The sequence below is a fragment of the Aquimarina spongiae genome, from assembly GCF_900141785.1.
GTDB lineage: Bacteria > Bacteroidota > Bacteroidia > Flavobacteriales > Flavobacteriaceae > Aquimarina > Aquimarina spongiae.
In genome coordinates this window covers 403701-461371 of the sequence record NZ_FQYP01000004.1, presented here as the reverse complement: position 1 = coordinate 461371, position 57671 = coordinate 403701, and the positions used below count along the sequence as shown (strand labels likewise).

The window sequence follows — 57671 nt, the reverse complement described above, 5'->3', positions numbered from 1 at the left end:
CTGCCATATATTTTAGCTTATGCTCCAAACGATCCATATTGGTTCCACTTGGCAAATACAGGCTCATTACCGATACTCCATTAAAATCCGCTCTCAAATTACGACCTTCAAAATCCATGTAATCTATCCCAGTACCGTATTCAACATGATCGGGTTCGGTTTTAGACAAAATAGCTACCCCACTATAGCCCTTTTTTTGAGCACTATACCAATAATTATAGCCGTATCCGGCATCAGCAAATATCTGTAGATCTAGTTGCTCTTTATTGGCTTTAATTTCTTGTAAACAGATCACGTCTGGATCCGCTTGAGTAAGCCAATCAATAAATCCTTTATTGATTGCTGCGCGAATCCCATTTACGTTGTAAGAGATGATTTTCATGAACTACGATTTAAATTTTTGTAAAAATAAAACTTAGTTTATTTCAATATTCTAAATACCTCTTAAACTTTGCATCGTTGCAAGTAATCTTTTGTGTCATACAATAATTCTGAGATTTTTTTATGATCTTTATTGAAAACAATCCACAAATCATGATAAACACACTCAAATTAACCGGATTCTTGCTACTACTTAGCGTTTTTAACTGTGGTCCAGCAAAAGGCGTTGCCGCAAAGGATACCGCTGAAACCTCGGCAACAACTCAAAAAGTCACTGCAGCCGAAATGATAGAAAAAGGATTTCGTAAAGGAAACATACAGGTGAGTAAAACACAAGGTTGTCCTTATATTCTAAATATTGAAGAATATAAGGACAACCTTGATCCTATAAATATTGAACAGTTTTTTAAAGGTGATATTCCCGAAAAGGTCTGGGTAAAATTTGCCAGTCTTCGAATGAATAGCCGTTGTAGTATCGCAAGGCCAGTATCCATTCAAGAAATTAGCAAAAGAGAAGAGTAAGAGCATTATGCTACCTTACTACAAACCCAGCTACATCACCACTACTTTTGCTTTCTCCAAATCTTGCAAAATAGACTCCAGATCTTGCAAAAGACATATCCAATGTATATTCAAATCTATTACTGGCATCTCTTTTTACCAGATTTGAAGCTACAATTTGTCCGGTGATACTAAAAATATACACTCTTAACTCCTCTGGAGCATTAGAATCTACCTTGGTAATCAAAAACTGATTATCTGGTTGTGTAACCACGATAAGATCCGTATTTGCTATAGGTTCTGGATTCGGTTCAACCACATCTTCTTCGGTAATTTCGGCAATGTAATCATGCGTACTACCAAACTGCATTGACTCACAAGCGTCGTTAAGCTCTGCACCGTTGTTTACATTTACATCTCCAGCTCTTATTCTAAACAAATGTCTTCCTAAAGGAGCATCCTCTGCAATAGCGATATCAAAATCAATATTTGTATTTGCAGCAGTTATGAATCCATTGCTTAGGATTAACTCACTATCTTCAAATATATTATTATCGTTAAAATCTATCCATATAGAACAACGTTCGGCACCATCCGGATCTCCAAATCCAGACTGCACTGAAACGGTATAGGTACTTACCGATCGACTAAGTTGTATCGTAAAGTCTGCTGTAAAATCTTCATATCCCGTATTACAAGCGATAGGAGAGTTGGTCACATTCGACAGTACAAAAGAGGTAATCCCGTCTCCAAACTGACTACAATTGGCTGTGGGAGCACAAAGTTGGTTTACTATTGTTCTATTAATTACATCATTAGCAGTTTGCTGATCTGTAGTAAGCGCTGTACCTATTTCAAAGGTATAGGTATCAAATGCCTGTAGGTCTGCCGTAGTAGTAAAAGTATATTCTGCTGATCCTAATGATTCTATTGTACCCGTAAAAACTTCGTTTACCGGAGTCCCGCCATTAATTGTATAAAACACAGGGATATTAGATTGGGGTGTCCCTCCAAAATTATTAATGATTATAGTTATTTCTTGAGTTGCAGTAAACTGACCTGTTGTCGTAGGTGATACTAATTCAAAAATCCCTACATCATTAGCTAATAAATTTTCTACACTTTTGGTCGCACAATCATTATCCGGAAAACTATCTCCGGCAAGATTAGTTTCAGCATTGATAAAAAATTCATCTCCCGTAGAAAAATCTGCCTGCGTAGCAAAAGAGAAAGAAGCAGTTTCTCCTGGGGCTAATGGGCCTGCAAATAACTCTGTCTGATCCGCTCCTCCATTTACAGAATATACTACCGGAATATCACTTTGAGCTGTTGTCCCAAAGTTTTTAATCGATATTGTAATGGTTGTTAAACCCGTAAAAGTTGCATCATTTGGTGAATCCACACGAACTACTCCAACATCATTGGCAACATCATCACCCACAGTAAATACTCCAACTACATCTCTAGCATTGTTCCCTGTAGCTTGAAAATACTCGGCAATATGCCAAAACGTTCTATCATCTGCCGGATCTACAGAAAGATGTGCATAATCTCCGTAACGATTTCCTCCGTTTCTTTGTATGTCGGTCCCTATCGCTATATCTTGTTCTGTTATCGTCATTGTTCCTGGAGGATCTGTTGCCAATCTTCCTGTATATCGAATAGAAGCAAAACTGTTTGCTGTGGCTCCATCCTCGACGGTACCCATAGTAGTATAGGCCATTCCAATATTTCCGAAAATATCCATCGCCATACTCCCACACCATGCACTTTTTCCGTCTGGAGAAGTATAGGTTCCTTCTTGAAATACCGTCCAGGGTTGTCCGTCTCCATTTTGACGCAATTCGTACCATCTAATTCCTGCCACATTATCAATATCTGCACCTGATGTATCCTGTCTACTATCGATGTCAATCGCAAAATTTAACACTACCGAGTTATAATCACAAAATCTTCTGTAATTAGTAGCATACATTACGGTTCCTTGCAATGCATCAATATCACTTCCTCCTGTTGGTTGCGGTAAGTTCCCAAAATCTCCTCCATCAAAAGTAGTATCAAAAGCAGAAATAGCACCACTACTAACAGTAAGTTCTTCTGCCTCTGCAATAGTAGATTGTTCAATATTATTCCAATCAACATTAATCTCCCAAAGTTTTAACTCATCTTCTGCAACACCTGTCCACGCATCATCCTGAAAATAAATAACTCGTGCGTCTCCTTCTGGAGGTAATTCTGAACCAATAGCATTAAAAGATGCCGGGCTATAGAACCCAAAATCTCTAACTCCGGGTAAAGGGAATCCAACAATTCGAGCATCTTCTCTACCTTGTAACATAAGATCTCTTTCAATCACATATACAACTTCACTGTTACTCTGATTTCCCTGATCTTTGTTAGCAGTAATATAATACCCATCAGACCAGATTGAAAACTTGGTATAGTCTGGAAAAGTTCCTGTAAAGAAACGATAAGTAAACCACCCATCATTAACAGGATCTGGTCCTTGACCTACAGCAACCAAAAATCCATTTTGTGGATCTTCCGGATTAAAGGGATCTCCATCAAACTGAGTAATTACAAAACGATCGGCAAAACTATCATAAAACACGATCGGATCTCCCAGCGTTTCTCCTGGAAAAATGGAAGCCAAAGATGTAGATGGCACCAACACATTTCCTGATCGGTCATGAATAGCAAACGAAGAGTTTCTTGCACTTACATAATGGTTAGGTCCTATAGCACCCGTAGGGTCAGAAGGTGCACTATTTGTCGAAGTAGCTTCAAAAGTTAAGGAAGGAGCTTTTCCTACTCTTGTACCTTGCATACTTTTTTGCTTAAACAGAAGTGGATCTTCCCCATTTATTGGTCTCCCTTTTCCAGGAACAATTTTATTTGCTCCCATTCTTTTGGGATTCACTTCTCCTTTTCTTGGTGTTTCGGGGATCAGTTTCTTTCCTGACAAAGGACCAACTTCTATCATAGATGTAGCTTGACCAAAAAATGTAGCATTAGCAGTTTCCTTTTTTTGAGAAAATCCAATGGCTACAACAAACAGAAAAGCGACACAAACAATTTTTTTTAATAGCATAGCAACTAACGTTTTATGAGTGTCTAAACTCTTTAGATTGCGGCTAAAATACAATTTAACTTCTATATATGACAACCCACAAATAGTATTTCTGAATTATCATTTAAAAACCATGCTATCTTCAAAGCTTGAAACCCAGTAATTAATATCACTTAAAAACAAATAAAGCTGTCTTCGATTATATTAGACAGCTTTATTATCAAAACGTTTGATATGATATATTATTTTAACCAATACTCGGCATCAGTTTTCTCAGATATAATGGTTTTAAGATCTGCAATAGCCACTCTTTTTTGCTCCATGGTATCTCGATCCCGAATGGTTACTGTCTGATCATTCAAAGTGTCATGATCTATGGTAATACACAATGGTGTACCATTGGCATCTTGTCTTCTGTAACGTCTACCAATCGCATCTTTTTCATCGTAGATTACATTAAATTTCCATTTTAAATCTTCTACTATTTTGTGTGCTACTTCGGGTAACCCGTCTTTTTTTACCAATGGCAAGATAGCCGCTTTTACCGGTGCTACCACCGCAGGAAGTTTTAGAACCACACGACTTGATCCATCTTCCAAACTTTCTTCTTGCAAAGCCGAAGAGAATACAGCCAGGAACATTCTATCCAATCCAACAGATGTTTCTACGACATATGGCACATAACTTTCTTGTAATTCGGGATCAAAAAATTGTAATTTCTTACCAGAATATTCCTCATGCGCTTTAAGGTCGAAATCGGTTCGGGAATGGATACCTTCCAATTCCTTAAATCCAAATGGGAAATTGAATTCTATATCAGCTGCTGCATTAGCATAGTGTGCTAACTTGTCGTGATCATGAAAACGATAATTTTCCTCTCCTAATCCAAGTGATAAATGCCATTTTAGTCTGGTTTCTTTCCAGTACTCATACCATTTCATCTCTTCTCCTGGTCGGACAAAGAATTGCATTTCCATTTGTTCAAACTCCCGCATTCTGAAGATAAACTGTCGCGCTACAATTTCATTTCTGAACGCCTTACCGGTCTGTGCAATTCCAAAAGGAATTTTCATTCTTCCGGTTTTCTGAACGTTAAGGAAATTCACAAATATCCCTTGTGCCGTCTCTGGCCTAAGGTAAAGATCCGTAGCACTTTCTGCCGAAGCTCCTAGTTTGGTTCCAAACATGAGATTAAACTGTCTAACATCTGTCCAGTTTTTCGATCCGCTTTCGGGACAACCAATCCCAAGATCTTCGATTAACTGTTTAAAGCCAACAAGATCATTTTCCTCCTGAACCCTAGTAAGCTCAGCAGTAATTTTATCCATTTCTTTTTGACGACGAAGCACATTAGGATTTGTGCTTCTAAACTCATCTTCATTAAAAGCATCACCAAAACGTTTTTTGGCTTTGGTTATGTCCTTTTGAATTTTCTGATTGATTTTTTCTCTGAAATCTTCTACCAAAACATCCGCACGGTAGCGTTTTTTTGAGTCTTTATTATCGATGAGTGGATCATTAAAAGCATCCACATGTCCAGAAGCTTTCCAAGTAGTTGGGTGCATAAATATAGCCGCATCAAGACCTACAATATTCTGATGCATATATACCATACTTTTCCACCAATATTCTCTGATGTTTTTTTTCAGCTCTGCTCCATTCTGTCCATAATCATATACCGCACTTAATCCGTCATAGATTTCACTAGAACCAAAAATATACCCATACTCCTTGGCATGGGCTATTACCTTCTTAAATTTATCTTCTTGCTTTGCCATTGCGCAAAAATAGTTGAATTTGTATGAATTGAAAACGAATTTATTGAGTTTAATGGGATCTCCCAAAAATTTCTAAAAAATGCATAAAAAAACCGCCATATTAATCTCAATATGGCGGTGATGTATATGATTTTGAAAAATTATTTCAATTCAAATTGTGTATTAGATATTAATCTAGGTCCAGAGAATAAGTTTACTACGTAATTTCCTTTTACTAACTCTCCTTCTGCAGCATCTACAAGAATACATACGTCTAATGCATCATTCTCATAAAAGATTTTGTTACGACCACTGTAAGTTAATACTCCATCGTCAAAATTAACTGATACTTTATCTCCGATTAGATTATTTTCAGGATTTACTACTTGAACAAAAAGTTCTTTATCTCCTTTTTCAGTTAACTTATTTGGAGAAAGTGTGAAACATACTCTTACTTTCTCAGCTCTACTAGCTTTTGAAGTAGTAGAAATTTTACCACTATTACGAACACGTACTCCTTCTGCTTTGATATTAGCAGCAGTTAATGCAGAACCTCTTTCTACGATATCCGCTAACTTATCATTTTGCATTTGTAGCGAATCTGAGAAGATAATTCTCTTGTTTAATGCTACCGATGTGCTGTCTAGGTCTTTCCCTAATTGCGTATTGGCAGTAGTTAAACTATCAGCAAGCTTAAATAATCTATCACGCTCTTTTTTAAGTTTACTTACCTCTCTTCTGTATTTTGAAATCAATGCCAGATTCGCTTCGTTATCCTTTACACTGTCCAACAATACAACGATACGCTCTTTGGCTTTCAATAAATGGTCATCCATCACTTCATTAAGTGCAATAGCATTATCGTACTTCGTAATTAATTCTCCTAATTCGCTTTCAATAAGATCCTTTTCCTGTTGCAAAATCGCTTGATTTTGCTTCTCCTCGTTGTAAAACTTATACGTAAATATCCCCAGAATTAGCAATAAAGCACCAAGAACACCGATAAGAATTTTAAGGGTTAAGTTATTGTTTTGAGTTGTCATAATTAATTTCTAATTTTTGATGGTTATTTCTATAGCTAAAATATAATAATAAATGGTAATCACCCTATAAAATGCTAAGAGACTTAGTCTATTTATTCTTTCCTATGTATTGTGCAGCTTGTAACAGCACTTTACACAAAAACGAAAGGACACTCTGTACCTCTTGCCGACATGAGCTTCCTTTGGGAGATTTCCATAACGTAAACGCAAAAAAAATTGAAAAAGTATTTTATGGAAGAGTCAAAGTAGAAAATACCGCCTCTTTATTTCTATTTCAGAAGGACAGTTTGGTCCAAAATCTGATACATAATTTAAAGTATAGAGGACAGCAAAAAGTAGGGGAAGAGCTTGGCAAATGGCTTGGTCAAAATTTATCAGAAATACCTGGTTTTCAGAATATTAATATAGTTATTCCTGTGCCCTTACACCCTAAAAGACTCAAAGAAAGGGGGTATAACCAAGTGGCCAAGTTTGGAATTGAAATTTCCAAAAAATTAAATGCCGATTACATTGATTTTGTTTTGAAAAAAAATTCTTACAATTCTAAACAATCGAAGCGGAAAAAACAGTCCAGATGGAAAAATACGGCTGAAACATTTGAGGTACAAAATCCGTCTTTACTAGAAAACAAACATATTTTGTTGGTAGATGACATTATTACTACCGGAGCGACCATAGAAGCATGCGCGCAAGCATTGAAATCTATACCAGGAATCAAAATAAGTGTGGCTTGTATGGCAATAACAGAATAGTTTTTTTGTTTTTCAAGATAGTTGTTTCTTTGTGTCTTAAAATCAATGTTGGAGAAATGAATAAAAGATTAAATTGGTTATTGGCCCTTGTGTCGCTATTTATCCTAATCTTAGGTTGTGCAAAAAAGGGCACAATAAATGGTGGTGAGAAAGACGAAACCCCGCCAGTCTTTGTAAAGGCATTTCCTCCTAATTTTTCTACCAACTTTAAAGATTCTGAAATCCGAATATATTTTGATGAATACATCAAATTAAAGGACGCACAAAAACAGATCATCGTATCACCTCCTATGGATCCCAAACCCACAATTAGTCCATTGGGTGGTGCTAGTAAGTTTGTTAAGATTAAATTTCTGGACACTTTACTACAAAACACGACGTACAGTATCAATTTTGGAGAGAGTATAGAAGACAATAATGAAGGAAATACACTTCCTTTTTTTAGATACGTTTTTTCTACAGGAGACTTTTTGGATTCTTTATCTGTAAAAGGAACCATTAAAGATGCCATAAAAAAGGATGTAGAATCCAACGTTACGGTTGCTCTTTATGAAATTGACAGTACCTATACAGACTCTAGTGTATACAAAACCGTTCCAAGATATGTAACCAATACCTTGGATAGCGTTTCTTTTAATTTCTTTAATTTGAAAGAAGGGAAATTTAAACTGATTGCTCTAAAAGACAATGCAGGTAATTACTTATACGAACCCAAACAAGACAAAATAGGGTTCTATGAAGAGACCATTTCTTTACCAGAGGACACTGCCAAAGTATTCAACATAAGCGTTTTTAAAGAGGTTCTGGATTTCAAAGCGCTGCTCCCCAAACAGATATCTAAAAATGAATTTGTTTTTCCTTATGAGGGAGAATTAGATAGTATGAAGATCAAAATGCTAAGTGAGGCTCCGGATTCTTTACAGACTCGCATTATCCCCGACAGAGAAAAAGACTCTTTACATTATTGGTTTAAACCCTTTTTTGAAGTAGACTCATTAGTATTTGAAGTCACCAACACCAATTATAAAGACACACTAATCCCAAGATTTAAAGATCAATATAAAGACTCTTTGCAACTCTCATCTTCTGGCACTTCCCTGAAACCAGATAAGAACTTTATGCTGTTTGCTAATACTCCTATGGAAAGTATCAATCAAGAATTGATATCGCTTACCGATAAGGACACTATAGATATTCCCTTTTCAATTGGGTTAGATAAAGCACTTAACGAAGCCAAACTGATTTTTGAAAAAGCAGAAAATAATACGTACACTCTGGAAATGCTCCCAGAGGCGATAACCGATTTTGTTGGCAATGCAAACGATTCGCTTAGTTTTACCTTCAGAACCAAAAAAATAACAGATTACGGGACTATTTTCTTGACCTTAGAAAATGTAGATCAATATCCTGTTTTGGTACAGCTAACCAACGAAAAAGGAGATGTAGTTGTAGAAAAAACTGCTGTAGATCCAAAAACATTAGTCTTTAACTATCTCGACCCTGCCAAATTTTTGATTCGAGTTATTTTTGACAACAATGCCAACGGGAAATGGGATCCAGGAAATTTTCTGAAAGGATTGCAACCAGAACGGGTAAGTCATTTTCCTGAAGCGATTGAAGTAAGAGCCAACTGGGAGATCAAACAAACTTTTATTCTTGAATAATCTGGAAACGATCTGCATCTTCAAGAAAAGGAAGTTTTTTTCTCGTCGTTTCGATGTGTACTTTATCCAGATTAACGTATAGAATAGTTTCTTTTTCTACAGGATTTTCCTCGAGTATCGAATGGCCTAATACATCATACACTGCAGTGTGTCCATTATATTCGTAACCTTTTCCATCTAGTCCTACTCGGTTTACTCCCGCACAGTAACACATATTTTCTATAGCTCTTGCTTTAAGTAACGCATCCCAAGCATTGATTCTCGGTTTTGGCCAACTGGCTACGTACAGCAAAAGATCATAATCACTGGTATTTCTAGCCCACACCGGAAACCGAAGATCATAGCAAATTTGTGGTTTGATTCTCCAGCCTTTATACGAAATAATTACTTCTTCTGACCCCGCGGTAAACACCTCATTTTCTTTTGCCAAAGTAAATAATTGATGTTTGTCATACGTTTGTAATTTTCCATCCGGAAACGCAAAAACAAAACGGTTATAATATCTGTCATCCTCAACAATAATGATACTTCCGGTAATCGCACATTTTTTTTGGGTTGCCATTCCTTGAAGCCATTTCACCGTTTCTCCATCCATAGATTCTGCTACATCAGCAGCATTCATTGTAAACCCAGTGGTAAACATTTCGGGTAATACAATAAGATCAACCTGATCCTCTATAGTGCTGATTTTTTGAGCAAATGCTGCTCGATTCTGAATGGGGTTTTCCCAAGAAAGATGGGCTTGTATAAGTGCAAGACGCAGATACTGATTCATGGTTTAAAATTAGTAAAATCAAACTACATTAAGCATCAATAATAAAGTTAAACTCATGTAAAAAAACCCTTGCAACAGGTATTGCAAGGGTTCATACTCACTAAATCATAGATAATTTCACACTTAAATAACCTATGGTTACTTTTATAACTGTTTTTATCAATGATTATTTTGTAATATGTCCAAAAATATTACAATATCTTACGACCTACACATATCTACATCTACCAAAACCGTCAGATTCTCCTCGGGAGCAGTAAAAACCTCCATTTGGATAAATGTCGTCAAAGAAACAACAACATGTATTTCTATCTCTTAAGTAACAGAATCCAGGTCCAAATCCCCCGTTAAGTGCTTCTTGTTCGTCTTTGTTTAATCGCTTTACACCGTTTACGTTTAAAATGTTTTTTAGCATGATTTTAAATTTTAAAAGTTTCTAGAATAAGCCCAAACTTTTAAAGACACTTGGGCAGTGTGTCTTCAGTCAAAGTACTTTGCCTTTTTATATATTGTTATGAATGCTAACCTAAACATGCAATCCCTTGGTTACATTTCGCTACCCTGCAAACCTCTCTCCCAAATTTGGTAGGCACACAACACAAATCACCTTGTTGGTAACATCCTTCATCATCTGCCCAACCCGCTTTGAGCATGCGTTGTTCATATTTGCTTAATTGCATTGCTCCCTGTATTCTTAGTATATTTTTTAGCATTCTTTTTGTGTAAAACATGTATTTATACCACTATAAAAGTGATAGGTCAAAGAAAATTCTTTGCCAGAAGAAGATGTATAACACATGTTCCAATTTCAGGTACAGATGTTTCTAGATGAAGTGAATTGCTTATGGGATAAAAAATATGAAGGGATTAAGGATAAGGATCATCCTGCTTTTACCTACCCAAAAAGATTCGACGTAGCATAGCTATAAAAACTACGATTTTTGAAAAAAAGATTACCGCAGTGTTAAAAATCAGTAATACCGCTGTATTTATTGCATTTCCATGGCTGATTTCTGTCTTGAATTTCCAGAAAATCCTTATTTTCGCAAACTTAATAGAAAGAACGATAAAATGAGCACTAAGTTTCCTGAGTATAAAGGACTTGACTTACCTGAAATAGCTGATCAAATACTAGATTTCTGGCAACAGAATAATATTTTCGATAAAAGTATTAGTGAGCGTGAAGGAGCCGAACCATATGTATTTTTTGAAGGTCCACCTTCTGCCAACGGTCTACCTGGTATACATCACGTAATGGCGCGTGCTATTAAAGATATTTTTTGTCGTTACAAAACACAAAAAGGATATCAGGTAAAACGTAAAGCCGGTTGGGATACACATGGACTACCTGTAGAACTTGGTGTTGAGAAAGAACTTGGTATTACCAAAGAAGATATCGGAACCAAAATATCTGTAGAAGAGTATAATGAAGCCTGTAAAAAGGCCGTAATGCGATATACAGACATATGGAATGATCTTACTCAAAAAATTGGATATTGGGTAGATATGGATGATCCTTATATCACCTATAAACCTAAATACATGGAAAGTGTATGGTGGTTACTTTCTCAAATCTATAAAAAAGGATTACTGTATAAAGGATATACCATCCAACCGTACTCTCCCAAAGCAGGTACGGGATTAAGTTCTCATGAGTTGAATCAACCAGGGACGTATCAGGATGTAACTGATACCACAGTTACTGCCCAATTTAAGGCTAAAAAAGAGACACTTCCTGATTTCTTGAAAGATATCGAAGGAAATGTTTATTTCCTAGCCTGGACAACAACTCCATGGACGCTTCCTTCAAACACCGCATTAACGGTTGGTCCAAAAATAGATTATGTAGTTGTAAAAACATTCAATCAGTATACTTTTGAGCCAATCAATGTGATATTGGCCAAAAACCTGGTTGGGAAACAATTTGGAGGCAAATTCGTTGCAGTTGAAAATGAAGAAGAGGTTAACGCTTTCAATCAAGAGGACAAAAAGATACCTTACTTTATACTAAAAGAATTTAAAGGAATTGATCTGGCCGAAACTCGATATGAGCAACTATTGGATTTTGTACAGCCTTATCACAATCCTGAAAATGCATTCAGAGTAATTACAGGAGATTTTGTAACTACAGAAGATGGTACTGGTATTGTACACACTGCACCAACATTTGGTGCCGATGATGCTTTTGTAGCCAAACAAGCTCAACCAGAAGTACCGGCTATGTTGGTTGAGGATGACAATAACAATCTGGTTCCTTTGGTTGATCTTCAAGGTAGATTCACCAAACATGTGGGTGAATTTGGAGGTAAGTATGTAAAGAATGAGTATTATGATGACGGCGAGGCACCAGAAAAATCTATCGATGTAGAAATTGCCATCAAACTTAAAACAGAGAATAAAGCATTCAAAGTTGAAAAGTACTTGCACAGTTATCCAAACTGTTGGCGTACCGACAAACCGATTTTATATTATCCGTTAGACTCTTGGTTTATTAGAGTTCCTGATTTTAAAGATCGTATGCACGAACTTAATTTAGGGATCAATTGGAAACCAAAAGCAACCGGGGAAGGACGTTTTGGAAACTGGCTGGCAAACGCCAATGACTGGAATTTATCTCGTTCGCGTTTCTGGGGAATCCCATTACCTATTTGGAGAACAGAAGACGGAAAAGAGGAAATGATCATAGGTTCTGTAGAGGAGCTTAAAAATGAAATGGAGAAAGCTGTTAAGGCTGGTGTATTAGACACCGATGCTTTTCCTGATTTTGTGATTGGGGATATGAGCGAAGCTAACTATGACAAGATCGACCTTCATAAAAACGTAATCGATAGAATCACCTTGGTTTCACCATCAGGAAAACCAATGAGAAGAGAAAGTGATCTTATCGACGTATGGTTTGATTCTGGATCGATGCCATATGCTCAATGGCACTATCCTTTTGAGAACAAGGAAAAAGTAGAGCAAGGAGAACGAAAAGCAGATTTTATTGCAGAAGGAGTAGATCAAACCCGAGGATGGTTCTACACACTGCACGCTATAGCAACAATGATATTCGATGATGTTGCTTACAAAAATGTAGTTTCGAATGGGCTTGTTTTGGATAAAAACGGACAAAAAATGTCCAAACGTCTAGGAAATGCTGTAGATCCATTCGAAACCTTAAAAACTTATGGGCCGGATGCCACAAGATGGTACATGATTAGTAATGCTAATCCATGGGACAATCTGAAATTTGATATCGAAGGAATCGCAGAAGTACGAAGAAAATTCTTCGGAACCTTATACAACACCTATTCTTTCTTTACACTTTATGCCAATATCGATAATTTCACCTATGCTGAAGCTGACATCCCTCTAGCCGATCGACCAGAGATAGATCGATGGATTTTGAGTGAGTTACATACGCTTATCAAAAATGTAGACGCTTACTATAATGATTACGAGCCTACAAAAGCTACTCGAGCTATATCAGATTTTGTACAGGAAAACCTAAGTAACTGGTTTGTTCGCTTGAGTCGAAGAAGATATTGGAAAGGAGATTACCAACAAGATAAAATTTCTGCATACCAGACTTTGTATACCTGTATGATCACAGTAGCTAAGCTAGGAGCTCCTGTTGCGCCATTTTTCATGGATAGACTGTATAAAGACCTGATCGCGGGTACAGCACAAGAAAGTCATGAAAGTGTGCATTTAGCACATTTCCCAGAATTTAAGGAAGCATATGTTGATAAAGCGCTTGAGCATAAAATGCAAAAAGCACAAGCTATATCTTCGTTAACTTTATCGTTACGCCAAAAGGAAAAGATAAAAGTACGTCAGCCCTTACAGCGAATTATGATTCCCGTATTGAATGATGCAGAAAGAAATGAGATAAACGATATCGCCGGATTGATAAAAAGTGAGGTAAATGTAAAAGAAATTGAGCTTATTGATGACGCTTCAGGTATTTTAGTGAAACAAATCAAGCCAAATTTCAAAACTTTGGGCCCTCGTTTTGGAAAAGATATGAAATTGATTGCCAACGAGATACGTTCTTTTGATCAGGAAACAATCAAAATTCTTGAACAAACTGGCAGTTTTGATATAGAAATTAATGATAAAATTATTACTTTAGGAACAGACGATGTAGACATAAGCTCTCAAGATATCGAGGGCTGGTTGGTTGCTAATTCTGGTTCTTTGACCGTTGCTCTTGATGTAACAATCACTCCTGAACTTAAAAAAGAAGGAATTGCAAGGGAGCTTGTTAACAGAATCCAGAATATCCGTAAGGATAGCGGTTTTGAAGTGACTGATAAGATAGAAATCGTGTTTCAGGAGAATGAAGCAGTTCAAGAAGCGATAACGACCAACGAGGCTTACATCAAAAACGAAACCTTAACCGAGACAATTGAGTTTGCGACGGACGTAATAAATGGTACAGAAATTGCGTTTGATGACATTGCAACCCAATTGATAATAAAAAAACATTAAGAGTATGGCAGAAGACATCAAAGTAAGGTACAGCGATAAAGATTTAGCAATGTTCAAAGAAATTATCGTTGACAAAATGGAGAAAGCACAGAAGGATTTGGAATTGTTGAGAAGTGCTTATAAGAATGATGGAAACAATGGTACAGATGACACCTCTCCTACCTTTAAAGCTTTTGAAGAAGGAAGTGAGACCATGTCTAAAGAGGCAAATACGCAACTTGCAATACGACAAGAAAAATTTGTACGTGATCTTAAAAATGCATTGTTACGTATAGAAAACAAAACCTATGGTATTTGCCGTGTTACAGGAAAACTTATAAATCCTGAACGATTAAAACTAGTACCTCACGCTACATTAAGTATAGAAGCCAAAAACATGCAGAGTTAATTGCTTTGCAAAAAACATATGCTTCTGGCAAATTTTAAACAGCATAAAACTACTTAGGTAAAATCAGCATAGTTCTCTTAAGTAGCTAAAGTATCAGTGCCCTTTTGTAATGAAATACAGAAGGGCATTTTCTTTTATACTCCTTTACATTTTTTGACCTTTCAGAAAAAAAGTGAATCTTTTTTATCTTATGTGTAACCTTTTTAAAAAACGGAGGTATTACAAATAGAAACCGATCAAAAAGAGTAACATCTTGAAACAACTAACTGACGAAGAAATAATGATTAAGGTATCTCAAGGAGACCTCGACATGATGAGGATGCTATTTGATAGATACCACCTCAAAATCTTTAATTTTTTGTTGAAGATGACAAGAGATCGGGTAATTAGCCAGGATATTACACAAGAGGTATTTTATAAAGCCATTAAATATAAAACCTCTTATAAAAATGGAAAATTTTCTTCCTGGATTTTTACCATAGCACGAAATGTGTTTTCAGATCATTATCAAAAAAGTAAATCATCACCAAAACGATTAGATGATTTTGAATATAAGACCATGAGTGAAGAAACGGATCATATTGAGCAAAATGAAGTCAAGCAGCAGCTCGACCAGGCATTAAATCAGTTAAGCGATAGTGATCGAGAACTAGTCATTATGAACCGTTATCAAGGAATAAAATATAATGAAATAGCCGAAATCGTTGGTTCTACAGAAGGTGCCGTAAAAACCAAAGTCCACCGAGCTATACATAAACTAAAAGGATATTACCTCCAAAACGCATAAAGCTATGAATTGCAAACAAATAGAAGAATTACTGATCGATTATATAGATCTTAATTTAGACGAGGATGTACATAAAGAAGTTGAAACCCATATTGCACAATGTGAAGATTGCAAGGCTTCTCTACAAGAACTCAAAGTGTTGTTTGGAGCGATTGATAGCGAACCCTTAGAAACACCTGATGCTGGTTTAGCATTGAATTTTGAAGAAATGCTACAAAAGGAAAAGGAAACTCTTAGCGATCCGAAAGTAGTGAAATTGAACGCTGCATCCAGTTCGCATTGGAAAACAGCATTGCAAATAGCAGCTACTATAGCACTGGTATTTACAGCATATTTCTTTGGGAAATCTCAGAACAATGAAACCCTATCTCAAGAAGTAGCGGTTTTGGAAAAAGAAAAAATTGAATTAAAGCAAACGATGACCATTTCGATGATCGAAAATCAATCGGCTAGTAAAAGACTTCAGGCGGTAAACTATGCTGAAGAGTTTGAAAAACCAGGAAATGAAATTCTAAAAGCTTTAATCAACAAAATGCAATACGATGATCATATCAATGTGCGTCTCGCTGCAGCAGAAGCACTTGCAAAATTTGCAGATTCAGAAATGGTCCGTAAAGCACTAATCAATGCTTTGGAAACAGAAGAAGATCCAAGCATGCAAATCGAATTAATTCAAATATTAGTTTCTATCGAAGAAAAGCGCGCAATCCCTTCTATGGAAATGTTACTTCAAAAAGAAGAAACACCAGATTACGTGAGAGATCAGGTTAAAATAGGTCTCCCAAGTTTAATTTAAAAGCAGTCAAACAGTCAAAAAAAGAACAGATGAAAAAAATAGCACTTATAGCAGTATTACTTATCACTGCATGTAGCCTAACCGCTCAGGATTTTAATCAATCACTTCAAGGGGTAAAAAAAGTAAAGATCAGCTCCCCTTCTGGAGTAGTAATAAAGGCTCAGAATCAAAATGAAATAAAAATTAATGGCGAAGGGCGAGAAATGCCCGAAAAAGCAAGAGGCTTAAAAGCCGTTTATGCGGGAGGTAGCGATAATACCGGATTAGGAATCTACGTTCAAAAAGAAGGAGAAACACTAGTGGTAAGAAACTTAAAAGGTATGCATAGCGAGGTACTTCAAATTTTTCTACCAAAAACTGTAAACATCACTATCGAAAAGAGCAATCTGGGAGATGTAGAAGTCAAAGGATTCTCTTCAGAAATAGAGGCAATGACTAATGTGGGTAATATGACATTTAGAGATGTTACCGGGCCTATCGTAGCTAAAACCGCTACGGGAGAAATCAATATCATTTTTACCAAAGTTAGTCAGAACTCTCCAATATCTCTGGTTTCAGCAACAGGAGCTATCGATGTAAGCTTACCATCAAGCACACCGGCAAACCTTGAGTTAAAAACCACAATGGGAGAAATTTATACAGACTTTGACATCAAATTTCCTTCAGACGACGAAAACATGAAAATCGTAGCAGGGAAAAGAGCCATCAAAACCCAATTAAATAGCGGAGGTGTAGAAATCAGCCTTAGATCATCAACAGGTAACATCTATCTCAGAAAACAGTAAAAGAGGTCATTATTCAATCAAAAACAACAAACAACATGAAAAATCTAATAACTCTAGCGATACTATCCTTGTTCGTAGGTCAAGTATTCGCACAAAAGGTAATCGAAAAAGAGATCAATACTTCAGCAGATCGTGTAAAAGTAGAATTCAAATTTGCTGACGATATTAATATCAAAACCTGGGACAAAAACCAAGTATATCTCAAAGCAGAAGTACAAATCAATGGCGGTCAATTTGATGAGTATTTTGATCTGGAAATCAACAATTCCTCTTCGGTTTTGGATATCAAATCAAGCTACGGTGATCTATTTGATAAATGGAAAAAAGAAAAAAAATCCAAAAACAACTGGGGTCCTTGCAACAATATGGATATAGATGCCAATTATACCTTGTATCTACCAAAAAGCTATAAGCTTACTATAAAAAGTATCTCTGGTAGCGTGGCTTCTGAAAATTATAGAGGAGAACTCGAGGTAGACATTATTAGCGGAAATATCGACATCAAAAATTACAATGGGACCATGGATCTTAAAACCATTAGCGGAGATATCGATATCAATATTGCAAAATCGAAACTAAAAGCAGAAACCATCTCTGGGATGATTTACTCTGATAAAGACCTCAATTTTGATCAAGGTAAAAATCGAATTGTAGGTAGTAAAGTAACAGGTACTTTTGGGGATCCTCAAAGTGATTTGCACTTAAAAACGATAAGCGGAAACATTTTTATCCGTAAACAGTAAGAACTCGTATATCTTTTTTATAATTCTAGAGAATTTAGTTACCTTGAAAAATATGAGGTGGCTAAATTCTTTGCTTTTATTTGTATTGTTCTATTTCCAGGTACATGCTCAATCCTCTTTTGATCGTACTATTGCCTCCAATGGGTTTGAAGAAGTTGTGATTACTCTACACAACACATTCCAGATTGAAATTACTAGTGCAGAAACATCTAATATTACCTACAATGCAATTTCTGAAGGAGAGTATCAAGACCACTTACTTATCAGAAGTACTACAAAAGAAAATAAGCTGTATCTACAGGATGATGTTCAGCCATTTTCACAACATCACAATGATAAGCTTAGCGCTCACAAAGTATATGCTGTAAAAGTGGTATTACAAATCCCTTCACATCTTAAAGTAACGGTAAAATCCAATACGGCTTCCTTAAAGATCGTTGGTGGATTCAAAAATTTATTTGCAGAGTTTAGTGCTGGCAATTGCATCTTAGAGGCTTATCAAGGTCATGCAACCATAAATACTATTGCAGGAGATATTACGCTATCTACAAAAAATGCGACCGTTAAGGCCGCTACCAAAACCGGGAAAATTCGTTCTCAGGATATCTATGGACCCTACAAAATCAATTTAACCTCTATAAGTGGAGACATAAGTGTTTATAAAACAAAATAAAACACTATTTTTGTCCGTCACTTTTATTACCTGTAATAAACGGTATATCTATGTCCTTGAAGAAATCTATTTTAGTTATCGTTCTGGTTCTGCTTATCGACCAAATTTCCAAATTTTATATAAAAACACATTTCGCATTACATGAAGAGGTAAGAGTCTTTGATTGGTTTAGAATTGTTTTTGTAGAAAATAAAGGTATGGCATGGGGGTTTGAACTACCAGGCAGCTATGGTAAATTGGTACTTACTCTTTTCCGATTGGTTGCCATTACTGGGATTGGATATTGGCTATATGATTCTGTTCGAAAAAACAGTCCGATGATACTCACTTTTTGTATTGCATTGATCTTTGCCGGTGCTTTTGGTAATATCATTGATTCTATCTTTTATGGAATCCTTTTTGAAGAAAGTACTGTGAGTAATGTCGCAACCTTTTTACCAGAAGCTGGTGGATATGAAAGTGTTTTTTATGGAAAAGTGGTAGATATGATTCAGTTTACTTTTTATGATGATATCTTACCTGATTGGATTCCTGTTTGGGGTGGAAAACACTTTTCGTTTTTTGATCCTGTTTTCAATATTGCCGATTCTGCAATAAGTGTTGGTGTGTTCTTATTGATCATTTTTAACAAAAAGGCATTCCCAAAAAAATAATCCTTTTAGTTCCTTATTGTTTATTTTCTTTATTGAATTTGAATATCTCGGATGGGGTAACACAAAAATCTAAGGATACATCCTCTGAAGTGCTATCTTCAATCTTATCTTCTGGCGGAAAAAATGAAAGTCCGACTTTCACGGTATCTGGATGACAACTCTCTAGAAACCTATCATAAAATCCTTTGCCGTATCCCACTCTATTTCCATTTCGATCATAAGCCAACAGTGGAATAAAAACAACTTCTATTTGGTGGTTCGCAATCGGTATTCCATCCACAGGTTCGGGAATTCCCAAAGAATTTACTTTTAAAGGGGTAGTATCCGTAAGCAAAAAATTCTCCATGGTATAGGTTTCAAAATTACTTTTTGAAACCACTACATGTTTATCTTTTCCTTGTAAGATATGAAGTATAAATTCTGTATTTAACTCTTTTTGCTTTTGTATGGGTAAGAAGATATGATAAAAGCTACTGTCCCATATCAGAAGCTCTAATGCTTTGTTGGCGATATCCATACTCATTGTATCGATCTCATCGGTACTCAATAGGGATCTTAGCGTTTTATATTTTGACCTCAACGCCTCTTTATTCATCTTCTAGGGCTTTGGTAATTCTAAATATCGCATCTCCTTTGTACACAATCGGAGCTTCATTTACATTGATCACATACCCATCATTACTTGCTTTTACCACGTGCCTCATTTTTCCGTAGGGATCTGTGATAGTCGCCAGAATCTCCCCTTTTTCAACATGCTTGCAAATCGGTATTTTAATATGCAACAATCCGCTGTATTTGGCTCGCATCCAAGAACTCTTATTAATCACAATACTTTCGGCATGTGCCTCAGGCACTTCAAAAGTAGGCTTCAGCATTTCTAGGTGATTAAGAATACGCATCACTCCTTTTACGCCTTCTACCGCAATATCTTTGCTGCTGTTTTGAGATTTCCCTCCTTCAAATAACAAAATATCTATGCCTTTTTTGGCACAAGTTGATCGATAAGAACCCTCAAGGTTTTTGGAGTACAGAATAAAAGGAGCGTTAAAAACTTTGGCCAGACCTACTAACCGTTTATTCTTTTGATCTACTCGGATATGTGGTGCATTAAATCGACTTGCTCCACCGGTATGAAAGTCCAAACAAAAATCTACTGAAGGAAGAATCTCATTTACGAATTGATAGGCAAATCGACTTGCCAGTGAACCATTTTTGGTTCCCGGAAAAACCCTGTTTAAATCTCTTCCATCGGGAAAGAAACGATCCATATTCAAAAACCCAAATACATTAAGTACGGGGATACATATAATGCTTCCTCTATCTGGTTTGTTGATTTTCTTGGCAATAATTTGTCTTACAACTTCGACTCCATTAATCTCATCTCCATGAATTCCCGCGGTGATTAAAACCGTTGGCCCCGGCTTTTTTGAGCGTTCTATAATAATAGGAATTTCTACTTTGGTCGATGTATATAACTTGGCAATATTAAAGTTGATCGTAGTACTTGTTCCTAGTGGCACCTCATTTCCTAAAATGCGTAAAATATCTTTTTCCTTACTTTGTGTCATGTACCTTATACGCTTCTTTCTATATATTTTATGATCGACTTTGCGATATCTTTACCTGTCACCCCTTCGATTCCTTCTAGGCCTGGAGATGAATTTACCTCCAAAATCAATGGCCCTCGGTTACTTTGCAGCAAATCTACACCGGCAACTCCCATTTTCAAAGCTTTGGCCGCCAAAATAGCTGCTTGCTCTTCGTGCCGACTCAATTTGATCAATTGGGCAGTGCCTCCTCGATGCAAATTGGATCTAAACTCTCCTTCTTTACTCTGCCGTTTCATTGCACCTACCACTTCACCATCAACCACAAATGCTCGGATATCTGCTCCTTTGGCTTCCTTGATAAACTCCTGAACAATTACCCGTGCTTGCAATCCATTAAAAGCCTCCAGTACCGATTCTGCAGCTGTACTTGTTTCAGCCAGAACTACTCCTAATCCTTGAGTACCTTCAAGAAGCTTAATAATTAAAGGAGCTCCCCCTACATGAGATATCACCTCAGAAATATCTTTGGAATAGTTGGTAAACACTGTCTTCGGAAGCCCGAGACCAGCCTTTGATAATATCTGCAAACTTCTTAGTTTATCTCTAGATTGAACCAGCGCCTGGGATTTTAAGGTGGTAAACACATTCATCATTTCAAACTGTCGAACCACCGCAGTACCATAAAAGGTAATCGAGGATCCAATTCTCGGAATCACTGCATCTACATGATCGAGACGACGACCACGATAATAAATCTCTGGCTTTTGCCGCTCTATAACAATATCACAATTAAGTGGATCGATTACCTGGACATTGTGTTTTCTTTTTACCGCTGCTTGAACAAGTGCATTGGTCGAATACAAACTCGCACTACGCGACAAGATCTTGATATTCATTACAGTTTTTGATTATAACTCTGATTTTCTAATTGAGGATCTACCAAAAATTTTCCGCTCAAGAACCTACGCCCAATAAGCAATGGAAAACGCATATCGTCCCTTGGGGATAGGTTTAAAGTTATCGGATAGGTTTTTTCGAATACTGTAATTTGTGTTCTGATCGCATACCGCATTTCTACCTTACCGGTACTACTTTTTACCGCAGAGATATCATAATTTTTAAATGTAAATTTCTTACCATTATACTCAGGATGCGTAGCATCCAGAAAACTACATTGTAATGTTTGATCAATCTCTTTTATAGCAACGCAATGAATAGAAGAAGTATACGCTCCTGTATCGACTTTGGCATCGATATCATTTAATTCGAGTAGCGGGAAATCCACCTTATCCGTCCTGCCAATTATTTTCTTTTCTTTTTTCAAAAAACTGAATTGGAATAATAGGACTACTAATGTAATAAAAATCGGGTTGTATTGTACAGAATTAAGTATTTTTAATAAAAACCCTTGTGATTCGATAGGATTTAACAAAAATTAAACCTTAAAGATATAGGTACCAATCTAGGTAAACTATTAAATTTACCCTTCGGAATATGCAACAACCCTCACTAGACATACAGATCAAAACCTTACCTAATTTACCAGGGGTATATCAATACTACGACAAAGATGATAAACTGTTGTATGTAGGTAAGGCCAAAAATCTTAAGAAAAGAGTATCCTCGTATTTTACCAAAAATCACGACAACTACAAGACCAAAGTATTAGTCAAAAAAATTCGAACGATCAAACACATTGTGGTCGATACCGAAACCGATGCTTTACTTCTTGAAAACAATCTGATCAAAAAGTATCAACCCAGGTTTAATGTGATGCTCAAGGACGATAAAACCTATCCATGGATTTGCATAAAAAAAGAGCGATTCCCTAGAGTATTTCAAACTCGAAACCTGATCAAAGACGGTTCTGAGTATTACGGGCCTTACACCTCGGTCAAGACGGTACAAACCTTATTAGAATTGATCCGTGGGCTATATCCTATAAGAACCTGCAACTATGATTTGTCTCAGGATAAAATCGATGCCGGAAAATACAAAGTATGCCTCGAATATCATTTAGGAAACTGCAAAGGACCTTGTGAAGGGTTACAAGAGGAAAAAGAATACAACGACAACCTCAATGCCATACGACAAATTATAAAAGGAAACTTTAAAGAGTCCTTGTCTGGTTTTAAAGAACAAATGGTTGATCATGCTGCCAAAATGGAATTTGAAGATGCCCAAAGCATCAAAGAGAAAATTGACGTTTTGGAAAAATATCAGGTTAAATCTACTGTAGTAAATCCAAAGATCAGTAATGTTGATGTCTTTTCGATCTTGTCGGACGAATCGTACGCTTATATCAACTTTCTTCAATTGTCTTATGGTGCCATAATTCGATCTCACACTACCGAAATCAAGAAAAAATTAGAAGAATCAGACAAAGAACTTTTGGAACTAGCCATTATCGAGATTAGACAGCGCTTTGGTTCTACATCCAAGGAAATATTTGTGCCTTTTGATGTTAATGTGGGAGAAGAGATTAAAATCACTATCCCTCAACTAGGGGATAAGAAGAAAATTGTAGACCTCTCTTTAAGAAATGCCAAATACTATCGCCAGGAGCGGTTCAAGCAAATAAAGATCATTGATCCGGATCGGCATGTAAAACGATTGATGGCCCAGATGAAAAAAGATCTTAGATTGCCAGAAGAACCCAGACATATCGAATGTTTTGATAACTCCAATATTCAGGGAACCAACCCTGTAGCTGCGTGTGTGGTTTTTAAGAATGGTAAACCTAGCAAGAAAGAATATCGAAAATTCAATATCAAAACTGTAGAGGGGCCTAATGATTTTGCTTCCATGGAAGAGGTGGTGTATAGAAGATACAAACGATTATTAGACGAAGAGCAACCACTACCACAATTAGTCATTGTAGATGGAGGTAAAGGACAGCTATCCTCGGGATTAAAGGCCCTTGATACTTTGGGATTACGAGGTAAAATTACCATTATCGGTATTGCCAAACGGCTTGAAGAAATTTATTATCCAGGGGATTCGATACCACTCTATCTGGACAAGAAATCAGAATCGCTTAAGGTGATACAGCATTTACGTAATGAGGCACACCGATTTGGGATTACTTTTCACAGACAAAAAAGAAGCAAAGCTGCATTGAATACCGAGTTAGATGATATCCCAGGAATCGGGGAAAAAACAGTAGTCGAATTACTGAAGCACTTTAGATCGGTTAAACGAATACAGGAAGCCGCAAAGGATGAACTTGCTCAAGTAATAGGAGATTCTAAAGCAACCAAAATATATAATTACTATCTTTCTAAAAAAGAATAATGGTGACCCATACCCACACCCCTTCCCATTTTCTGATTAGCGTACTGTTTTTTATAGTGCTCTTTACAGAAACATTGTGGTCACAAACTACAGCAGTTCAGGATTCCCTAAACCTTACCGACCAAGAAGATGTAAAAGTTGGATTGGTTTTAAGTGGTGGCGGTGCCAAGGGGTTGGCTCATATCGGTGCACTCAAGATTATAGAAGATGCAGGTGTACGTATTGATTATATCGGTGGTACCAGTATGGGAGCTATTGTGGGAGCACTTTATGCTTCTGGATACCGCGCCAAAGAATTAGATTCTATTTTCAGATCTGTAGATTTTGATGCATTTATCCAAGATCAACTTCCCAGAGCTGCCAAAACGTTTTATGAAAAAGAAGATTCTGAAAAATACGCAGTAACCCTTCCTTTTGATAAGTTTAAAATTGGCCTTCCCAAAGGGCTATCAAAAGGCCAAAATTTTTACAACCAATTTTCGCAATTCACCGCACACGTAAATGATGTTCACGACTTTGATCAATTACCTATTCCCTTTTTCTGTATGTCGACCAACATCGAAACAGGAGAACAGGTTATACTCGATAAGGGATATCTACCAGAGGCTGTAGCGGCTAGTGGAGCGTTGCCTTCCATTTTTAGCCCTATTGAAGTGAACGGAATATTAATGACAGACGGTGGTGTTTCTAATAATTATCCTATTAGAGAAATTAAAGGAAAAGGTGCAGAAATCGTGATTGGTATAGACGTACAGGATTCATTAATGCCAAGGGATCAACTCAATTCGGTAACCAATATCATGCTTCAGATTAGCAATTTCAGAACGATCAATGCTATGAAGGATAAAGTAGATGAAACCGAAATCTATATAAAACCTTCTATTATGGATTTTTCGGTGATGTCTTTTGATAGAGCTGACGAAATTATGGCTAGCGGTGAGAAGGCCGCTTTTTCGAACTATGAAACCCTGAAAGATATTGCCGGAAGTCAAAAAACTACAAGACCAGATATTGAAATTCCTAAGAATGCCGAAACTTTACTAATCAACAGTTTGTCTATAACAGGAAACGAAAGATACACTCGTGCGTATATCAGAGGGAAATTAAAATTAAAAACACCATCTGTAATTTCTTACGACAAACTCAATGAAGGTATCAATAACCTTTCGGGAACCGGAAACTTTGATCGAGTAAGTCATCGATTAATTGATCATGAAGAAGGAAAAGAGCTTGCTCTTAATGTAAGAGAAACCGAAAACAAAATGTTACTGCGTTTTGCATTGCATTATGACGACTTATACCAAACCGCTGCTCTTGTTAATGTGACCCGCAAAAGTTTGTTATTTAATAATGATGTTCTCTCCCTGGATGTGGCGTTGGGGGATAATATCAGATATAATCTTGATTATTATATCGATAAAGGATTTTATTGGAGTACTGGGCTTAAATACAGCTACACCAATTTCACCAAAGCGTTTGACTTTAGTTTTATCGGACAGTTTGGCGAAATCCCAAACCTGGGGATTAATACCATCGACATTGATTATACCGATTTTAATCTTCAATTCTATGCAGAAACCCTGTTGAACCAAACTTTCTCTGTTGGGTTGGGTGCAGAATATAAACGCCTACGGATCATTTCTGAAACTTTTGGTGAAGACGAAAACCAAATTCCTAGAACCGTTTTTGATGATAGTGATTATTGGAGTGCTTTTGGTTATTTCAAATTTGACACTTACGACAATAAATATTTCCCCTCCAAAGGAATCTTGTTTGAAGGAGATATACATACCTATTTATTCTCTTCAGATTTTACCGACAGTTTCGACGAGTTCTCCATCGCAAAAGCACAATTGGGATATGCTAGACCAATTACGGATAAGATTTCGATGAATATTGCTTTTGAGGCGGGAACCAAAATTGGAAATAATGCGATTAATTCTCTGGATTTTCTATTAGGAGGTTTTGGTGCCAAAACCATTAATAATTTTATCCCTTTTTATGGCTATGATTTTTTGGGAATAACCGGAAGAAGTTTTATGAAAGGACTTGTTGCTGTAGACTATGAAATATTCAAAAAAAATCATGTAAATGTTGGAGCCAATTTTGCTAACGTAGGCAACAAACTATTCAGCACAGGTAGATGGTTTGAAGAACCTGAATTTACTGGTTACGCTCTAGGATATGGCCTGGATACCTTTGCAGGACCCATTCAGGTAAAATATACCTACTCCCCAGAAGTGAAAGAAAGCGAGTGGTTCTTTAGTGTAGGTTTTTGGTTTTAAGAGATTCTCACGCAAAAGAATAGAAATATTTCCGATATTTGTACTGTTATGAGTTTGTTTTGGCAGGATTTATTACTACTGTTACATTACCTTATTAAACGTAATCCGGAATAAGGCCTACACTCTTTTTGTCTTAAAAAAAGTAGTGTTAATACCTTAAATAAAATCATCATGCCTTTTTATCATTCTTTAGGAACAATTCCACCTAAACGCCATACGATCTTCAAAAAGCCGGATGGCAATCTATATTACGAACAATTATTTGGTACCATCGGTTTTGATGGCATGTCTACAAACATGTACCATTGTCATCGCCCTACTCAAGTAAAAGAAATCAAAGGGAGCTATAGTGTTGCTCCAAAAATCGCAATAGCAAACAATATCAAATCGTATCGATTTCATGGTTTTAAAGTACAACCTGAAAAAGATTATTTACAGAGCAGAAAAAATGTATTGACCAATTCTGATGTAAGCATCATTTTGGCTGCTCCTCAAAATCCTACAACGGATTATTTTTATAAAAATACAGATGCCGACGAGCTTATATTTATCCACAAAGGAAGTGGGAAATTTAGAAGTCACCTGGGTAACATCGATTTCAAATACGGCGATTATATCTTAATCCCAAGAGGAACCATCTATAAACTGGACTTTGATACTAAAGACAACCGTTTATTTATTGTAGAATCAAGAAGACCTATTTATACTCCAAAAAGATATCGCAACTGGTTTGGTCAATTGTTAGAACATTCTCCTTTTTGTGAGCGGGACCTTAGAGCCCCCAATGAATTAGAAACCAATGACGAAAAGGGAGATTTTTTGATCAAAGTAAAAAAACAGGATGAAATTTTTGATATGATCTATGCCACTCATCCATTCGATGTTGTGGGTTATGATGGTTTCAATTTCCCTTATGCTTTTTCTATACATGATTTTGAACCAATAACTGGTAGAGTACATCAACCACCACCAGTACATCAAACTTTTGAGACAGATGCTTTTGTGGTGTGTTCTTTCGTACCAAGATTATACGATTATCATCCGCAAGCGATCCCTGCGCCATATAATCACAGTAACATCGATAGTGACGAAGTGCTATATTATGTAGATGGTGATTTTATGAGTAGAAACGATATTGATGCCGGACATATTTCTTTGCATCCGGCGGGAATACCTCATGGACCACATCCAGGAGCAGTAGAACGCAGTATTGGCCAGACCAAAACCGATGAATTAGCAGTAATGGTAGATACTTTTAAACCGTTAATGGTTACTCAGGAAGCTATGGAAATTGCTGACGAAAGTTATCATAAATCATGGTTAGAGTAAAACCACAGAATAGTAAAACCATGCTTAATAATAGAATTGATATTACACCACATTTGCGAGCCATGTGGTAAGTTGTTTCTCATTTTTTAATCCTTATTGATTTGGAGATAATACCATTTCTGAATCTCATTATAACTATTAATTACGAAATAACAATATTATGTCGACCAATATAACACCACAGAATTTAGAAAAAGTGGTTCCACAAGCAGAAGATTTTTTGCCTTTGTTAGGAACAGATTATGTAGAACTTTATGTAGGTAATGCCAAACAGGCAGCCTATTACTATCAGACCGCATGGGGTTTTGAACCCGTTGCATATGCTGGACTAGAAACAGGAAAAAAGGATAGGGTTTCCTATGTCCTACAGCAAGACAAAATACGATTGGTTTTAACTTCTCCTTTGCAACCAGACGGGGAAATCAACAAACACATCAATGCTCACGGTGATGGAGTAAAAGTTGTAGCCCTTTGGGTAGATGATGCTACCAAAAGTTATAACGAAACTGTAAAACGTGGTGCCAAATCATACATGGAACCCAGAACTGAAGAAGACGAGCATGGAAAAGTGGTATTTTCTGGAATCCACACTTATGGAGAAACAGTGCACATTTTTGTAGAGCGCAAAAATTACAAAGGCGCGTTTTTACCCGGATATATGGCCTGGAACAAACCTTACAAAACAAAATCCGTAGGTTTGAAGTACATCGATCATATGGTAGGAAACGTGGGATGGAACGAGATGAACAAATGGTGTGAGTTTTATGCCAAAGTAATGGGCTTTGCTCAATTAGTTTCTTTTGACGACAAAGATATTTCTACCGAATATACTGCGCTTATGAGCAAAGTAATGAGCAACGGTAACGGGCGAATTAAGTTTCCAATCAATGAACCAGCTGAAGGGAGAAAAAAGTCTCAAATCGAAGAATATATAGAGTTTTATAACGGTGCAGGAGTACAACATATCGCTGTTGCTACCGATAATATCATAGAAACGGTTTCTGAACTTCAGAACCGTGGAGTGGAGTTCTTGACCGTTCCGGCAACGTATTACGATACTGTATTAGATAGAGTGGGTGAAATCGATGAAGATCTACAACCATTAAAAGACCTTGGTATTTTGATTGATCGTGATGATGAAGGGTATTTACTTCAGATTTTCACAAAACCGGTGTTAGATCGACCTACCATGTTTTTTGAAATCATTCAAAGAAAAGGTGCACAATCCTTTGGAAAAGGAAATTTCAAAGCACTTTTTGAGGCCATTGAAAGAGAACAAGCCCAACGAGGAACTTTGTAATTATATCTGATTTTTAACATTTCGGATATTCTAATAAAGAGTGTTAATATCTTGAGAAAATTGAAAAATTATGGATTTTCATCTAAATTTTTGTTAAAATTCATAATAAAAAAACGTTTTCGTTTGATAATTATTCAAAAAAAGTTGATTTTTGTAATATGAGTGGAGTGGTTACCACTTATATCTAAAACAATAATTATTCTCATAATTTAAGTTTTTAGTTGGTTAATAAAAGTAAAAAAGAGAGCTGTGGTGGCTCTCTTTTTTGTTCTTTTTATATTTTGATAACAATATTCATTTTTAAGTAATTACTTTTAATACTACTTTTGGAATATTTATTGTAATCATCTAGGGTATAATACATCTTAGGTGAAACAATTATAATACCCAAACTATGAAAAAGCTTATCCTACTATTCATTGCCGTTTTAGCATTTTCTTCTGCTATAGCACAAGAGAACCATCAAGCTTTTGAATCTGGAGAATGGTTTAAATTCAGAATCCACTATGGCTGGTTTACTGCAAGTTATGCCACCTTGCAAGTAAAAGATGAAACACTAAACGGCGTACCTGTTCATCATATTATTGGAGAAGGAAAATCATCGGGAGTCCTTAGTCTCTTTTTTAAAGTTGAAGACTTATATGAAACCTATATCGATAAATCCGAAGTAAAACCCTATCGATTCATTAGAAAAATTAATGAAGGAGGGCATACCAAGGATATCGAAATCAACTTTGATCATAGTCAGAAAAAAGCTCTTGTTTTCAATAAAAAGTACAACACCAAAGAGACTTTCCCTGTAAAATCCAATGTGCAGGATATGATGTCTTCTTTTTACTATCTAAGAAATAGTATTAATACCACTTCTCTAAAAAAAGGTGATGAACAATTTGTAAATATGTTTTTTGATAACGAAAACTACGTTTTTAAGTTAAAGTTCTTAGGAAGAGAGGTTATTCGAACGAAAATGGGTAAAATTGCATGTTTAAAATTTAGACCTTTTGTACAAGCGGATAGAATTTTCAAAGAAGAAGAAAGTATGACCGTTTGGGTGAGCGATGATGATAATCGCATGCCGGTAAGAATTAAAGCCGACATCCTTGTAGGATCTATCAAAGCAGATCTGGATGCGTTCAAAGGTCTAAAACACCCTTTTAAAGTTGTTGTAGACTAAATGAGCGAACCGGTTAATCCAGAAATTGCAGAAAAACTAAAGCAATTAGAAACTAAATTCAAGAACTCAGGTCAAGATCTGGGATCTTATCTTGATGGGTTACTTCATGATCGATATTTGACCTATTGGGATTATATCCATTTAGACACCTTGCTTAGTCTTCAAATCCCCAGAACTCATTTCCCTGATGAAGAAATTTTTATCACCTATCATCAAATAACTGAGCTTTATTTCAAACTTATTATTCATGAACTAAAGCAAATTATAGATGATAAATTACAGAATGCGGCTTTTTTTACAGCCAAACTCGATCGTGTAAATCGGTATTTTAGGGTATTGATTAACTCCTTTGATGTGATGATCAAGGGGATGGATCGAGATCAGTTTCTAAAATACAGAATGTCTTTACTACCTGCCAGTGGGTTTCAATCTGTTCAATTTCGATTGATTGAAATTTACTGTACTCCTCTTGTCAATTTGGTAAATACCAAAGAAAGGGATCAATTTTCTGAACAAGATCCGTTGGGAGAGGTTTTTGAGCATCTCTATTGGAAATCTGGAGCTACCGACGCCGAAACCGGTGAAAAAACACTTACTTTAAAGCAATTCGAATATCGATATACTCCTAGGATGATGCGTATTGCTAAACAAGTACAACACTCAACTATTTTCCATAAATACCACGAACTACCAGAAAAAGAGCAAAATAATGTGCACCTTATCGAAGCATTGCGTACTTTTGACACCAATGTAAATATTAATTGGTTATTAATGCATATGGGTGCTGCCTACAGGTATCTTAACAGAGATAAAGGTGAAGTACTTGCTACTGGAGGAACAAACTGGAAAAGTTTTTTACCTCCTAGTTTTCAAAGAATTATGTTTTTCCCGAATTTGTGGAGTGACGAAGAGAAAGAAAACTGGGGGCAACAATGGGTAACTCATCAATTTAATACCAAACAATAAAATAGTCATCAGTTGAAGCATATAGGTTACTTGCTACTCTTTATAGTGGTAGTGTTTTCATGTCAAAAAGAAAAGAAAGAAGAAAAAGCAGCTGTTCCTGAAGTAAAAGAAGAAAAAAAAGAAGCTCCTGTTGTTCGTGAGTTTGGGTATGTACTTCAAAATTTTAATGTAGTAAAAGATACCGTAAAGCCCGGTGATAGCTTTGGTGCAATTATGGATGCCCATGGAGTAACCAGAGCCAAAGTGTTTGAAATCACTAATACCATCAAAGATACTTTCAATGTAGCTAGAATACAAGCTGGTAAGCCTTACATGTTACTCAAATCCAAAGACACTTCAGCAAATGCTCAGGTATTTGTATATCAAAACAATAAGATAGATTACACGGTTATCGATTTTAGAGACTCGATTATTGCTCAAAAAAGAAAAAAACCTGTAAAACTAGTTGAAAAATCCGCATCAGGCACCATATCCAGCAGTTTAATGCAAACCTTTGACGATTTGGATCTCAACTTTTTGGTAGCATATAATATGGCAGATATCTATGCCTGGACTATTGATTTTACAAGATTACAAGCGGGAGATCGTTTCAAAGTAATTTATACTGAAAAATTTATAGACGATACTATTCCCGCGGGAATTGACCAAATCAAAGCTTCATATTTTGAACATCGAAGCAAACCTATTTACGCATTCAGGTTTCAGGACGACTCTATTAATGGGGGCGTAGATTATTTTGATCACGAAGCCAATAATTTGCGAAGAGCCTTTTTGAGAGCTCCAGTAAAATTCAGTAGAATATCTTCGCGGTATAACCTGAAACGAAGAATTAAATATTACGGAAATAAAATAAGACCGCATCGAGGAACCGATTTTGCTGCTCCTATTGGCACTCCTATCCTGGCCACAGCAGACGGAATCGTTACCAAGTCTGAACGTAGAGGAGGTAACGGTAAATATGTAAAAATAAGACATAACGCAACCTATGACACTCAATATTTACATATGAGCCGACAAGCCGTAAAAGTAGGTGAATATGTACGACAAGGGGATGTTATCGGGTATATCGGTATGACCGGGAACACTAGTGGCCCTCATGTATGTTACCGATTCTGGAAAAACGGAAAAGAAGTTGATCCTTTTAAACAAGATTTACCTTCTTCAAAACCACTAGCCGATAGTTTAAGGCCTGCTTTTTTTAACCACATAGAGCCCTTAAAAACTGAGCTAGACAGTATTCTATTTAAACCAAAAGAAATTTTATAAAAATGGCATTACCAACTATTAACCCCACCACCACAAAAGCCTGGGAAGCACTACAATCACATTATGAGAATATAAAAGGAAAGCATTTAAAAGAGCTTTTTGCTACACACCCACAACGTGCCGATCTCTTTACGATAGCTTGGGAAGATTTTTATGTGGATTACTCAAAGAACCGAATTGATCAAACCACCAAAGACCTTTTAATTGATCTTGCTAAAGAAGTAAAATTAGATGAAGCCATCACCCACTATTTTGAAGGTAGCATAATTAATGAAACCGAAGATAGAGCAGTATTACACACTGCACTTAGAACTCCTGTAAATAAAAATATAGAAGTTGACGGTAAAAATGTGCTGCCCGAAGTTAATGAGGTAAAACAAAAAATTAAGGAGTTTAGTAACAAAGTGATTTCTGGAACGCTAAAGGGATATACCGGGAAAGCCTTTACAGATATTGTGAATATTGGTATCGGTGGCTCTGACCTTGGTCCGGTAATGATTACGGAATCCCTTGAGTACTATAAAAACCATCTGAATGTACATTTTATTTCTAATGTTGATGGAGATCACACGCATCAAAATTTAAAAGGCTTAGATCCCGAAACCACACTTTTTGTAGTTGTTTCAAAAACGTTCTCTACCCAGGAAACACTCTCTAATGCTACTACAGCCAGAAAGTGGTTTACACAAAATGCGCCTAACGAGGCAGTCGGCAAGCATTTCGTAGCCGTATCCAGCAACATTGCAAACGTGACCAAATTTGGAATTGATGAAGACAACATTTTCCCGCTGTGGGATTGGGTTGGTGGTCGTTTTTCTCTTTGGAGCGCAGTTGGTTTATCTATAAGCCTTTCTTTGGGATATGATAATTTTGAAGCATTGTTAGAAGGGGCCTATGAAATGGATCAACATTTCAAAAACACTCCTTTTGAAGAGAATATTCCAGTTATACTTGGCCTACTAAGCGTATGGTACAATAACTTTTTTGGAGCCGAAAGTGAAGCCATCATTCCTTATTCTCAATACCTTCATCGATTACCCGCGTATCTACAACAAGGGATCATGGAGAGTAATGGAAAAAGCGTAGATCGAAAAGGAAATCCCATTTCATATCAAACCGGAACCATTATTTGGGGAGAACCAGGTACAAATGCGCAACATGCTTTTTTTCAATTGATTCATCAGGGAACAAAATTGATTCCGGCCGAGTTTATTGGATTCAAACATAGCTTGTTTGGAGATCAGGACCATCAAGACAAATTGATGGCTAATTTCTTTGCACAAACCGAAGCTTTGATGAACGGTAAAACCAAAGAAGAAGTAGTCGAGGAGTTATCTTCTAAAAATCTTTCAGAAGCCAAAATCAATCAACTTACTCCTTTTAAAATATTTGAAGGAAATAAACCTACCACTACGGTTTTAATCGACAAACTTACTCCCAAAAATTTGGGCGCACTGATATCTATGTACGAACAACGAATTTTTGTGCAAGGAATCGTATGGAATATATTCAGTTATGATCAATGGGGAGTAGAATTAGGTAAGCAATTGGCTACAAAAATTCTATCCGAAATTAACAATTCTGAGAGTTATCAACATGACTCTTCTACAGCTAACCTTCTAAAAAAGTATTTAGTTAAATAAAACAAAAGCCTTGAAAGTGACGATTTCAAGGCTTTTTTTTGACTCATTGACTGCTTAAAAATGTTAAAGTTGCATTTCTAAAAAAAGAATTAATTAACATAATTTTAGTTAATAACTTTTGAAAATTTTCAACTCGCTGACAACCAACGTCATCCATATTTATAGTTACTTTAATACCATAAAATTTTTGTGAAAAAGTCTTAACGTTAAGATAAAGTAGGTTTCCACAAAGATTTGTTCATTTGCACGGATTAATTAACTCAATTATTTATAATGAAAAAGATTACATTTTTACTTGCTGTAATCCTGTTAGCATTCGTTGGGGAAACGTATGCGCAAGGGGTAACTACATCATCGATGAATGGTAAAGTTGTTGACAACACTGGTGAGCCTTTACCAGGTGCAACAGTACTAGCTGTTCATGGTCCAACCGGGACTAAGTACGGTGTAACTACAGATTTTGATGGATTTTATCGCATTAATAACATGCGTGTAGGAGGACCATACCGTGTAACAATTACATATGTTGGTTTTCAAGGTTTTATTAAAGATGGAGTGTTTCTTCAATTAGGACAAGCTGAAAAGATCAATACGCAACTTCAAGAAGCATCTAATGTGCTAGAAGAAGTGGTGATCACTGCGACTCGTGATGGTGTTTTCGATTCTGGAAAAACCGGAGCCGAAACTACAGTAACACAGCGTGAGATTAACACCTTACCTAACACATCTAGAGCGATTGCAGAATTTGTGAGAGTAACTCCTCAGGCTCAGTTGACTGAAGGAAATGACGGTTTCTCTGTTTCTATTGCTGGTCAAAACAACCGTTTCAATGGTATCTATATTGATGGTGCTGTAAACAATGACGTTTTTGGTCTTGCAGGTTCGGGAACGAATGGTGGACAAACGGGAATCAACCCTTTCTCTATCGACGCGATTGAAACTTTCCAGATTAATGTTGCTCCATTTGACGTAAGACAATCAGGTTTTGCTGGAGGTGCGATCAACGCGATTACTCGTTCTGGATCTAACCAATGGCAAGCTTCTGCCTATACCTTCTTCAAAAATGAAGATTTAGTAGGTAAAACGCCTGTTGATTTACTTGAAGAAGGCGAAGAAAGAGAAAAAACTGATGAGTTTACTGCGCTTACTTATGGTATGAGAGTTGGTGGACCGATCATCAAGGATAAATTATTCTTCTTTGCAAACTACGAGAGAATAGACAACGAAACTCCTGCTCCTTTCAACATCTCGAACTATAGAGGTAACTCTTCTGCACAAGATCTTGCCAACTTAAGACAAACAATATTAAGTCGTTACAACTACGATATTGGAACATTTGACAACAATGCTTCTACTCTATTAGGTAATACATTTACCATTCGTTTAGACTGGAACATTGATGACAACAACCAGATCTTCATCAAGAACAACTACGTGAAGTCTGAAAACTTAGAAGGAAGAGGATCTAGCAACGGTACTATTAACTTTACCAATGGGTCTGAATTATTCGAAAGTGTTGCAAATACAACTACTTTGGAGTGGAACTCTACTATTGGAGATAAATTCTCTAACAACTTAATCTTAGGATACTCTTTGGTAAGAGATGACCGTGATCCTGATGGTGACCCATTCCCAACTGTTTTCTTAGATGATGGAGACGGAGGAATTAACTTTGGTGCAGAGCGTTTCAGTACTGCAAACCTTCTTGATCAGGATGTATTTACATTCGCAAACAACTTTAGTATCTTCTCCGGAAGACATACGATTACTATTGGTACTCAAAACGAATTTGCTTCTACAAAGAACTTATTCTTCAGAAATAACTTTGGACGTTACAGATACTTTGACAATAGTGGTGCAGGAACTACAGGTGTAGATGCCTTCTTAAACAACGAAGAGGTTAGCCGTTACGACTACAACTACTCACTACTTCCAGGTGGTGGTATAGGTGATGAGTCTACTGGAGCTGCAGAATTTGATCGTCTTGTTCTTGGATTCTACGTTCAGGATGAAGTACAAATGACAGATAACTTCAAATTAACTGCTGGTTTACGTGTGGATATTCCAATGTGGGATGACGGATTAGTAAACGAAGACTTTAATACAAGAACTGTAGCCCTTCTTGAAGCAGCTGGAAAAGATCTTCAGGGTGCTAGAGTAGGAAAAGCGATCAGATCGAGAGCACATATCGCTCCTAGAATTGGTTTCAACTGGGATGTAAACGGAGACAGAACTACACAACTTCGTGGTGGTCTAGGTATCTTTACTTCTCGAGTACCATTAGTATGGGCTGGTGGAACATATAACAACAATGGTATTACTCAAGGGGTAAGTGATGCAAGAGATTTTAACGATCCTATCTTCTTTAACCCAGATGTAAATACACAGCCAAGACACTTAACTCCTGGTTCTGGTGATGTAGGTGGACAAATTGACTTGTTTGCTCCTGATACTAAGTTACCACAGATCATGAAGTACAACATCGCTGTAGATCAAAAATTACCTTGGTGGGGACTTATTGCTTCTGCAGACCTTCTTTACCAAGACAACATTACTCAGTTGCAGTACGAAAACTTAAACATCAGAGAAGCTTCAGAAACACTTAATAATGGTCCTGATAACAGACCAAGATACAACCTGTTTGATCGTATCGATTCAACTTACGGTTCTGGAATCTACTTAGCTTCTAACACCGGAGAAGGGTATTCATGGAATGCTTCTTTTACATTAACAAAACCATTCGATAATGGTTTCCAAGGAAGTTTCTCTTACTCTTATGGTGATTCTGAAAACATCTTTGATGCTACTTCATCTCAGAACAGTTCTCAGTGGAACAACCAGGTAACCGTAAATGGTAAAAACGCTAGACAACCGTTAACCCGTTCTGATTTCTCTGCTGGACACAGAATCATCAGTAATATTTCTTATGAGTTCAAATGGACAGAAAATATCAAAACTACTCTTGGTTTGGTATATGAAGCAACTCAGTCTCGTCCATTCTCTTACACTTACGGAAATGAGAATAACGAATTAGTACTTAACGATGATTTTGATGATGGTGCATTAATCTACGTACCAAGAGACGCTAGCGAAATCCAATTTGATGGTACAGCTGCAGAGCAAGCTGCACAGTGGGAAGCGTTTAACAACTATATCGAAAACGATGATTACCTAAGCGAAAGAAGAGGAGATTATGCTGAAAGAAATGGTGACAGAGGACCATGGAACCACATCTTCGACTTAAGATTCGTACAAGATTTCTCTATTCAAGTTGGAGAAAACAGACATGGTTTACAATTAACTGCTGATATCTTAAACTTTGGAAACTTCTTAAACAAGGAGTGGGGAGTTAGAAAGTTTATCTCTAGTGAAGTAAACTTATTAGATATCGTTGATATCGACGGAAACAATGTGCCTACTTTCCAATTAAACGAAAACGTAATTGACGACGTAGAGCAAATTGATGACTTCGGAAATCAATCTTCTAGATGGCAAATGCAAATCGGATTACGTTACTTATTTAACTAATCTGTAACTCATACCAACCAAAAAACCTCATTCTGATAGAATGAGGTTTTTTTATTCTTTATAGTTACCTTTGAAAAAACGAAACACATAAACACTTCACTATGTACGAAGCTATTCAAATTGTTCACTCTTATTGGGCGTATCTGGTACTATTAATCGTTACTTTGGCTACTATAAATGCCTTAATCGGTTTCTTTACCAAGAGAGAGTATGCACCCAAAGATTTTAGAGTTTCTTTATTTGCTCTTATTGTGTCACACATTCAACTACTGATCGGAATTGTGATTTTCTTTTTATCTCCTCTTGTCGTGTGGTTTTCAGGAACACATGGTATGGGAGAAATCATGAAAGATTCTACGTTAAGATTGTATAATGTAGAGCATCCGCTAACCATGATTCTCATGATTACTTTTATTACCGTAGGGTATTCTAAGCACAAAAAGAAATTGACCTCTACTCCAAAGTTCAAAATGCTAGCCATTTTTTATACCCTGGCTTGGATTCTAATGTTATCCAGAATTCCATGGGCACAATGGTTTGATTAATATATAGAAATTAGGCTTATCGGATGGTAAAGTTTATGATTCGATAAGCTTGATATTCTAATTTCTTTTAGGACCCAAACACGGTCAACACCAACTTTCTGGCACCTCCATAATCCCGATGTTCACATAGGTAAACTCCTTGCCAGGTTCCCAAATTTAACCTTCCTTTAGTAACCGGTATTTGCACCGAGGTTCCCATTAGCGAAGCTTTAATATGCGCAGGCATGTCATCTGGACCTTCGTAGGTATGGATGTAATACGGAGCGTCTTCGGGCACCATCACATTCATATGACTTTCAAAATCTTGTCGTACTGTAGGATCTGCATTTTCATTGATCGTAAGACTCGCTGAAGTATGCTTAATAAATACCTGCAACTGACCAATTTGTATTTCTTTCAACTCAGGAAACAAGGCTTCTATTTCTCGAGTGATTAAGTGAAACCCTCTGGGATATGGTTGTAGTCGTATTTCTTTTTGGAAGAATTTCATATTTATTTGTTGTTGGTCCCTTGCAGCTTACCAAACTGTTCTAAAATACCGCTTTTCGGCTAAATTAATATTATCTTCACATAAATAGCCCTAGTTTTAGCACAAACTCTTATACCTTTAACCTAGGAAACTACAATTGTTATGGATTTATCACAGATTAAATTAGTCGCTACTGACATGGACGGAACACTACTCAATTCTAAAGGAGAAGTAAGTCGTCATTTTTTCGAACTTTTTGAAGAGCTTAATGCACTCGGAGTAACCTTTGTTGCCGCAAGCGGAAGACAATATTATAGCATTATCGATAAGCTAAAACCTATCAAAGATGATATCTATGTTATTGCAGAGAATGGAGCACTTACTATGAGACAAAACAAAGAGCTTCAAACCACCGAAATTGATCGGGAAACCTATTTGGAGCTACTGGAAATTGCCAGAACTTTGAAAGGCTCTCAGGTGATTCTTTGTGGCCGAAAAAAAGGATACATCGAAGACTACGGACAAGACTTTGTAGATATGTTTTCAGAATATTATGGACGTTATGAAATTGTAGAAAACCTGGCAGAAGTTACCAATGATAAATACCTCAAAATTGCAATTTGTAATCAAAAAGGATCCGAAAAATATCTGTATCCAGCCTTAAAACATTTAGAAGACAAGCTAAAAGTAAAAGTGTCTGGAGAAATTTGGTTGGATCTGTCTCATAATTTGGCAAACAAAGGCCATGCGCTGCAGCAATTACAGGAAAAATATCAGATCTCTACCCAAGAAACACTGGTTTTTGGAGATTATAATAATGATCTAGAGATGATGACACGTGCACAATACAGCTTTGCCATGGAAAACGCACACCCCAACGTAAAAGAAGTTGCTAATTACACCACAAAGAGTAATAATGATAATGGAGTTGAATACATTTTATCAAAAATGATCAACGACAAAAAACTTGCAACCCGAGTATAAACTGTTGGGTTATTGATGGATAAAAGCAGAAATCTGCTGAACTAAAATAATGTTTTATTCTTTACGACAAACACGCCAGCACAACGGCAATAGCAAAGAAATACACATAAATAGGAATACGGGTAGGCGAAAAATTTTGCATAGTTGTTAGTTTAGTGCAATAGTGATAACGTACAAATGGCTACTTTATGATATAGCAGTAAATCATACGCATCGCTACAAATTACTTAGGTCTAGGGGTTTACCGACCGCAAGATACAAATTTTTTAGAAAAAATGAGTATTTCAGCGAATAAAATTGCACTTAAACCTCTTTTGACTGAAATAAAAAGAAGTCTGTTTCTTACAAGTATATTTCTAGTTTAGGTCTATGACTGGTTAGTCATTCAACTTCAGTACGGCCATAAACGCTTCCTGAGGAATTTCTACATTACCTACCTGACGCATACGCTTTTTACCCTTCTTCTGTTTTTCAAGTAATTTTCTTTTACGAGAAATATCTCCGCCATAACACTTGGCAGTAACATCTTTTCGAAGCGCCTTCACGGTTTCTCGAGCAATAATTTTAGCGCCAATAGCTGCCTGGATAGGAATATCAAACTGCTGTCTTGGGATGAGTTCCTTCAGTTTTTCGCACATTTTCTTACCAATATCATATGCGTTATCCTGATGCAATAGTGCAGAAAGCGCATCTACCGTATTTGCATTTAAAAGTACATCTACCTTCACCAGTTTTGACGCTCTTAGACCAATAGGAGCATAATCAAAAGAAGCATACCCTTTGGAAACGGTTTTTAAACGATCATAAAAATCAAAAACGATCTCTGCCAAAGGCATATCAAAAGTCAGCTCAACACGTTCTGGTGTAAGATAGGTTTGATTGGTAATCTGTCCTCTTTTTTCAATACACAATGACATTACCGGACCAACAAAGTCTGCTTTGGTAATAATCGAAGCTTTAATAAAAGGCTCCTCTACCCGATTCATTTTTGAAGGGTCGGGTAAATCCGAAGGGTTATTTACAATAATTACCTCATCTGGTTCTTTATTGGTAAACGCATGATAAGATACGTTAGGAACCGTAGTAATTACGGTCATATTAAATTCTCGCTCTAGTCGTTCCTGGATAATTTCCATGTGTAACATCCCCAGGAATCCACATCGAAACCCAAACCCCAAAGCTGCAGAACTCTCTGGCGTAAATACCAGCGAGGCATCATTAAGCTGTAGTTTCTCCATAGAAGCGCGAAGCTCTTCATAATCTTCAGTATCTACTGGATAAATCCCTGCAAATACCATTGGTTTTACATCCTCAAATCCTTCAATCGCATTTTGAGTAGGTACTTTGGCATCGGTAACTGTATCTCCTACCTTTACCTCCCTTGCGTCTTTAATTCCTGTAATCAGATATCCTACATCACCCGTTTTTATAACTTGTTTAGGAACCTGATTCAACTTTAACGTTCCTATTTCGTCTGCAAAGTAGTTCTTGCCCGTTGCAACAAATTTAATCTGTTGTCCTTTCTTGATTTCTCCGTTAACTACCCTAAAATAAGTTTCTACTCCTCTAAAAGGATTGTACACCGAATCAAAAATTAGTGCTTGTAATGGTTCTTCAGGGTTTCCTTCTGGGGCAGGTATGCGTTCGATTACCGCTTCCAAAATCTCTTCGATCCCAATACCAGTTTTTGCACTGGCCGGGATTACCTCTTCAGCATCACATCCTAACAAATCCACAATATCATCGGTTACCTCTTCTGGATTAGCACTAGGTAAATCCACTTTATTAAGTACGGGTATAATTTCCAGATCATTCTCCAGAGCCAAATACAGGTTAGAAATGGTCTGAGCCTGTATACTTTGTGCAGCATCTACGACCAACAACGCTCCTTCGCAGGCAGCAATAGATCGAGAAACCTCATAAGAGAAATCCACATGACCAGGAGTATCGATAAGATTCAATATATATTGTTCACCTTTATAAGTATACTCCATTTGTATCGCGTGACTTTTTATAGTGATTCCACGCTCTCGCTCCAAATCCATGCTATCTAACAACTGAGCCTGTGCCTCACGAGCAGTTACCGAACCGGTATAATCCAATAATCGATCTGCCAATGTACTTTTACCATGGTCGATATGCGCTATAATACAAAAGTTTCTAATATGCTTCATTCTTCTTTCTCAAATAGGTTTTGGGCGTGCCCTTCCATTTCATTACAGGTCGGGCTATCCGCGCTACAGGGTAGCTTGCTACTATCCCTCACGCAATTTTCACACTGTTAATGACTTGCAAATATAATTGATTTTAGAAGGTTTATATCATCTCTCACGGTATTTTTGCCCTAGATATTCTTTGCTTCAATTCTTAGGTCTATTATAATTCGTATTTTTGCCAAAAATTAATAGTTGCCGTGGCTAAGATTGGAGACATAGATGTAGGAGAATTTCCTTTGTTATTAGCGCCGATGGAAGACGTGAGCGATCCTCCATTTCGTGCTTTGTGTAAAGAACAAGGGGCTGATGTGGTATATACCGAATTTATTTCGAGCGAAGGGCTCATTCGGGATGCTGCAAAGAGTGTCATGAAATTAGATATCTACGAAAAAGAACGACCTGTTGGGATTCAAATCTTTGGTGCCAACCTGGATTCAATGCTTAAATCTGTAGAGATCGTAGAAGCTTCTGGACCTGATATTATCGATATCAATTTTGGTTGCCCTGTAAAAAAAGTAGTGAGCAAAGGCGCTGGAGCAGGAATCTTAAAAGACATAGATCTTATGGTATCGCTTACCAAGGCTATGGTAGAGCACACCAAATTACCTGTAACGGTAAAAACAAGATTAGGTTGGGATCACGATTCTATTCGAATAGTAGAAGTAGCAGAACGTTTACAAGATGTGGGTTGTAAAGCCATTTCAATACACGGTCGTACCCGTGCCCAAATGTATAAAGGTAATGCCGACTGGAAACCCATTGCCGAGGTAAAAAACAATCCCAGAATGCATATTCCCGTGTTTGGAAATGGGGACGTCGACTCACCAGAACGTGCCGTAGAAATGAGAGACCAATACGGTTTGGATGGTGCCATGATCGGTAGGGCCAGCATTGGATACCCCTGGTTTTTTAAAGAAGTAAAGCACTTTTTTAGAACTGGAGAACATCTAGCTCCACCTACCATTGAAGAGCGAGTTGCAGCAGCACGTAGACACTTACAAATGTCTATCGATTGGAAAGGAGAAAAATTAGGCGTTTTTGAAACACGAAGACACTACACCAATTACTTCAAGGGTATTCCACACTTCAAAGAATATCGAACTAAAATGGTAACCAGTGATCATCCTGATGATGTTTTTGCTGCTTTTGACGAAGTCTTGGAAAAATTTGCAGGATATCAGTTTGTATAGAGATTAACTCACCAACTCATAGTTAATTCTACTAGATGCTAGCAATGAGGCAATAAACCCTATTACGGTTATGGTAAGAAATACTACCACAAAACTCATTACGGTAATCTTGGTTGGATAGGCCAAAGATGGCGTAATCATCAACAAGCCAAATTGCTGTTGCAATACAATAAGGATGTAACCTAGAAGCAATCCTAAGATCGCCCCAAGTACGGTCATTAACGATCCCTGAAATAAAAATATTTTTCGAATCATAGGCACCGTAGCCCCAATGTTGTAAAGCGTTTTGGCATTCCCTTTTTTGTCAATAATCATCATAATAATAGCCCCTGCAACATTAAATAAGGCGATGATGGCAATAAGAGTAATCACCAAATAAGAGACCAGATTCTCTGTGTTCAACATCTTATACAGGGTATCATTGAGTTGCACCCTGTTTTTTACAATCGCATCATGACCAAAAATCGAAGAAAGTTTTTCTCTAAGTGACGCCTCGTCTGCTCCTGTAGCTAGTTTTAGTTCTATATGCGTAACTTTATCTTTTGGAAGATCTAACAAAGCTCTGGCAAGACCTGTAGTTGCAAAAATGTATTTTTTATCCAGCTCTTCATTTACACTATAAATCCCAACATTTACCACCTTTTCTACTCGAAATGCTTTGGAAGGATCATTGGGGATTCCTTTACCAGGTTTGGGAGCATAGATACTCAACAAATTGGTATAGGTTGGCTCGACGGTCATACTTAATTCACGGCTAATACCGTTACCCGCGACCACCTGAAAGTCGTTGTTCGTCAACCATTCTCCATACACAATAATACTGTCGGTTTGGATCACATTACTGTAATTTTGGTCTACTCCTTTTATAAAGGCTGCTTTCTGCTTATCTCTAAATTCTAAAAAAACCCGCTCTTCTACTATTTCAGAAAAATAAGCGACCTCCTCAAGACCTTTTAATTTTTCTTTTTGGGTAGCATCAAAAGTGAATGTTTTTCCACTGGCTGGGAAAATCTTAAGATCGGGATCAAAATATGACGAAAACTGAAGGCTAAAATCTTTGAGCCCGGCAAAACCTGACAATACCAAAAACAAGGCCATCGCTCCTATAACCACCCCTGTGGCTGCAATAATTGTGATAATATTGATCGCATTGCTGCTACCAGGGGAGAATAGATATCGCTTGGCGATGTAGTACGAAAAATTCACTTCTTTTTACGCCTTTCCAATAAATCTGGATTATGAATAGGATTTTCTTCTCCCTTTACCGCTTTTTCTATATTAGAAATATATTCTAGAGAATCATCAATAAAAAAGTACATCTCTGGCATACGTCGTAGTTGATTTTTGGTACGCAATGCCACCTGATGTTTGATTTGTGATTTTACAGCATTTACTTCCTTCAGCACATTTTCTCCCTCTTCATGAGGAAAGATACTCATATATACTTTTGCGATAGAAAGATCTGTAGTAACACTTACCTTGGTCACGGAAACCAAAATCCCCTTCACCCCAGCATCACGTAACGCTTGTTGTATTACATCGGCTACATCGCGTTGCAATACTCCAGCAATTTTTTTCTGTCTGTTTGTTTCCATAGGTGCAAAAATACATATTAATTGTACTTTTACCGAATAGAGATAAAAGTATATCATGAATCACATTAATAAAATAGAACATTTAGGTATTGCCGTAAAGGATATTGACAAAGCCAATGCGTTGTATGAGCAACTATTGGGTGTAGCTCCTTATAAGCAGGAAGCAGTAGAAAGTGAAGCGGTAATCACTTCTTTTTTTAAGGTTGGAGAAAGTAAAATTGAACTACTAGCAAGCACCGATGAAGATGGCCCTATAGGAAAATTTATCTCCAAAAAAGGAGAAGGTATTCATCATATTGCTTTTGATGTTGATGATATTGAAAAAGAGTTAGAAAGACTGGAAAAAGAAGGGTTTCAGATCATTAACAAAGTTCCTAAACGTGGGGCAGACAACAAGCTAGTTGCTTTTCTGCATCCCAAAAGCACCAATGGGGTTTTGATAGAGCTTTGTCAGGATATAAATTAAAATAAAAAATGTTTGGCGTGTATTGGTCAAATCCTTAAATTTGCCGTCCGTTTTAGGTCCCATAGCTCAGCTGGTTAGAGCACCTGACTCATAATCAGGGGGTCCTTGGTTCGAGCCCAAGTGGGACCACTTTATAACAAAACCTTAGCAAAAGCTAGGGTTTTTTTATGCATTATAGTGAAGCAAATCTTGGACGAGGAGTTGATCATTTTAATCTCCTTAACAACACTTTCAAATGAAGAAAACACATCACTTATAAGGAACATAAAGATAATTAAGATCATTAATTCTTATAAATAACTTAGCCATTTCTTTTCTTTATTATTCATCTTATAGTACATATATTTTAAGCAAGGATAATACAGTACAGCAATTATTAAAATCCAGGCAATGTATACTCCAAGCAAATCCGTGCCAAGATATCGATGCTCCCTATTTATATAATTTTCATAATTATTAATAGCAGAATACATAGTATCTCCATAAAAAGGTTTGAGAAGCATACTAGAAAGGTGAATAACTGCAACATGTAAAAAGTAAAAGAATAGTGGAACTCGGCCAAAAACAAGCAGAAAATTTGTGACCTGATTTTTCACTTTTTCCAATAGCGCTAGAGCAATTAGACAAACCCCTAGGGTGATCAAAGTAAAATGGAAAGAAGGTGGGTATTTTGTTATCCTAAGAAATGAGACCAGCGATTCAAAAAAAGAACCTTGAACATCAAAACTCCATTGAGGATCTCCGTACAAATTAAATGTTCTTAACAACGCAAAAAGTAATAGCATTAAAGAACCTGCGGATAAGAGATACTTAAATCTTGCCTTTGAACCAATTGTTTTTGCATATAGACGTCCTAAACAATAGCCTAAAATCATGATTCCAAGCCACGGAAGCATTGGATAACTTGATCTGACATAATGATATTCATTAATTTGCATTACTCCTCTTTGATAAAACAGATACCAGAAGAAATCCCAGGTTATATGTTCACTATATTCAAACATTTTCTTATCAACAATGAAAACGTCTATTAAGTTATGCCCTACCACAATAGCAATTCCCAAAGCCAATACTATGTGTTTTTTCAAATGTATTATGCCTGCAAGAACAATCATTGATACGCCAATTGCCCATATAACCTGAAAACTTATAAAAAAGTAACGTATATCGAAACCCCATAAAAAATTATTAAGTACAACTTCTAGAAAAATTAACCATATACCTCTAGTAATAAGAAATTTTGTCAATTCATTCTTTGTTTTCTTCATCGACTGTAAATACACAGAAAGACCGGAGAGAAAGACAAAAACCGGAGCGCAAAAATGAGTAATATATCTCGTAAAAAACAATGTTGGAGTTGTAGTTTTAAGATTCATAGGAGACCCAGCCACCTGCAAATCCTGAAAAAAATCTCTAGTGTGATCCAAACACATAATAATCATGACAATACCCCTTAGAATATCGATAGATTCTATTCTTTTCGATTTCAGCATTATTTTCTTAACTTTTTTATCATTTCATTGTAAATCTAAAGAACTAATAGTTCCATTATTAAATCCCATGTCAGTTAATTCATTCCCCTACTGACGATAGCTTATAACAAATCTCTGCCATGGGGTTTTTATTCTGTGAAGATAAAACCTATCAGTTTCATTTTTTGATACTGTCTATATTTTTTGAAAAACAATACTTCTCTAAACAAAAAAAGCCGTTCCCTAAAAGAAACAGCTTCCATATCATTTATAATCTATCAATTACACTAATTTGATATCCTCTTTAAACAACATATGGATATATTCACCATGGATTTTGGCGTGATGTTCACTCTCCAAGCAGTGAAACAATAAATGGATTAATCCATAATCCCCAAGGGTATCTCGGTACTCATGCTTTTCTTTGTTTTTGACCCAAAGAATAAAAGAACACAAATGACCAATCTCACCCAATTTCTTGGGATCCATCAAACACTTCTGAAACTTCTTTAAGTCCATAGAAGCATACTCGTTATACTTTCGCTTACAAAAGTTATAGTCAAACGTATGTTTATACGATTGCAATTTTCTGTTTTGTATTTCATAATTAATACCACTCATAGCCTAAAATCATTTTCATTAGGTACTTCTATTATCATAGTCATACGATTTGGTTACTATTGATTTTGCAAATCGCATGCCATCAGATCCAAAAAAGAACTTAATAAAAGGTGAAAATCTCTTAAAATTATAAATGAGGTCTACCTAGAGATAATTGGAATAATTCCAAAACAAAGATACAAAATTTGGAATAATTCCAAAAACTAATTTTGCATTATATTCTCATTTTAAACTCTAAAAACACTGTAAAACAAACACTTACACTCAAAATCCTTGAAATGTTGTTAATAAAACCTAATAAGTTTTTTTTTGATTCCCAACATTGCCTATTACATTTACCCCACGAATTTGATATTATCTGGTATGTTTTTTGGGGAAAGAACAACTAGAATAAAAAAATTGGGAAATACGAATCAAATTGTAAGCTATGCAGTATAAAGTAATTGATACAAAAAGCCAGTATTTTGGTAAAGTATTGGATTTTCAATCCTGCTCAAATTTAAGTGATCTGGGAGGTGTACTCCTAAAGATCGGAAGGGACAAAGTGTCACTATTTAAATTTAATGAAGTAGAATTGATGTAACATCTTTTCTACTTCTGCCTACCCCAGTACACTACACTTCTAATTTTAAAACCAAAATACCGTATATGACATTGATATGATAAAACAATGGCACATATATGTATTTGTCTTGTTCTGGATAAACAGTAGTTGCCAGAACAAAGTTCCTATTGATAATATTGAAATTCAACCAAAAGTCACAGCTGCGGACCAAGAGCATCAAAATGTCTATAAAATCCTTGACGGTACCTGGAAAGGTGAGTTCCTGATTTTTGAGGACCAACAACAAGTACCTAAAGACAAAATAGACTTAAAAAACATCAGCAAAGCCAGCCTTCAAAAAGAAGGATTAACCCAAGTAAATAGTATTGATGTTTTGCAGGTATATCAATCAGACACTCCATATTTTCAAAAAGTAACCATTACCGATTACTACCCAGATACTGGCAAAAAAATCGTAAGCCATGGAGTGAATAAGATTCAGGACGGAAAGTTATGGTGCGTAGTTAGAAAACCAGACGAGACTGTAATTCATAGTGGTAGCACCGAAGGGAAAAACACCATTATTTGGCAACGTAACGAACAAAATCCTCAAAAAATCGAATACTTCAAAGAAACTGTATCTCAAGAATATTACGAGATTATTGGATGGGGCTATTATTCGGGTGACGACCCTAATCTTTCTCCCAAACTATGGTTTTACTCAAAGTACGAACGTCAATAATCCTATTGCAATTCGGTAATGCGTTTTACATATTTTCCGATCACATCAAACTCCAGGTTGACCACCGTACCTTCAGTAAACGTATTAAAGTTGGTATGCTCATAAGTATAAGGAATAATCGCTACACTAAACTCGCTTTTTTGAGAGTTCACCACCGTGAGACTTACTCCATTTACCGTAATAGATCCTTTTTCTATTGTGATATTATTTAGGCTCGGATCATATTCAAAAGTAAAATACCAGCTCCCATCAGCTTCAGTTACTGATTTGCAAACTGCGGTCTGATCAACATGCCCTTGCACGATATGTCCATCCAATCGATCATCTAGCTTCATTCCTCTTTCCAGATTTACAATAGCCCCTTCTTTTAGATCATTCAAATTAGTCTTATCCAGAGTTTCTTTAATCGCGGTAACGGTATAGCGATCTCCATCAATTGCAACTACGGTAAGACAAACTCCATTGTGCGCCACGCTTTGATCGATTTTTAACTCTGATGTAAAGTTGGATTGTACAGTAATATCCAGATTTTCCTGATCGCTCTTCAAGGAAGTAATCGTTCCTAATTCTTCAATGATCCCAGTAAACATAAATGCGAATTATTTAATTAAATTTGTGACCTTACTATTTGAGGTTTGATTTTGGACTTCAAAAATACAGATTAAGTACTTTATATAATGAAGAAAGAAAAAAAAATAAGATTAGGAATTTCTATAGGTGATTTAAATGGTATAGGAAGCGAAGTGGTTCTGAAAACTTTTCAGGATACTCGAATGCTGGATTTTTGCACTCCTGTAATTTTCGCGTCGGTAAAGATTCTTTCTTTTCTTAAGAAAAAGTACCAAACCAATATCAATCTTCACGGTATCGATAAAACTTCTCAAATCTTAGATGGAAAAATCAATGTCCTTAATGTATGGAAAGAGCCGTTGGACATTAAATTTGGCGAAGAAGATGAAAAAGTAGGAAGTTATGCCATCAAATCTTTAAAAGCGGCAACCCAAGCCTTAAAAAATGATGAAATCGATGTATTGGTCACCGCTCCTATTAACAAGAGTAGCATCCAATCCGACGAATTCAAATTTCCTGGTCATACCGATTATCTGGATCAGGAATTACAAGGTAACAGTTTGATGTTTATGATTACAGATGATCTAAAAGTTGGTTTGCTAACCGATCATGTCGCCGTAAAAGATGTAGCAGAAACCATAACTCCAGAGCTTATCGAGCAAAAAATCAATACGATACACCACACCCTAAAACAAGATTTTGCCATAGCAAAACCAAAAATTGCTGTGCTGGGTATTAATCCCCACAGTGGAGATAATGGTGTTATTGGTAAAGAAGATGAAGAAGTTTTAAAACCAACTATTCAAAAAATTATAGATTCTGGTAAATTGGTGTTTGGCCCTTATGCGGCCGACAGCTTTTTTGGTTCGGATAATTACAAAGCTTTTGATGCTATTGTTGCCGCCTATCACGATCAGGGATTGATTCCTTTCAAAACCTTATCATTTGGCAAAGGCGTAAACTATACGGCTGGATTGAACAAGGTACGGACCTCTCCAGATCACGGCACTGCTTTTGAGATAGCTGGACAAAACAAAGCCGACAATAGCTCTTTTAAAGAAGCAGTATTTGCCGCTTTAAAAATTTATAAGAATCGAAACGAATATCAGGATTTGACTAAGAATCCACTAAAAAAACAACCCCGTAAACCACAAAACAAAAACAATCAACAACAAGCTTAAACAGCAAAGAAGTGTATCAATTGTAAAGCGCTTTTGTAAGCAACCTATCAATTCACTAACTTTCTGATATAATTTTGTTTACAAAAATACTTTCATAACGAATTTTTGTTATCTTTGCACCCGCCTTAATTAAATTGGCGACGCTTGAAACTGGTGATAGAATGATACAACTAAAAGAGTATACTATTCCTTTTGTTGGATTGAAGCAAGGATTACATCGCTTCAAGTATGAGATTGACAATACGTTCTTTGAACATTTTGAGTATGATGAGTTTAATGCTGCGGCAATAACTATTGATCTTGAGTTTAACAAAAAAGCAACGCTTTTAGAACTTGAGTTTAAAGCTAGTGGTACGGTAAATGTAAATTGCGATGTCACTAATGAACCTTTTGATTTACCTGTAGAAGATGATTTCTTTTTGGTAATTAAATTTGGTCAGGAGTTTAATGATGAAAATGAAGAGCTTCTTATTATTCCACATGGAGAATATGAAGTAAATGTACAGCAATATATTTACGAACTTATTGTATTAGGTGTGCCTTCAAAAAGAGTACACCCTGGTGTTGAAGATGGTACTTTACAGTCTGACATACTCGAAAAGTTGGAAGAGCTAAGTCCGAAGGAAAAAAATAAAGAAACAAATGATAATGAGGAGACAGATCCTCGTTGGGATAAATTAAAAAACTTATTAAACGATAAATAATAGCTGAGCAATGGCACATCCTAAGAGAAAAATATCGAAAACTAGAAGAGATAAAAGAAGAACGCATTATAAAGCTTCTGTACCACAAATTGCTACGGATCCTACTACTGGTGAAGCACATTTATATCACAGAGCACACTGGTTCGAAGGTAAATTATATTACCGCGGGCAGGTAGTAATCGATAATACCGAAGAGGAAGTAGCATAAAGCTACTGTTAAAATTTTAAAGTAAGCTCTCACTTTTGTGAGAGTTTTTTTGTTTTTAGTTGAATATGTGTCAAAATCCAATTATTTTGCGCCATATTTGTATATAATTTAGTAATTTCAACGACTTTTTAGCTCATTTTTGTGCTATAATTCATGAGATGAACTAAATATTTTTTTAAGGTAAACCCTTGCTTTACAGAAGTGTAAAGCATCAATTGGTGAATTCCATCTGAAGCAAAATTGCTCAGATGAAACTAAAATCAAGATATGAGTAAAATCACAGCCGCTATCACAGCTGTAGGCGCGTATGTGCCAGATTATGTGTTAACAAATCAGATTTTGGAAACAATGGTTGACACAAACGATGAATGGATCACCACCCGTACAGGTATTAAAGAACGTAGATTATTAAAAGATACTGATAAAGGGAGCTCTTACTTAGGCATTAAAGCAGCCGAGGATCTTATCGCCAAAAAGAATCTCGATCCTAAAGAGATCGACATGGTTATTTTTGCAACCGCAACACCAGATCTTCCGGTAGCTGCCACTGCAGCCTTCACAGCTTCTGCCATTGGAGCAGTAAATGCTTTTTCTTACGATTTACAAGCAGCTTGTTCCAGCTTTTTGTATGGAATGTCTACCGCAGCAAGCTATATCGAATCAGGAAGATATAAAAAGATATTACTTATCGGTGCTGATAAGATGTCTTCTATTATAGACTATACTGATCGTGCTACATGCATCATTTTTGGTGATGGTGGAGGTGCTGTTCTTTTCGAACCTAACGAAGAAGGATATGGATTTCAGGATGAGTACTTGCGTACCGATGGTATTGGACGAGAATTCCTAAAAATCGAAGCCGGTGGTTCTATCCTACCTCCATCCGCAGAAACCGTAGCCAACAAACAGCATTTTGTGCAACAGGACGGTAAAACAGTATTTAAATATGCTGTGTCTAATATGGCTGATGCCAGTACCAAAATCTTGGAACGTAACAATCTTACAGGAGATGACGTAGATTGGCTAGTTGCTCACCAGGCTAATAAACGAATTATTGATGCAACTGCTAATCGAATGGGGCTTGACCAAAATAAAGTCCTTATGAATATACAGCGATATGGTAATACCACCTCGGCCACCCTACCATTATTGTTGCATGATTATGAAAAACAACTCAAAAAAGGAGATAATATCGTGTTTGCCTCTTTCGGAGGAGGCTTTACATGGGGTTCTATTTATCTGAAATGGGCCTATAATTCCTAAACAACTAAACACACAATACCCAATATTATGGATTTAAAAGAAATTCAGAATTTGATTAAATTCGTAGCCAAGTCAGGGGCCAGCGAAGTAAAATTAGAGATGGATGACGTTAAAATCACCATCAAAACTGCATCAGACGACAGCAAGGAAACTACAATTGTTCAACAGATTCCTGTTGGTAGCGCCGTTCCTGCTCAACCTGCACCAGTACAAGCTGCTCCAACACCAGTTGCTCCTGCAGCACCTGCAGCAACTGAAAAACCTGCAGAAGACGATTCAAAATATATTACAATCAAATCTCCAATTATCGGAACTTTATACAGAAAACCTGCTCCAGACAAACCTACTTTTGTAGAAGTTGGAGATAGCGTAAAAGAAGGAGATGTACTTTGTATTATTGAAGCGATGAAGCTTTTCAACGAAATCGAAAGTGAAGTTTCTGGTACTATAGTAAAAGTTCTTGTTGATGATTCTTCTCCAGTAGAGTTTGATCAACCTCTTTTCTTAGTAGACCCATCATAAGTAATCCCAAAATTCAAATACCAAATTCCAACAGGTGAATAACCGTGGAATTTGTTTTTTGGACAATTGTAATTTTTAAGAAGTTATGTTTAAAAAAATTCTAATTGCAAATAGAGGTGAGATTGCCATGAGGGTAATCAGAACCTGTAAGGAAATGGGAATCAAAACTGTTGCGGTTTATTCTACAGCAGATGCCGAAAGTTTACACGTTCGATTTGCAGACGAAGCCGTTTGTATTGGACCTGCACCCAGTACCGAATCATATTTAAAAATGTCAAATATTATTGCTGCTGCAGAAATTACAAATGCAGATGCAATACACCCTGGTTATGGATTTTTATCAGAGAATGCCAAATTCTCTAAAATCTGTGAAGAACACCAAATCAAATTTATTGGGGCCAGCGCAGAAATGATTGACAAAATGGGAGATAAAGCTTCTGCAAAGTCAACCATGATCAAAGCAGGAGTTCCTTGTGTACCAGGAAGTGAAGGCGTTATTCCTGACTTCGAAACTTGTGTAAAAGTAGCTAAAGAAACAGGATATCCTGTGATGCTAAAAGCAAGTGCCGGTGGTGGTGGAAAAGGAATGCGTGCTATATGGAAAGAAGAAGACCTTCAAGCCGCATGGGAGTCTGCTAAACAAGAAAGTAAAGCTGCCTTTGGAAACGATGATATGTATATGGAAAAGCTTATCGAAGAGCCAAGACATATCGAGATTCAGGTAGTAGGTGATAGTAACGGACGCGCTTGTCATTTGTCTGAAAGAGATTGTTCAGTACAACGTAGACACCAAAAACTTACCGAAGAAACTCCTTCTCCATTCATGACCGACGAATTGAGAGACAGAATGGGAGAAGCGGCTATCAAAGCAGCCGAGTTTATCAAATACGAAGGGGCAGGAACGGTAGAATTTCTTGTAGACAAACACAGAAACTTCTACTTTATGGAAATGAATACTCGTATTCAGGTAGAGCACCCTATTACAGAACAAGTTGTAGATTATGACTTGATCCGTGAGCAAATATTAGTTGCTGCAGGAGTGCCAATTTCAGGAAAGAACTACTATCCGCAATTGCACTCTATCGAATGTAGAATTAATGCTGAAGATCCTTATAAGGACTTTAGACCTTCTCCAGGAAAAATTACCAATTTACATATTCCAGGAGGACATGGTGTTCGAGTAGATACCCATGTATATAGTGGATACATTATTCCTCCTAATTATGACTCTATGATTGCCAAATTGATTACAACGGCTCAAACACGAGAAGAAGCAATCAATAAAATGAAAAGAGCATTAGATGAATTCATTATCGAAGGGATAAAAACTACGGTTCCTTTTCACAGGCAACTTATGGATCATCCAGATTATGTTGCTGGTAATTATACAACAAAGTTTATGGAGGACTTTGAAATGAAAGAACCAAAACAACAATAATATTATCCAAAGCCTCTTAATAGAGGCTTTTTTTATGAATCTAAGCTATTGGGAATACAAAACATGGTTGTCCAATATCGATTTCACCATTATAGGTAGTGGAATCGTAGGACTTTCTTGTGCACTAAGGGTACGAGAAAAATTTCCTAATGCCAAAATTGTAATTCTAGAACGAGGTATACTGCCCAACGGCGCTAGCACGAAAAATGCAGGCTTTGCCTGTTTTGGGAGCTTATCCGAAATCTTGGATGACCTCAACACTCACTCTGAAGCAGAGCTATTACAACTTGTTCAAAAAAGATATCATGGTCTAAGTTTGTTACGAGAAACTTTAGGAGATCGATCAATAGATTATCAACCCAACCAAGGGTACGAATTATTTACCCAAACAGACATGGCATTGTTTGAAGAATGTTTGTCTAGAAAAGAGGAAATTAACCAGTTGTTACATCCTGTTTTCAAAAAAGACACCTTCTTCCTTTCCGAAAATCACTTTCATTTCAGAAATATTCATTCGCAGTATATTGTAAATCAGTTCGAAGGTCAGATTGATACTGGCAAGATGATGGATGCCTTGATACAGAAAGTGCATCAACAAAATATCAAAATCTTAAGCGCTTGCCAAGTAACTCAAATTGAAGATCTTAACACTGCTGTAGAAATAAAAACCGAACATTTTACGTTCTATACTAACAAAGCACTTATTGCAACCAACGGTTTTGCCTCACAATTGGGCGTTACCAAGGTGAAACCTGCCAGAGCTCAGGTACTGATTACCCAACCAATCAAAAATTTACATATCAAAGGCACTTTCCATCTGGATAAGGGATATTACTATTTCAGAAATATTGATAACCGAATCCTATTGGGAGGAGGCAGAAATCTTGATTTTAAAAATGAAGAAACAACCCTATTAGAACAAACACCATTAATACAGAACAAATTAGAACAGCTTTTACATGAGGTGATTTTACCAGATACTAATTTTGAAATTGAGCATCGCTGGAGCGGCATAATGGGTGTGGGCAATCGTAAAGAGGCTATTGTTCAACCCATCTCTGATCATGTCTATTGTGGTGTACGCCTAGGAGGAATGGGAGTTGCCATAGGTACTCAAGTTGGCACAGAATTAGCAGATCTTTTGTAATAATTGATGGATGTTATGAAAAAGTTTTTTCGGTTTATAGCAAAAAGTACGGTTGCATTTATTGTCATTAGTTTTTTATGGGTACTGACCTACAAATGGATTGATGTACCGGCTACCCCTCTAATGGGTATACGTAAATTACAATCCGAGAAACAACACACCATTCAACACCAATGGGTACCGCTATCCAAAATTTCAAAATCCCTACAATTAGCAGTGATTTGCAGCGAAGATCAACGATTTATGGAGCACAACGGTTTCGATCATGAAGCTATAGAAAAAGCACTCGCCGAACATAAGGCTGGCAAACGATTGCGTGGTGCAAGCACGATCTCACAACAAACCGCAAAAAATGTATTTCTTTGGCCTCAACGAAGCTGGGTGCGTAAAGGTTTTGAGGTCTATTTTACATTTCTCATCGAAAAGCTGTGGACCAAAGAGCGAATTCTTGAAATATATCTCAACAGCATCGAGATGGGAAACGGGATATATGGTGCTGAAGCAGCAGCAAAGTTTTGGTATAATACTACCGCTGCTAATCTTAACCGGGAAGAAGCCGTTGCCATAGCTGCCATATTACCCAATCCTCGTAAATATCTTGCCAACCCTCCGTCTTCTTACACCCAAAAAAGAGCGGAATGGATCTTTATTCAAATGCGTAATTATGGTACCTTAGTACTTGATAAGCCACAACAAAATGAATACAGAGGACATTAAACTTGAGCTATTCAACCAATGCAAGCAGTATGTAGCTCAACGGTTAGAACGCATCCAGCATACCATTAACGATATCCAGGAATCCTTATCTTCGGAAACAAAAAGTACTGCAGGGGATAAGCATGAAACTGGTCGTGCCATGTTACAACTAGAGCGTGAAAAAGCTGGAAAACAGCTTGCCGAAGTACAAAAGTTACAAGAAATACTAGCCAAAATTGATATTGCTATCTCCTCTCAACCTGCACATTTAGGAAGTTTGGTAGCTACATCAAAAGGGAATTATTTTATAAGCATTTCTGCCGGGCAACTTCTAGTAAATGATACCGCATATTTTGCTATTGCTGCTAATTCCCCTATTGGGTGTCTATTATTAGGTAAAGTTTCCGGTGATTACTTTGTATTTAATACTGCAGAAATCACTATACAATCGGTATCCTGATGCTTTTTTGAATGGTGATTATATTCAAAAATAAAGATCCGTACTTTAAAATTTTATCAGTTATGGCATACCAAAATGATTTTAAGTAAATTGCTACCTCATAAATCATCATTGCTATGCGAAAGTTTTTTCTTTTCACCCTAATGGGATTGCTCCTATTTTCCTGCAAACCCTATGAAACTACTAAAATTAGAAAAAATCAGATTACCTACGAGGATTTCAGAGCAGAACAACGATTATACCCTACTCAAGATGGTTTGATTAAATATATCGACAAAGGTGAAGGGCCTGCTATTTTGTTACTTCACGGTGTTCCTGTATCAGGCTGGTTATATCGCAAGATGATCGATCCATTGGCCAAAAAAGGATATCGTGTTATTGTACCGGATATGTTGGGGTATGGTTCTAGTGATTCTCCAGAAGGCTTTGAAATATATAACAATGAAAACCACGCCAAACGGATTCTGGAACTTATGGAGTCTTTGGGTATCGAGAGCTGGACACATGTTATGCATGATGCAGGTGGTTTGTGGACCTGGGAGTTGATTAAGCAAGACCCTGATAAAATCGAAAAGTTAGTTGTACTTAATACGATTATCTATGAAGAAGGTTTCTATCCTCCTGTTCGTATGAAACCAGGTGGATTTGCCAAAACTGCCATGTGGGCATATCGCAATGGGGTTACTACCAATACGCTATTAAAAAAGTTGTTTAAAGAAGGTTTAAAAGAAAATACTCTTAACCCAGTTGATGTCGAGGGTTACAAAACTCCTTTACTAGAAGGTAAAACTGATGCGATGTATTACTTTTTTAGTCAAACGTGTAATGACCTTCCGGATTATAGTGAAGTATTCGAAAATGTAAAAGTTCCTGTTTCGGTAATCTGGGGAATACACGATACCATGCTACAGTGGCCTCCACAAGAAAACAGAGCGGCAAATGCTCTGGGTGTTAGGCCCGAAGATATTCATTTTGTAGACGAAAAACATTTTATTCAGGAAACCAAGGCACAGGAAATCACCTATAAAATCCTGGATTTTATGAAAAAATAATGGGTTA

Annotated in this window: 55 protein-coding genes and 1 tRNA gene (2 of these 56 cut by a window edge); 37 read left to right on the top strand and 19 right to left on the bottom strand. The window is 36.7% G+C overall.

From position 1 onward, the window contains the following. A protein-coding gene (locus BUE24_RS11695; protein WP_073316190.1) for an exodeoxyribonuclease III crosses the window boundary here: on the bottom strand, positions 1 to 382 show its 5' end (the start). 383 nt of this gene lie to the left of the window's left edge; only the first 382 of its 765 coding nucleotides appear in the window; the start codon lies at positions 380 to 382; the stop codon falls past the left edge of the window. A gap of 152 nt (positions 383 to 534) precedes the next feature. Here BUE24_RS11695 and BUE24_RS11690 point away from each other — a divergent pair, with 152 nt between their 5' ends. Next, the gene (locus tag BUE24_RS11690) at positions 535 to 903 is read left to right on the top strand and encodes a hypothetical protein (RefSeq protein ID WP_073316189.1); all 369 of its coding nucleotides are present in this window, start codon (positions 535 to 537) and stop codon (positions 901 to 903) included. A gap of 10 nt (positions 904 to 913) precedes the next feature. Here the strand turns inward: BUE24_RS11690 and BUE24_RS11685 are convergent, their stop codons facing one another. The 3 genes from BUE24_RS11685 to BUE24_RS11675 all read right to left on the bottom strand — a co-directional run bounded on the left by BUE24_RS11685 (position 914) and on the right by BUE24_RS11675 (position 6752). Next, positions 914 to 3973: a GEVED domain-containing protein gene (locus BUE24_RS11685; protein WP_073316188.1), complete on the bottom strand. Its 3060-nt coding sequence runs from the start codon at positions 3971 to 3973 to the stop codon at positions 914 to 916. A gap of 221 nt (positions 3974 to 4194) precedes the next feature. After that, positions 4195 to 5730, bottom strand: coding sequence for a glycine--tRNA ligase (locus BUE24_RS11680; RefSeq protein ID WP_073316187.1), 1536 nt, complete (start codon positions 5728 to 5730; stop codon positions 4195 to 4197). Positions 5731 to 5870: 140 nt separating this feature from the next. Then, positions 5871 to 6752, bottom strand: a complete 882-nt coding sequence (locus BUE24_RS11675; RefSeq protein ID WP_073316186.1) for a hypothetical protein — start codon at positions 6750 to 6752, stop codon at positions 5871 to 5873. Positions 6753 to 6823: 71 nt separating this feature from the next. Between BUE24_RS11675 and BUE24_RS11670 the strand changes: the two genes are divergently transcribed. Next, entirely contained in the window at positions 6824 to 7504 is a 681-nt protein-coding gene (locus BUE24_RS11670) for a ComF family protein (protein WP_073316185.1), read from the top strand. A 56-nt stretch (positions 7505 to 7560) separates the two neighbouring features. Next, positions 7561 to 9168 (top strand): Ig-like domain-containing domain, encoded by a 1608-nt coding sequence (locus BUE24_RS11665; RefSeq protein ID WP_073316219.1) that lies wholly within the window; start codon positions 7561 to 7563, stop codon positions 9166 to 9168. On the opposite strand, the gene BUE24_RS11660 is transcribed toward BUE24_RS11665, so the two are convergent. The 3 genes from BUE24_RS11660 to BUE24_RS11650 all read right to left on the bottom strand — a co-directional run bounded on the left by BUE24_RS11660 (position 9155) and on the right by BUE24_RS11650 (position 10656). Next, positions 9155 to 9943: an amidohydrolase gene (locus BUE24_RS11660; protein ID WP_073316184.1), complete on the bottom strand. Its 789-nt coding sequence runs from the start codon at positions 9941 to 9943 to the stop codon at positions 9155 to 9157. The two genes, BUE24_RS11665 and BUE24_RS11660, sit on opposite strands and share 14 nt — an antisense overlap. A gap of 208 nt (positions 9944 to 10151) precedes the next feature. After that, positions 10152 to 10358 (bottom strand): hypothetical protein, encoded by a 207-nt coding sequence (locus BUE24_RS11655; protein WP_073316183.1) that lies wholly within the window; start codon positions 10356 to 10358, stop codon positions 10152 to 10154. 106 nt (positions 10359 to 10464) lie between these two features. Next, on the bottom strand, positions 10465 to 10656 hold the full coding sequence (locus BUE24_RS11650) for a hypothetical protein (protein ID WP_073316182.1): 192 nt from the start codon (positions 10654 to 10656) through the stop codon (positions 10465 to 10467). A gap of 358 nt (positions 10657 to 11014) precedes the next feature. Here BUE24_RS11650 and ileS point away from each other — a divergent pair, with 358 nt between their 5' ends. The 8 genes from ileS (at position 11015) to BUE24_RS11610 (ending at position 19244) form a co-directional block, all read left to right on the top strand. After that, the gene (ileS, locus tag BUE24_RS11645) at positions 11015 to 14419 is read left to right on the top strand and encodes an isoleucine--tRNA ligase (protein WP_073316218.1); all 3405 of its coding nucleotides are present in this window, start codon (positions 11015 to 11017) and stop codon (positions 14417 to 14419) included. 4 nt (positions 14420 to 14423) lie between these two features. Beyond that, positions 14424 to 14807: a TraR/DksA family transcriptional regulator gene (locus tag BUE24_RS11640; protein WP_073316181.1), complete on the top strand. Its 384-nt coding sequence runs from the start codon at positions 14424 to 14426 to the stop codon at positions 14805 to 14807. Positions 14808 to 15060: 253 nt separating this feature from the next. Next, complete coding sequence (locus tag BUE24_RS11635; protein ID WP_084549497.1) at positions 15061 to 15594, top strand: RNA polymerase sigma factor; 534 nt, start codon at positions 15061 to 15063, stop codon at positions 15592 to 15594. Between the two features lie 4 nt (positions 15595 to 15598). Beyond that, positions 15599 to 16390 carry an anti-sigma factor gene (locus BUE24_RS11630; RefSeq protein WP_073316180.1) on the top strand — a complete coding sequence of 264 codons (792 nt, stop codon included), beginning with the start codon at positions 15599 to 15601 and terminating at the stop codon, positions 16388 to 16390. A gap of 29 nt (positions 16391 to 16419) precedes the next feature. Further along, positions 16420 to 17175: a DUF4097 family beta strand repeat-containing protein gene (locus BUE24_RS11625; protein ID WP_073316179.1), complete on the top strand. Its 756-nt coding sequence runs from the start codon at positions 16420 to 16422 to the stop codon at positions 17173 to 17175. A gap of 35 nt (positions 17176 to 17210) precedes the next feature. Beyond that, a complete protein-coding gene (locus BUE24_RS11620; protein ID WP_073316178.1) occupies positions 17211 to 17918 on the top strand; it encodes a DUF4097 family beta strand repeat-containing protein in 708 nt (235 codons plus the stop codon). A 52-nt stretch (positions 17919 to 17970) separates the two neighbouring features. Continuing rightward, positions 17971 to 18591: a DUF4097 family beta strand repeat-containing protein gene (locus tag BUE24_RS11615; RefSeq protein WP_073316177.1), complete on the top strand. Its 621-nt coding sequence runs from the start codon at positions 17971 to 17973 to the stop codon at positions 18589 to 18591. Between the two features lie 50 nt (positions 18592 to 18641). After that, a complete protein-coding gene (locus BUE24_RS11610; protein ID WP_073316176.1) occupies positions 18642 to 19244 on the top strand; it encodes a lipoprotein signal peptidase in 603 nt (200 codons plus the stop codon). Between the two features lie 13 nt (positions 19245 to 19257). Here BUE24_RS11610 and BUE24_RS11605 read toward each other — a convergent pair whose 3' ends face one another. The 4 genes from BUE24_RS11605 to BUE24_RS11590 are packed head-to-tail and all read right to left on the bottom strand — an operon-like array spanning position 19258 to position 22118. After that, complete coding sequence (locus tag BUE24_RS11605; RefSeq protein ID WP_073316175.1) at positions 19258 to 19839, bottom strand: 5-formyltetrahydrofolate cyclo-ligase; 582 nt, start codon at positions 19837 to 19839, stop codon at positions 19258 to 19260. After that, entirely contained in the window at positions 19832 to 20812 is a 981-nt protein-coding gene (locus BUE24_RS11600; protein ID WP_073316174.1) for a succinylglutamate desuccinylase/aspartoacylase family protein, read from the bottom strand. The genes BUE24_RS11605 and BUE24_RS11600 overlap by 8 nt, the downstream gene beginning before the upstream one ends. Before the next feature lie 5 nt (positions 20813 to 20817). Further along, positions 20818 to 21690 carry a 30S ribosomal protein S6--L-glutamate ligase gene (gene rimK / locus BUE24_RS11595; protein WP_073316173.1) on the bottom strand — a complete coding sequence of 291 codons (873 nt, stop codon included), beginning with the start codon at positions 21688 to 21690 and terminating at the stop codon, positions 20818 to 20820. Beyond that, positions 21690 to 22118, bottom strand: a complete 429-nt coding sequence (locus BUE24_RS11590) for an ATP-dependent zinc protease family protein (RefSeq protein WP_073316216.1) — start codon at positions 22116 to 22118, stop codon at positions 21690 to 21692. The genes rimK and BUE24_RS11590 overlap by 1 nt, the downstream gene beginning before the upstream one ends. Before the next feature lie 170 nt (positions 22119 to 22288). Here BUE24_RS11590 and uvrC point away from each other — a divergent pair, with 170 nt between their 5' ends. The 10 genes from uvrC (at position 22289) to BUE24_RS11540 (ending at position 38124) form a co-directional block, all read left to right on the top strand. Next, positions 22289 to 24088, top strand: coding sequence for an excinuclease ABC subunit UvrC (gene uvrC / locus BUE24_RS11585; RefSeq protein WP_073316172.1), 1800 nt, complete (start codon positions 22289 to 22291; stop codon positions 24086 to 24088). After that, positions 24088 to 26373, top strand: coding sequence for a patatin-like phospholipase family protein (locus BUE24_RS11580; RefSeq protein WP_084549496.1), 2286 nt, complete (start codon positions 24088 to 24090; stop codon positions 26371 to 26373). The genes uvrC and BUE24_RS11580 overlap by 1 nt, the downstream gene beginning before the upstream one ends. A 171-nt stretch (positions 26374 to 26544) precedes the next feature. Beyond that, complete coding sequence (locus BUE24_RS11575; protein WP_073316171.1) at positions 26545 to 27702, top strand: homogentisate 1,2-dioxygenase; 1158 nt, start codon at positions 26545 to 26547, stop codon at positions 27700 to 27702. Positions 27703 to 27862: 160 nt separating this feature from the next. Next, the gene (gene hppD, locus BUE24_RS11570; protein WP_073316170.1) at positions 27863 to 29002 is read left to right on the top strand and encodes a 4-hydroxyphenylpyruvate dioxygenase; all 1140 of its coding nucleotides are present in this window, start codon (positions 27863 to 27865) and stop codon (positions 29000 to 29002) included. Between the two features lie 394 nt (positions 29003 to 29396). Next, positions 29397 to 30176, top strand: coding sequence for a DUF3108 domain-containing protein (locus tag BUE24_RS11565; RefSeq protein ID WP_073316169.1), 780 nt, complete (start codon positions 29397 to 29399; stop codon positions 30174 to 30176). After that, the gene (locus BUE24_RS11560; protein WP_073316168.1) at positions 30177 to 31142 is read left to right on the top strand and encodes a tryptophan 2,3-dioxygenase family protein; all 966 of its coding nucleotides are present in this window, start codon (positions 30177 to 30179) and stop codon (positions 31140 to 31142) included. 12 nt (positions 31143 to 31154) lie between these two features. Beyond that, on the top strand, positions 31155 to 32408 hold the full coding sequence (locus tag BUE24_RS11555) for a peptidoglycan DD-metalloendopeptidase family protein (protein WP_073316167.1): 1254 nt from the start codon (positions 31155 to 31157) through the stop codon (positions 32406 to 32408). 2 nt (positions 32409 to 32410) lie between these two features. Further along, a complete protein-coding gene (pgi, locus tag BUE24_RS11550; protein WP_073316166.1) occupies positions 32411 to 34051 on the top strand; it encodes a glucose-6-phosphate isomerase in 1641 nt (546 codons plus the stop codon). 273 nt (positions 34052 to 34324) lie between these two features. After that, the gene (locus tag BUE24_RS11545) at positions 34325 to 37579 is read left to right on the top strand and encodes a TonB-dependent receptor (protein WP_073316165.1); all 3255 of its coding nucleotides are present in this window, start codon (positions 34325 to 34327) and stop codon (positions 37577 to 37579) included. Between the two features lie 101 nt (positions 37580 to 37680). Next, on the top strand, positions 37681 to 38124 hold the full coding sequence (locus BUE24_RS11540) for a hypothetical protein (protein WP_073316164.1): 444 nt from the start codon (positions 37681 to 37683) through the stop codon (positions 38122 to 38124). A 67-nt stretch (positions 38125 to 38191) separates the two neighbouring features. Here BUE24_RS11540 and BUE24_RS11535 read toward each other — a convergent pair whose 3' ends face one another. Then, positions 38192 to 38614 carry a secondary thiamine-phosphate synthase enzyme YjbQ gene (locus BUE24_RS11535; RefSeq protein WP_073316163.1) on the bottom strand — a complete coding sequence of 141 codons (423 nt, stop codon included), beginning with the start codon at positions 38612 to 38614 and terminating at the stop codon, positions 38192 to 38194. A 141-nt stretch (positions 38615 to 38755) separates the two neighbouring features. Here BUE24_RS11535 and BUE24_RS11530 point away from each other — a divergent pair, with 141 nt between their 5' ends. Beyond that, the gene (locus tag BUE24_RS11530) at positions 38756 to 39577 is read left to right on the top strand and encodes a Cof-type HAD-IIB family hydrolase (protein ID WP_073316162.1); all 822 of its coding nucleotides are present in this window, start codon (positions 38756 to 38758) and stop codon (positions 39575 to 39577) included. 377 nt (positions 39578 to 39954) lie between these two features. Here BUE24_RS11530 and lepA read toward each other — a convergent pair whose 3' ends face one another. Beyond that, on the bottom strand, positions 39955 to 41751 hold the full coding sequence (gene lepA, locus BUE24_RS11525; RefSeq protein WP_073316161.1) for a translation elongation factor 4: 1797 nt from the start codon (positions 41749 to 41751) through the stop codon (positions 39955 to 39957). 239 nt (positions 41752 to 41990) lie between these two features. Between lepA and dusB the strand changes: the two genes are divergently transcribed. Beyond that, entirely contained in the window at positions 41991 to 42983 is a 993-nt protein-coding gene (gene dusB / locus BUE24_RS11520) for a tRNA dihydrouridine synthase DusB (protein WP_073316160.1), read from the top strand. A gap of 3 nt (positions 42984 to 42986) precedes the next feature. On the opposite strand, the gene BUE24_RS11515 is transcribed toward dusB, so the two are convergent. Both BUE24_RS11515 and rbfA read right to left on the bottom strand, forming a co-directional pair. After that, the gene (locus BUE24_RS11515; protein ID WP_073316159.1) at positions 42987 to 44189 is read right to left on the bottom strand and encodes an ABC transporter permease; all 1203 of its coding nucleotides are present in this window, start codon (positions 44187 to 44189) and stop codon (positions 42987 to 42989) included. Beyond that, positions 44186 to 44578 carry a 30S ribosome-binding factor RbfA gene (gene rbfA, locus BUE24_RS11510; protein WP_073316214.1) on the bottom strand — a complete coding sequence of 131 codons (393 nt, stop codon included), beginning with the start codon at positions 44576 to 44578 and terminating at the stop codon, positions 44186 to 44188. Before rbfA ends, BUE24_RS11515 begins: the two co-directional genes overlap by 4 nt. A gap of 55 nt (positions 44579 to 44633) precedes the next feature. On the opposite strand from rbfA, the gene mce reads away from it, so the two are divergent. Beyond that, positions 44634 to 45044 carry a methylmalonyl-CoA epimerase gene (gene mce / locus BUE24_RS11505; RefSeq protein WP_073316158.1) on the top strand — a complete coding sequence of 137 codons (411 nt, stop codon included), beginning with the start codon at positions 44634 to 44636 and terminating at the stop codon, positions 45042 to 45044. 55 nt (positions 45045 to 45099) lie between these two features. Continuing rightward, positions 45100 to 45173 (top strand) — tRNA-Ile (locus tag BUE24_RS11500). Between the two features lie 161 nt (positions 45174 to 45334). On the opposite strand, the gene BUE24_RS11495 is transcribed toward BUE24_RS11500, so the two are convergent. Together BUE24_RS11495 and BUE24_RS11490 are read right to left on the bottom strand one after the other, a co-directional pair. Next, positions 45335 to 46537 (bottom strand): acetyltransferase domain-containing protein, encoded by a 1203-nt coding sequence (locus BUE24_RS11495; protein ID WP_073316157.1) that lies wholly within the window; start codon positions 46535 to 46537, stop codon positions 45335 to 45337. Between the two features lie 261 nt (positions 46538 to 46798). After that, positions 46799 to 47137: a hypothetical protein gene (locus BUE24_RS11490; RefSeq protein ID WP_073316156.1), complete on the bottom strand. Its 339-nt coding sequence runs from the start codon at positions 47135 to 47137 to the stop codon at positions 46799 to 46801. A 427-nt stretch (positions 47138 to 47564) separates the two neighbouring features. On the opposite strand from BUE24_RS11490, the gene BUE24_RS23950 reads away from it, so the two are divergent. Next, the gene (locus BUE24_RS23950) at positions 47565 to 47720 is read left to right on the top strand and encodes a hypothetical protein (protein ID WP_170864594.1); all 156 of its coding nucleotides are present in this window, start codon (positions 47565 to 47567) and stop codon (positions 47718 to 47720) included. A 76-nt stretch (positions 47721 to 47796) separates the two neighbouring features. After that, a complete protein-coding gene (locus BUE24_RS11485) occupies positions 47797 to 48423 on the top strand; it encodes a hypothetical protein (protein ID WP_073316155.1) in 627 nt (208 codons plus the stop codon). 2 nt (positions 48424 to 48425) lie between these two features. On the opposite strand, the gene BUE24_RS11480 is transcribed toward BUE24_RS11485, so the two are convergent. Then, on the bottom strand, positions 48426 to 49013 hold the full coding sequence (locus tag BUE24_RS11480; RefSeq protein WP_073316154.1) for a riboflavin synthase: 588 nt from the start codon (positions 49011 to 49013) through the stop codon (positions 48426 to 48428). 87 nt (positions 49014 to 49100) lie between these two features. Between BUE24_RS11480 and pdxA the strand changes: the two genes are divergently transcribed. The 10 genes from pdxA (at position 49101) to BUE24_RS11430 (ending at position 57664) form a co-directional block, all read left to right on the top strand. Then, positions 49101 to 50174, top strand: a complete 1074-nt coding sequence (pdxA, locus tag BUE24_RS11475) for a 4-hydroxythreonine-4-phosphate dehydrogenase PdxA (RefSeq protein ID WP_073316153.1) — start codon at positions 49101 to 49103, stop codon at positions 50172 to 50174. A gap of 161 nt (positions 50175 to 50335) precedes the next feature. Next, positions 50336 to 50878: a YceD family protein gene (locus BUE24_RS11470; RefSeq protein WP_073316152.1), complete on the top strand. Its 543-nt coding sequence runs from the start codon at positions 50336 to 50338 to the stop codon at positions 50876 to 50878. A gap of 10 nt (positions 50879 to 50888) precedes the next feature. Continuing rightward, positions 50889 to 51086: a 50S ribosomal protein L32 gene (gene rpmF, locus BUE24_RS11465; protein ID WP_073316151.1), complete on the top strand. Its 198-nt coding sequence runs from the start codon at positions 50889 to 50891 to the stop codon at positions 51084 to 51086. Between the two features lie 267 nt (positions 51087 to 51353). Next, a complete protein-coding gene (locus BUE24_RS11460) occupies positions 51354 to 52349 on the top strand; it encodes a beta-ketoacyl-ACP synthase III (RefSeq protein ID WP_073316150.1) in 996 nt (331 codons plus the stop codon). Between the two features lie 27 nt (positions 52350 to 52376). Continuing rightward, on the top strand, positions 52377 to 52871 hold the full coding sequence (gene accB / locus BUE24_RS11455) for an acetyl-CoA carboxylase biotin carboxyl carrier protein (RefSeq protein WP_073316149.1): 495 nt from the start codon (positions 52377 to 52379) through the stop codon (positions 52869 to 52871). An 85-nt stretch (positions 52872 to 52956) separates the two neighbouring features. Next, the gene (gene accC, locus BUE24_RS11450) at positions 52957 to 54309 is read left to right on the top strand and encodes an acetyl-CoA carboxylase biotin carboxylase subunit (protein ID WP_073316148.1); all 1353 of its coding nucleotides are present in this window, start codon (positions 52957 to 52959) and stop codon (positions 54307 to 54309) included. 34 nt (positions 54310 to 54343) lie between these two features. Next, positions 54344 to 55456 (top strand): NAD(P)/FAD-dependent oxidoreductase, encoded by a 1113-nt coding sequence (locus tag BUE24_RS11445; protein WP_073316147.1) that lies wholly within the window; start codon positions 54344 to 54346, stop codon positions 55454 to 55456. 15 nt (positions 55457 to 55471) lie between these two features. Continuing rightward, a complete protein-coding gene (mtgA, locus tag BUE24_RS11440) occupies positions 55472 to 56173 on the top strand; it encodes a monofunctional biosynthetic peptidoglycan transglycosylase (protein WP_073316213.1) in 702 nt (233 codons plus the stop codon). Continuing rightward, positions 56154 to 56612, top strand: a complete 459-nt coding sequence (locus BUE24_RS11435) for a 3-oxoacyl-ACP synthase (protein WP_073316146.1) — start codon at positions 56154 to 56156, stop codon at positions 56610 to 56612. The genes mtgA and BUE24_RS11435 overlap by 20 nt, the downstream gene beginning before the upstream one ends. 116 nt (positions 56613 to 56728) lie before the next feature. Then, entirely contained in the window at positions 56729 to 57664 is a 936-nt protein-coding gene (locus BUE24_RS11430; protein ID WP_073316145.1) for an alpha/beta fold hydrolase, read from the top strand. A 4-nt stretch (positions 57665 to 57668) separates the two neighbouring features. Here BUE24_RS11430 and BUE24_RS11425 read toward each other — a convergent pair whose 3' ends face one another. Next, positions 57669 to 57671, bottom strand: the 3' end of a protein-coding gene (locus tag BUE24_RS11425; RefSeq protein WP_073316144.1) for a hypothetical protein. Its footprint extends 351 nt past the window's final position; the window shows 3 of its 354 coding nt (coding positions 352-354); its start codon lies off the right edge, out of view; its stop codon occupies positions 57669 to 57671.

Coding starts and splice junctions, on each gene's coding strand:
- BUE24_RS11485 (WP_073316155.1), top strand. CDS start 47,797: ATGATAAAACAATGGCACATATATGTATTTGTCTTGTTCTGGATAAAC.
- BUE24_RS11430 (WP_073316145.1), top strand. CDS start 56,729: ATGCGAAAGTTTTTTCTTTTCACCCTAATGGGATTGCTCCTATTTTCC.
- BUE24_RS11600 (WP_073316174.1), bottom strand. CDS start 20,812: ATGACACAAAGTAAGGAAAAAGATATTTTACGCATTTTAGGAAATGAG.
- rpmF (WP_073316151.1), top strand. CDS start 50,889: ATGGCACATCCTAAGAGAAAAATATCGAAAACTAGAAGAGATAAAAGA.
- BUE24_RS11435 (WP_073316146.1), top strand. CDS start 56,154: ATGAATACAGAGGACATTAAACTTGAGCTATTCAACCAATGCAAGCAG.
- BUE24_RS11460 (WP_073316150.1), top strand. CDS start 51,354: ATGAGTAAAATCACAGCCGCTATCACAGCTGTAGGCGCGTATGTGCCA.
- pgi (WP_073316166.1), top strand. CDS start 32,411: ATGGCATTACCAACTATTAACCCCACCACCACAAAAGCCTGGGAAGCA.
- BUE24_RS11530 (WP_073316162.1), top strand. CDS start 38,756: ATGGATTTATCACAGATTAAATTAGTCGCTACTGACATGGACGGAACA.
- BUE24_RS11685 (WP_073316188.1), bottom strand. CDS start 3,973: ATGCTATTAAAAAAAATTGTTTGTGTCGCTTTTCTGTTTGTTGTAGCC.
- BUE24_RS11620 (WP_073316178.1), top strand. CDS start 17,211: ATGAAAAATCTAATAACTCTAGCGATACTATCCTTGTTCGTAGGTCAA.
- BUE24_RS11540 (WP_073316164.1), top strand. CDS start 37,681: ATGTACGAAGCTATTCAAATTGTTCACTCTTATTGGGCGTATCTGGTA.
- BUE24_RS23950 (WP_170864594.1), top strand. CDS start 47,565: ATGCAGTATAAAGTAATTGATACAAAAAGCCAGTATTTTGGTAAAGTA.
- uvrC (WP_073316172.1), top strand. CDS start 22,289: ATGCAACAACCCTCACTAGACATACAGATCAAAACCTTACCTAATTTA.
- accB (WP_073316149.1), top strand. CDS start 52,377: ATGGATTTAAAAGAAATTCAGAATTTGATTAAATTCGTAGCCAAGTCA.
- BUE24_RS11670 (WP_073316185.1), top strand. CDS start 6,824: ATGCTAAGAGACTTAGTCTATTTATTCTTTCCTATGTATTGTGCAGCT.
- BUE24_RS11490 (WP_073316156.1), bottom strand. CDS start 47,137: ATGAGTGGTATTAATTATGAAATACAAAACAGAAAATTGCAATCGTAT.
- BUE24_RS11630 (WP_073316180.1), top strand. CDS start 15,599: ATGAATTGCAAACAAATAGAAGAATTACTGATCGATTATATAGATCTT.
- BUE24_RS11615 (WP_073316177.1), top strand. CDS start 17,971: ATGAGGTGGCTAAATTCTTTGCTTTTATTTGTATTGTTCTATTTCCAG.
- BUE24_RS11470 (WP_073316152.1), top strand. CDS start 50,336: ATGATACAACTAAAAGAGTATACTATTCCTTTTGTTGGATTGAAGCAA.
- BUE24_RS11650 (WP_073316182.1), bottom strand. CDS start 10,656: ATGCTAAAAAATATACTAAGAATACAGGGAGCAATGCAATTAAGCAAA.
- accC (WP_073316148.1), top strand. CDS start 52,957: ATGTTTAAAAAAATTCTAATTGCAAATAGAGGTGAGATTGCCATGAGG.
- ileS (WP_073316218.1), top strand. CDS start 11,015: ATGAGCACTAAGTTTCCTGAGTATAAAGGACTTGACTTACCTGAAATA.
- BUE24_RS11640 (WP_073316181.1), top strand. CDS start 14,424: ATGGCAGAAGACATCAAAGTAAGGTACAGCGATAAAGATTTAGCAATG.
- BUE24_RS11580 (WP_084549496.1), top strand. CDS start 24,088: ATGGTGACCCATACCCACACCCCTTCCCATTTTCTGATTAGCGTACTG.
- BUE24_RS11445 (WP_073316147.1), top strand. CDS start 54,344: ATGAATCTAAGCTATTGGGAATACAAAACATGGTTGTCCAATATCGAT.
- lepA (WP_073316161.1), bottom strand. CDS start 41,751: ATGAAGCATATTAGAAACTTTTGTATTATAGCGCATATCGACCATGGT.
- BUE24_RS11690 (WP_073316189.1), top strand. CDS start 535: ATGATAAACACACTCAAATTAACCGGATTCTTGCTACTACTTAGCGTT.
- BUE24_RS11680 (WP_073316187.1), bottom strand. CDS start 5,730: ATGGCAAAGCAAGAAGATAAATTTAAGAAGGTAATAGCCCATGCCAAG.
- mce (WP_073316158.1), top strand. CDS start 44,634: ATGAATCACATTAATAAAATAGAACATTTAGGTATTGCCGTAAAGGAT.
- BUE24_RS11655 (WP_073316183.1), bottom strand. CDS start 10,358: ATGCTAAAAAACATTTTAAACGTAAACGGTGTAAAGCGATTAAACAAA.
- rimK (WP_073316173.1), bottom strand. CDS start 21,690: ATGAATATCAAGATCTTGTCGCGTAGTGCGAGTTTGTATTCGACCAAT.
- BUE24_RS11660 (WP_073316184.1), bottom strand. CDS start 9,943: ATGAATCAGTATCTGCGTCTTGCACTTATACAAGCCCATCTTTCTTGG.
- BUE24_RS11575 (WP_073316171.1), top strand. CDS start 26,545: ATGCCTTTTTATCATTCTTTAGGAACAATTCCACCTAAACGCCATACG.
- pdxA (WP_073316153.1), top strand. CDS start 49,101: ATGAAGAAAGAAAAAAAAATAAGATTAGGAATTTCTATAGGTGATTTA.
- BUE24_RS11545 (WP_073316165.1), top strand. CDS start 34,325: ATGAAAAAGATTACATTTTTACTTGCTGTAATCCTGTTAGCATTCGTT.
- BUE24_RS11535 (WP_073316163.1), bottom strand. CDS start 38,614: ATGAAATTCTTCCAAAAAGAAATACGACTACAACCATATCCCAGAGGG.
- BUE24_RS11665 (WP_073316219.1), top strand. CDS start 7,561: ATGAATAAAAGATTAAATTGGTTATTGGCCCTTGTGTCGCTATTTATC.
- BUE24_RS11605 (WP_073316175.1), bottom strand. CDS start 19,839: ATGAATAAAGAGGCGTTGAGGTCAAAATATAAAACGCTAAGATCCCTA.
- BUE24_RS11480 (WP_073316154.1), bottom strand. CDS start 49,013: ATGTTTACTGGGATCATTGAAGAATTAGGAACGATTACTTCCTTGAAG.
- mtgA (WP_073316213.1), top strand. CDS start 55,472: ATGAAAAAGTTTTTTCGGTTTATAGCAAAAAGTACGGTTGCATTTATT.
- BUE24_RS11675 (WP_073316186.1), bottom strand. CDS start 6,752: ATGACAACTCAAAACAATAACTTAACCCTTAAAATTCTTATCGGTGTT.
- rbfA (WP_073316214.1), bottom strand. CDS start 44,578: ATGGAAACAAACAGACAGAAAAAAATTGCTGGAGTATTGCAACGCGAT.
- BUE24_RS11565 (WP_073316169.1), top strand. CDS start 29,397: ATGAAAAAGCTTATCCTACTATTCATTGCCGTTTTAGCATTTTCTTCT.
- BUE24_RS11610 (WP_073316176.1), top strand. CDS start 18,642: ATGTCCTTGAAGAAATCTATTTTAGTTATCGTTCTGGTTCTGCTTATC.
- BUE24_RS11625 (WP_073316179.1), top strand. CDS start 16,420: ATGAAAAAAATAGCACTTATAGCAGTATTACTTATCACTGCATGTAGC.
- hppD (WP_073316170.1), top strand. CDS start 27,863: ATGTCGACCAATATAACACCACAGAATTTAGAAAAAGTGGTTCCACAA.
- BUE24_RS11495 (WP_073316157.1), bottom strand. CDS start 46,537: ATGCTGAAATCGAAAAGAATAGAATCTATCGATATTCTAAGGGGTATT.
- BUE24_RS11560 (WP_073316168.1), top strand. CDS start 30,177: ATGAGCGAACCGGTTAATCCAGAAATTGCAGAAAAACTAAAGCAATTA.